The organism is Deinococcus sp. Arct2-2, assembly GCF_004801315.1.
Classification (GTDB): Bacteria; Deinococcota; Deinococci; order Deinococcales; family Deinococcaceae; genus Deinococcus.
The window spans coordinates 1-41,908 of sequence record NZ_SSNW01000052.1 but is presented as its reverse complement, the minus strand read 5'-3'; the positions used below and the strand labels follow the sequence as shown (position 1 = coordinate 41,908).

General features: G+C 63.1%; 32 protein-coding genes, 1 tRNA gene and 1 pseudogene. 14 read left to right on the top strand and 20 right to left on the bottom strand.

The window, feature by feature from the left end:
• Positions 1–113: 113 nt before the first annotated feature.
• A pseudogene (locus E7T06_RS17960) lies at positions 114–1,517 on the bottom strand (IS30 family transposase).
• A 35-nt stretch (positions 1,518–1,552) separates the two neighbouring features.
• On the opposite strand from E7T06_RS17960, the gene E7T06_RS17955 reads away from it, so the two are divergent.
• Complete coding sequence (locus tag E7T06_RS17955; protein WP_168733626.1) at positions 1,553–1,930, top strand: transposase; 378 nt, start codon at positions 1,553–1,555, stop codon at positions 1,928–1,930.
• Positions 1,931–2,108: 178 nt separating this feature from the next.
• Here E7T06_RS17955 and E7T06_RS17950 read toward each other — a convergent pair whose 3' ends face one another.
• Both E7T06_RS17950 and E7T06_RS17945 read right to left on the bottom strand, forming a co-directional pair.
• Entirely contained in the window at positions 2,109–2,798 is a 690-nt protein-coding gene (locus E7T06_RS17950) for a 16S rRNA (uracil(1498)-N(3))-methyltransferase (protein ID WP_136367133.1), read from the bottom strand.
• A gap of 10 nt (positions 2,799–2,808) precedes the next feature.
• The gene (locus tag E7T06_RS17945) at positions 2,809–3,636 is read right to left on the bottom strand and encodes a 50S ribosomal protein L11 methyltransferase (RefSeq protein WP_136367132.1); all 828 of its coding nucleotides are present in this window, start codon (positions 3,634–3,636) and stop codon (positions 2,809–2,811) included.
• Positions 3,637–4,006: 370 nt separating this feature from the next.
• On the opposite strand from E7T06_RS17945, the gene E7T06_RS21940 reads away from it, so the two are divergent.
• From E7T06_RS21940 to E7T06_RS17915, 6 genes are all read left to right on the top strand, one after another.
• Positions 4,007–6,625 carry an HD-GYP domain-containing protein gene (locus tag E7T06_RS21940; protein WP_240741159.1) on the top strand — a complete coding sequence of 873 codons (2,619 nt, stop codon included), beginning with the start codon at positions 4,007–4,009 and terminating at the stop codon, positions 6,623–6,625.
• A 239-nt stretch (positions 6,626–6,864) separates the two neighbouring features.
• Complete coding sequence (gene proC, locus E7T06_RS17935; protein ID WP_136367131.1) at positions 6,865–7,656, top strand: pyrroline-5-carboxylate reductase; 792 nt, start codon at positions 6,865–6,867, stop codon at positions 7,654–7,656.
• A 301-nt stretch (positions 7,657–7,957) separates the two neighbouring features.
• Positions 7,958–8,509 carry a hypothetical protein gene (locus E7T06_RS17930; RefSeq protein WP_136367130.1) on the top strand — a complete coding sequence of 184 codons (552 nt, stop codon included), beginning with the start codon at positions 7,958–7,960 and terminating at the stop codon, positions 8,507–8,509.
• A gap of 353 nt (positions 8,510–8,862) precedes the next feature.
• A complete protein-coding gene (gene raiA / locus E7T06_RS17925) occupies positions 8,863–9,426 on the top strand; it encodes a ribosome-associated translation inhibitor RaiA (protein ID WP_136367137.1) in 564 nt (187 codons plus the stop codon).
• 258 nt (positions 9,427–9,684) lie between these two features.
• The gene (locus E7T06_RS17920; RefSeq protein WP_136367129.1) at positions 9,685–10,830 is read left to right on the top strand and encodes a butyrate kinase; all 1,146 of its coding nucleotides are present in this window, start codon (positions 9,685–9,687) and stop codon (positions 10,828–10,830) included.
• 1 nt (position 10,831) lies between these two features.
• Positions 10,832–11,209 (top strand): hypothetical protein, encoded by a 378-nt coding sequence (locus E7T06_RS17915; protein ID WP_168733625.1) that lies wholly within the window; start codon positions 10,832–10,834, stop codon positions 11,207–11,209.
• 85 nt (positions 11,210–11,294) lie between these two features.
• On the opposite strand, the gene E7T06_RS17910 is transcribed toward E7T06_RS17915, so the two are convergent.
• Positions 11,295–11,371: transfer RNA gene (locus E7T06_RS17910), tRNA-Met, on the bottom strand.
• Positions 11,372–11,577: 206 nt separating this feature from the next.
• On the opposite strand from E7T06_RS17910, the gene fni reads away from it, so the two are divergent.
• The gene (gene fni / locus E7T06_RS17905) at positions 11,578–12,630 is read left to right on the top strand and encodes a type 2 isopentenyl-diphosphate Delta-isomerase (RefSeq protein ID WP_136367128.1); all 1,053 of its coding nucleotides are present in this window, start codon (positions 11,578–11,580) and stop codon (positions 12,628–12,630) included.
• 354 nt (positions 12,631–12,984) lie between these two features.
• Here fni and alr read toward each other — a convergent pair whose 3' ends face one another.
• Positions 12,985–14,043 carry an alanine racemase gene (gene alr / locus E7T06_RS17900; RefSeq protein ID WP_136367127.1) on the bottom strand — a complete coding sequence of 353 codons (1,059 nt, stop codon included), beginning with the start codon at positions 14,041–14,043 and terminating at the stop codon, positions 12,985–12,987.
• A gap of 102 nt (positions 14,044–14,145) precedes the next feature.
• Here alr and E7T06_RS17895 point away from each other — a divergent pair, with 102 nt between their 5' ends.
• Both E7T06_RS17895 and E7T06_RS17890 read left to right on the top strand, forming a co-directional pair.
• A complete protein-coding gene (locus E7T06_RS17895; RefSeq protein WP_136367126.1) occupies positions 14,146–16,146 on the top strand; it encodes a hypothetical protein in 2,001 nt (666 codons plus the stop codon).
• An 82-nt stretch (positions 16,147–16,228) separates the two neighbouring features.
• Positions 16,229–16,744: a hypothetical protein gene (locus E7T06_RS17890; protein ID WP_136367125.1), complete on the top strand. Its 516-nt coding sequence runs from the start codon at positions 16,229–16,231 to the stop codon at positions 16,742–16,744.
• Between the two features lie 74 nt (positions 16,745–16,818).
• Here the strand turns inward: E7T06_RS17890 and sodA are convergent, their stop codons facing one another.
• The 5 genes from sodA to pucL all read right to left on the bottom strand — a co-directional run bounded on the left by sodA (position 16,819) and on the right by pucL (position 22,184).
• A complete protein-coding gene (gene sodA / locus E7T06_RS17885; protein ID WP_136367124.1) occupies positions 16,819–17,442 on the bottom strand; it encodes a superoxide dismutase [Mn] in 624 nt (207 codons plus the stop codon).
• Positions 17,443–17,676: 234 nt separating this feature from the next.
• Entirely contained in the window at positions 17,677–18,465 is a 789-nt protein-coding gene (locus E7T06_RS17880; protein ID WP_136367123.1) for an IclR family transcriptional regulator, read from the bottom strand.
• An 8-nt stretch (positions 18,466–18,473) separates the two neighbouring features.
• Positions 18,474–20,039 carry a malate synthase A gene (aceB, locus tag E7T06_RS17875; RefSeq protein WP_136367122.1) on the bottom strand — a complete coding sequence of 522 codons (1,566 nt, stop codon included), beginning with the start codon at positions 20,037–20,039 and terminating at the stop codon, positions 18,474–18,476.
• Between the two features lie 379 nt (positions 20,040–20,418).
• Positions 20,419–20,793, bottom strand: coding sequence for a hydroxyisourate hydrolase (gene uraH / locus E7T06_RS17870; RefSeq protein WP_136367121.1), 375 nt, complete (start codon positions 20,791–20,793; stop codon positions 20,419–20,421).
• On the bottom strand, positions 20,790–22,184 hold the full coding sequence (pucL, locus tag E7T06_RS17865) for a factor-independent urate hydroxylase (RefSeq protein WP_136367120.1): 1,395 nt from the start codon (positions 22,182–22,184) through the stop codon (positions 20,790–20,792). Before pucL ends, uraH begins: the two co-directional genes overlap by 4 nt.
• A gap of 182 nt (positions 22,185–22,366) precedes the next feature.
• Between pucL and E7T06_RS17860 the strand changes: the two genes are divergently transcribed.
• On the top strand, positions 22,367–22,879 hold the full coding sequence (locus tag E7T06_RS17860; RefSeq protein WP_136367119.1) for a MarR family transcriptional regulator: 513 nt from the start codon (positions 22,367–22,369) through the stop codon (positions 22,877–22,879).
• 241 nt (positions 22,880–23,120) lie between these two features.
• Here E7T06_RS17860 and E7T06_RS17855 read toward each other — a convergent pair whose 3' ends face one another.
• Positions 23,121–24,353 carry a tetratricopeptide repeat protein gene (locus tag E7T06_RS17855; RefSeq protein WP_136367118.1) on the bottom strand — a complete coding sequence of 411 codons (1,233 nt, stop codon included), beginning with the start codon at positions 24,351–24,353 and terminating at the stop codon, positions 23,121–23,123.
• A 333-nt stretch (positions 24,354–24,686) separates the two neighbouring features.
• Here E7T06_RS17855 and coaE point away from each other — a divergent pair, with 333 nt between their 5' ends.
• Positions 24,687–25,385, top strand: coding sequence for a dephospho-CoA kinase (gene coaE / locus E7T06_RS17850; protein ID WP_136367117.1), 699 nt, complete (start codon positions 24,687–24,689; stop codon positions 25,383–25,385).
• Between the two features lie 24 nt (positions 25,386–25,409).
• Here coaE and E7T06_RS17845 read toward each other — a convergent pair whose 3' ends face one another.
• The 9 genes from E7T06_RS17845 to E7T06_RS17805 all read right to left on the bottom strand — a co-directional run bounded on the left by E7T06_RS17845 (position 25,410) and on the right by E7T06_RS17805 (position 37,534).
• Entirely contained in the window at positions 25,410–27,098 is a 1,689-nt protein-coding gene (locus E7T06_RS17845) for a CTP synthase (protein ID WP_168733624.1), read from the bottom strand.
• A 133-nt stretch (positions 27,099–27,231) separates the two neighbouring features.
• On the bottom strand, positions 27,232–28,113 hold the full coding sequence (locus E7T06_RS17840) for a hypothetical protein (protein ID WP_136367116.1): 882 nt from the start codon (positions 28,111–28,113) through the stop codon (positions 27,232–27,234).
• Positions 28,110–28,565, bottom strand: a complete 456-nt coding sequence (locus E7T06_RS17835; RefSeq protein ID WP_136367115.1) for a prepilin-type N-terminal cleavage/methylation domain-containing protein — start codon at positions 28,563–28,565, stop codon at positions 28,110–28,112. Before E7T06_RS17835 ends, E7T06_RS17840 begins: the two co-directional genes overlap by 4 nt.
• A complete protein-coding gene (locus E7T06_RS17830; protein WP_136367114.1) occupies positions 28,549–29,010 on the bottom strand; it encodes a prepilin-type N-terminal cleavage/methylation domain-containing protein in 462 nt (153 codons plus the stop codon). The genes E7T06_RS17835 and E7T06_RS17830 overlap by 17 nt, the downstream gene beginning before the upstream one ends.
• Positions 29,007–31,127 carry a DUF4900 domain-containing protein gene (locus tag E7T06_RS17825; protein ID WP_136367113.1) on the bottom strand — a complete coding sequence of 707 codons (2,121 nt, stop codon included), beginning with the start codon at positions 31,125–31,127 and terminating at the stop codon, positions 29,007–29,009. The genes E7T06_RS17830 and E7T06_RS17825 overlap by 4 nt, the downstream gene beginning before the upstream one ends.
• A gap of 138 nt (positions 31,128–31,265) precedes the next feature.
• A complete protein-coding gene (locus E7T06_RS17820) occupies positions 31,266–33,392 on the bottom strand; it encodes an ATP-dependent RecD-like DNA helicase (protein ID WP_136367112.1) in 2,127 nt (708 codons plus the stop codon).
• A gap of 460 nt (positions 33,393–33,852) precedes the next feature.
• Positions 33,853–35,715 (bottom strand): VWA domain-containing protein, encoded by a 1,863-nt coding sequence (locus E7T06_RS17815; RefSeq protein WP_136367111.1) that lies wholly within the window; start codon positions 35,713–35,715, stop codon positions 33,853–33,855.
• 398 nt (positions 35,716–36,113) lie between these two features.
• Positions 36,114–37,199 (bottom strand): DUF6745 domain-containing protein, encoded by a 1,086-nt coding sequence (locus E7T06_RS17810; protein ID WP_136367110.1) that lies wholly within the window; start codon positions 37,197–37,199, stop codon positions 36,114–36,116.
• A complete protein-coding gene (locus E7T06_RS17805; protein WP_136367109.1) occupies positions 37,199–37,534 on the bottom strand; it encodes a hypothetical protein in 336 nt (111 codons plus the stop codon). The genes E7T06_RS17810 and E7T06_RS17805 overlap by 1 nt, the downstream gene beginning before the upstream one ends.
• A gap of 299 nt (positions 37,535–37,833) precedes the next feature.
• Between E7T06_RS17805 and E7T06_RS17800 the strand changes: the two genes are divergently transcribed.
• Positions 37,834–39,012: an exonuclease SbcCD subunit D gene (locus E7T06_RS17800; RefSeq protein WP_168733623.1), complete on the top strand. Its 1,179-nt coding sequence runs from the start codon at positions 37,834–37,836 to the stop codon at positions 39,010–39,012.
• Positions 39,009–41,738 carry an SMC family ATPase gene (locus E7T06_RS17795; protein ID WP_136367108.1) on the top strand — a complete coding sequence of 910 codons (2,730 nt, stop codon included), beginning with the start codon at positions 39,009–39,011 and terminating at the stop codon, positions 41,736–41,738. The genes E7T06_RS17800 and E7T06_RS17795 overlap by 4 nt, the downstream gene beginning before the upstream one ends.
• Positions 41,739–41,908 lie beyond the last annotated feature (170 nt).

Genomic DNA, 41,908 nt, shown 5'->3' with positions numbered 1-41,908 from the left:
TGTGATCCGTGGCGTCAACGTGGTTTAGGCGTGGCTCTGGACAACAGTTCCGCATTCCGACCCGCTGGGGCTCCCAAGGTCGCCTCAATGTGATCGGTACGTACCCGGTGGATTCAAGCGGTGGTCGCAACAGCAGCTTCAAGTCCGTGTAGCGCGTATTCAAAGGCCTCCTTGGGTGTCTGCCACCCCAAGACTTTGCGTGGTCTGGCATTGAGCGTCTTTGCTACAGCCGCGAGGTCGTCTGCGCTGTGCAGGCTCAACTCCGTGCCTTTCGGAAAGTATTGGCGCAAGAGCCCGTTGGTATTTTCGTTTGTCCCTCTCTGCCAAGGGCTTCTCGGCTCGCAGAAATAGATGCCCACCCCCGTGTCCAGGTGCAGGTGTTCGTGCTGACTCATTTCTGCACCCTGATCCCAAGTCAGTGAGCGGCGGAGCTGGGGGGGCACGGTCGTCATCACCCGGGCAATGGCTTCCCGGACGGCCTGAGCACCGTGGCCAGCCAAAGCTGGCCCGTTCTTCACCGGCGCCTGCAGACCATATTCCGGCATCCGGGGCAGGTGCAACAACAGGGTGAAGCGCGTGGTGCGCTCCACGAGTGTGCCGATCGATGAGCTGCCCAACCCGAGGATGAGATCTCCCTCCCAGTGACCGGGCACTTCCCGGTTCGTCGCCTCCTCTGGGCGCGCTTTGAGCATGACCTCGGGAATAACGAACGTTTTGCCCGGGCTGTACCGGCGTGCCCGCGGCACGCGCAGCACTCGGCCCGTCCGGAGACAAGCCGTCAGGTCGTGGCGCGTTGCGCCGCGACCTTCGATGTACAGCGCTTGGTAAATGGCTTCGTGGCTGATGCGCATAGTGTCATCCTCCGGGAAGTCGAGTCGCAAGCGCTGGGCGATTTGTTCTGGACTCCACGCCGCGGTCCACCGCCGAGCCTGTCGCTGACCATGACGGCGGCCCTTCCAAGCCACTGTTGGCCCAGGAATCGGCGTTCCTGTGGCCGAGACCAATACGCCCGACAACCGATCTTCGACATACGTCCGCAAAGTCACGTTGACCGCCAGTTTTGCTGGCTTTGGACGCCGGGCGGCACGCTCGGCGTGCCACTGCGCGGTGGTCGCCCGGTACAATAGGCCACCATTCCGTGTGGCGGCGTTGCGCCGTACCTCACGTGAAATCGTCGATGCCGCTCGCTTCAATCGACGGGCAATCTCGCGAATGCCGAGCTGTTGCGCTCGGGAGAGTGCGATCTCTTCGCGCTCGACAAACGATAAACAGCGCCCAGAAAGGGGGGTTGCTTTTGGGCCTCACGTTGGTGTTGGCATGCCACCGGCCTCCCGGAACCACCGTGTCCCAACCGCTGGCGAGATCCCTGCGCCCGTCGCAGCGTCGACACTCGACCACCCTGCGGCGATCAACGTCCAGAACCGCTGCTGAGCTTCACGCCGTGCCAGTCTTGGCCGTCCTGGTGAACTCATCTTACTCCGTCCAGATCGATCTGACTGCCGTTTCACATGTTTCATCACAACCCCCTGGTTTGAGGTGTTGCGACGACCACTTGAATTCACCCACGCTGCACGGCACAACGCCAGCATTGGAGCTGCGTACGTTGCAGGGCAGGTGCAATCAAGGACAGGTGATCGCCTATCTGGATACCCTTGCTCAGCACAGTGAGCCGTCCCGGCTCACTGTGATCGTCCTCGACAATGCTGCAGTTCATCGGGGCAAAGCCATTCGGGAAAAACAAATCGGTTGGGAAGCCCAGGGCCTGTATCTCCGGTATCTTCCGCCCTATGCACCGTTCCTGAACCTGATTGAGGGGATTTGGAAGCAGATCAAAGGGGTGTTGATGCCCCGCCGCTCCTACAACACTCTGGCTGAACTTGAGGCTGCACTACATCTCGCCCTCAGCGCCATTGGTGCAAAGTTTATCTAAAAAATTATCTTGCTGTACTTAAACAAGGTTTTTAGTGTTTGCCTTTAGCCCTCGCCCCTTGTGGGAGAGGGGCGCTGCACCGCAGCGGGGTGAGGGGAAGTGAGCGCAGCGATTGCTCTTGACCTTCCTTAGACCTTCGACCTTTAGACAAAGCCCCCAGCAACCTCAGACTATTACCCTAAACCCCCGTCGCCACAATCGCCCCCAGCAGCGCAATCGGCGCAGTTTCCGCCCGCAGAATCCGGGGGCCGAGCGTCACCGCCACCGCCCCACGCTCCTGCAACTGCGACACTTCGGGGTCAGAAAATCCGCCTTCCGGCCCAGTCAGAACGGTGACTGGGGCGGCCCAGTTCAGGTGTTCTGCCAACGTAGCGCGGCTGCCGGGATGGGCCAAAAAGAGCGTGCCTGACCACACGAACTCGGCCAAAGGCAGCGGCTCCAGCACTTCGGGCGTCACGGCGCGGCGGGATTGTTTGCTGGCTTCTTCGGCCACCCGGCGCAGGCGCAGCAGCTTTTGCGTGCCAATTTCGCGGACGTCGGCGTGCCGGGTGATGAGGAGTTGAATGCGGGCCACGCCAAGTTCGGTGGCGGCGCGGGTCACGTCGCTCAGCTTGTCGCCCTTGAGGAGCGCGATGGCGAGGGTCACGGGCTGCGGCGTTTCGGCAGTGGCCTGCACGCCCGCGCCCAAAGTCAGCACTGCGCCCAATTCGGTCAGTTCGGTCAGGGTGGCCTCAGCCTCCACGCCCTGTCCATCAAACACGCGCAGGCTGTCGCCGGGGCCGAGGCGCAACACCTGCACATGCCGCGCCTCACGCGGGCCGAGCAAGATGGTGGGCGTGAGGGCGTCTACCTTTATCCGCACGCTCACCTGACAGCCCTCATCGGTGGGCAGGGGCGCGGGCCGTGACCAACACCCATTCGCCGTCTTCACGCACCTGCACGGCCTCGAAGCCTTCCCGGTCTAGCGCTTCACGCACCAGCGGCAGCTTATTGGTCAGGATTCCGGTCAGGATCAGTGGCCCGCCCGCCCGCAACTGCGCGGCGTATTCTCCGGCCAACAGGTCGTGCAGTTCGGCGTACAGGTTGGCTACCAGCACATCAAATGGCTCGTCTTGCCAATCATCCTCTTGCCCACCAGAATTGCCCAGTCCCAAAGAGCCTTCTTCAAAGCGGCTGCGTCCGGCGGGCACGCTGTTGATCTCGGCATTTTCGCGGGCAATCGGAATGGTCAGCGGGTCGATATCGACGCCCAGCGCGTGTTCAGCGCCCAGCAACGCGGCGGCAATCGCCAGCACGCCGCTGCCTGTGCCTACGTCCAGCACGCGCAGGCCAGTCAACTCCAGCGCAGAGAGGGCTTCTACGGCCATGCGCGTAGTGGCGTGGTGGCCCGTGCCGAAGGCCATGCCGGGTTCGATGATCAGCGGCACTTGCCCAGCTTCAACTTCGTGCAGCAGCCAAGGCGGCACGATGGTCAGGCGTCCGGCTTTCACGGGGCGCAAGGTGCGGCGAAATTCGGCCTGCCAGTCCTGCTCGGCTTCCTCTCGCCACTCGCCGTCGGCAATAGCAGGATCAAGGTCGCTCTGGGCGTTGAAATAGGCGCGGATCAGTCCAGCGCGTTCTTCGAGGCCTGTGGCTCCCGCCTCCCACAACAGGTCGAGGTGGGCTTCGCGGGTTTCAAAGGTTCCGGGCAGGTGATACACCAACATAGGCCAGAGTGTAGCGGCTGACCCAGCCCTATACGCTCAGCGCCGTAGGCCCGTACCCCCAACTTCACCCCGCAGGCCCACTAAAATAGTGTACTATTCAACCGGTCAATTACGGGCGAAGGCGTTAGACCTGATCAGCCTCAAGGCAAACGCTGAGGCAGCAACTTTTCCGATTCGTCTAGAACTCGGCGGTCATTCTCATTGTTAATGTGAGATAAAAATAGAGTTGATGTTAAGTGGTTCAACACAAAATGTTGCTCCGCGCAAGCCCCCAGTGGACTGACTTCCTTAACACTTCTGATCTTCAGACTTTAGCCTTACACTTCGGTAACAACCTCTGAACGCAGAGGGCACACTTTGGGGGAACTCCGTGAAAGACAGCCGCAACACATTGCACGCACCTGCCGGGGCGTCTGCCGTTGTGGCGCAGTCTGATAAAAATCGGCCCACCACCCCCAATCCAGTCGCTGCCTACCAAGTGCCGCCCGGAGAAGCCCAACTGTGTCTTCACCCAGATGGACACCTGTCGGTAGAGTCGGCGGCCCCCGACAAGTTGCGGGCGGCGTTGGCATGGCTGCCCTGTATCCGCGAACGCCATGTCACGGCGGCCCGCCTGACCGGACATGTCCTGCTGTCTGACCCCGCCCCCATAGGCATCAGGTGGCCGGGCCAACACCGCCGCACGACCACCGCCGATCTGTGTTTCAGTAGCCCGGGTTTCAGTGGCCCGGTTCAGGGGCAGCACGAGCCGAGCGGAGCCGAAGGGCAAGACAGTGCAGACAAACGGCACACCCGCAATCAACCCCTGTACCTGACGCTCAGTTGGCCCTCCGCCCGGGCTCCCGAAGCACCCGCGCCGCCTGTTGTGACGGCTCTCCCCGCTGCTATTCCGGCACAGATGGTGGGCTGGCTGGCTCTCCCTTTGCCCGCTGCGTTGGCGGCGGCAGTGGCGTACTGGCAGGCGCGGGGCAGCGCGGCTCAGGTTCAATTGAGCGACGGCGTGAAACTGCACACAGAGCAGAACGCGGCGTACAGCGCCCTCGTTTTGGGCATAGAGGCCCACAGTTCGGACTCGGCGCACCGCCCCGCCCTGATCTACGCGCCAGACGGCACCCCGGTAGGCTCACTGTGGATTTGGGAAGGCCGCAGCGAGAGCCAGCCGCAGCGCACATCCAAATCCCGAACAGCCAAAGCCCAAACAGCCAAGCCCCAAACATCCAGCACGCAGACATCCGGAATTCAAGCGGCAAAGACCCAACTTGCCCACCTCCACACGGATCAATCAGCCCCAGAGCAGGCCGCACCCACACAGCAAACGGCTGAGCAGCAGGAACGGGCAGCAGCTTTGCAAGTGCTGACGTTGGTGGCTGCTCAAGCCCGCGCCCAGTGCCGGGCACAGCGGCGCGAGCGGGCCGCGCATCTCGGCAGCGTTCTCAGCGGCGACCTGTTGGCACTGGCCACCCACGACGCCTCCCCCGACGCGCCCCTGCATTCGGCCATGCGCTTGGTAGGGGCCAGAGGCGCGGCGCTGATTACGGTGCAGCGCCCAGAGCCTTCTGCCTCAGAGGTGTCCCCAATCCCGTCCCCCACGTCATCGGTGCAGGTCTTTTGTCCGGTGCAACTGGGCAGCCTCAGCCAGCCGGATCTGAACCGCTTGCTGCGGAGTTCGTTGGTACGGCGGTTGGCAGCGGGCCACGTCGTCACCCCGTTCGTGCTGGCCTTCGGACGCTTTGCGGCGCGTCAGGCGACCTTGGTGGTGCCTCTGCGGGCGGCGGGGCCACTCGCCGGGGCGTGGGTCTTCCAGTGCCCCTACTGGCCGTCTCATCCCAACCCGGAAGCGTGGACGGCGCTGCTGGAGGCGGCCAACCATCCCGCCCACCTGCAAAGCTTGCTGGGCGACCTGCCCGGCTCGGATGCCGATGGACACCTGACCGCCCTGAGCCTGCTGCGGAGTTTGGGGGAAACCGATATTCCGTACACGCTGGCCGAGCGCGGATTGACCCACCTGACGGGGCGCACCGGGGCGCAGTCGGGCACGTACCTGACGGTGCAGACCACACGCGGCACGGAAGGCGGCGCGGCAGACCTGACCTCGATTGTGCAGGTGGGCCAAGAGCAATTGACCGTGCCCCTGAGCATGCTGCGAACCGTTGCCAGCGGCGGCGAACAACTGCTGCTGAGTGCGCCGCATCCGCTGTTATCACTTCCGCTGACCAGCGCCCTGCTCACGCCTATTCAGTCTTCGGGGCGCACCACAGGCGTACTGGCGCTGCTGGACACGCGGGAGGGAGCCAGCCCAGCACCCGAAACACCCGGCCTGCTGGCACTGTTGGCGCAGCGGGTGAGTAGCGCCGCCGAACGCTATGTGGCTCTGCGAACGTTGGCGCACACCCGCGAACAGGCTTTCCGGGTGCTGGGCACGGTGCTGGAATACCGCAGCTACGAAACCAAAGGCCACACTGACCGAGTGACCGAATGGGCGCTGAAACTTGGCCTACACCTCGACCTCGATTTTACCCAACTGACCCACCTCCGCTGGGGCGCGTATCTGCACGACCTCGGCAAAATTGCCATTCCAGACGCCGTACTGCTGAAAACTGGCCCCCTGACGGCGCGGGAGCGCGAGCTGATGCACCAACACGTCACCATTGGCGAGCAAATGCTGAGAGAACAGGAATTCGTGCCGCCCGAAGTGCTGGGTGTGGTGCGCCACCACCACGAACGCTGGGACGGGCGCGGCTACCCCGACGGCTTGGCACAGCACGAAATTCCTATGCTGGCGCGGCTCTTTGCGGTAGTAGACGTCTACGACGCCCTGACCAGCGAGCGCCCCTACAAAAAATCGTGGACTCAACACGACGCCTTGTTCGAGATGCGCCGCATGGCAGGTACGCACCTTGACCCAGACATTTTGGAACAGTTTGAAGGCGTGTTGCGGAGCATGGACGACAGCAGCGCCCCGATAGAGACGACGGAAAGCGGCACGTAATCAAGGATTGCTTGAGCATGTCGAATAGCTGAATCTTGCGGCGGTGTGCAGAGAGTTCCCCGCCCTTCACACTATGGACGGCCCTTCATACGGCTGCTCATCGTCCCAATCCTAATCACTCTGCCAAATCACAGCCGCAACACTCCGAGTCCTGTCCCTCTCAGGCGGCTGCTCCTAGCTCCCCCTCTAGGCTGCACAGGCACGCTCCCCGCCTTCCAACCATCCGTATACTGCGCCCCATGAAGCTTGCCATCGTCGGCGTCGGCAAACTCGGCCTCGCCCTGCTCGAAGGTGTGACCGCCCAGCGCGTCATCGACCCATCCGAAATCGGCCTGCTCGATGTCAATACAGCCCGTGTGCAAGAAATTGCCACCCGCACAGGCGCACGCGTCATCAAGCGGGCAGATTTGGCCTATGCGGGGCGCGTGCTGGTCAGCCTGCAACCCCGCGTCTTCCCCGAAGTCACCGAATGGCTGGCACAGGAAAACACCGGCTACATCAGCACGATGGCGGGCGTGAGTACGGCAACGCTGGTACGGCGACTGGGAACCAAGCGTGTGGTGCGCGTGATGCCCAACTTGGCCGCCACCATTGGCCGCAGCCAAACCGCCATTACCGGGCCACGTGAAGCGCAGGATGCCGGAGACTTGGCTTTTGCCATGACCCTCTTTGGCGCGGTGGGCGACGTGTATGACCTGCCCGAACACCTGTTCAACGCCTTTACGGGCATGAGCGCCAGCGGCCCCGCCTACGCTGCTGTGGTGGCCGAAGCCCTCGCAGACGGGGGCGTGAGAATGGGTCTGCCGCGCCCCCTCGCCAACGAACTCGCCGCCAAATTGTTAGTTGCCAGCGGCGAACTTTTGCAGCAGCGGGCACATCCCGGCCTGCTCAAAGATGAAGTCGCCAGCCCCGGCGGAACCACCATTGCCGGACTGGAAGCGCTGGAAGAAGCGGGCGTGCGAGGCGGCCTGATGAAAGCCGTGATCGCCGCCACCCGCCGCAGCATCGAACTGGGGCGCGATCAGGAGTAGGGGGAGTGCAACCCCCCCGTTGCTCACGCAACGCCCCCCCTCAAGGGGAGGACAACAGCTCTTTTGCGCTCCCCTTGACTGGCACAGCCTGAAGGGAGGCTGGCTGAAAAGCAGACCGGGAGGTTCGCTCAGAACCGTCAACCCAACACCGTTCGAACCGTTGGTGAAGTGGTTCCGCCCTCGACTAACCTTGATTTCTATCGTCCAACACGCCTTTCCCACTGACCGCTGACCACTCACCACTGACAGAACGCCGTAAAAGTCAGACCCGTGTGAGGCCCACTGCTCTAGCGTAGGCCCGATGCGTGTTGCCGCCCTCCTGAGTTCGCTGCTGGTATTGACCTGTGCCCCCGGTGCAGGCGCGGCCCCACCCAGCGGGTACTACCCCCAAAAAACGGGGTTGCGCTGGACTTATTCCAGTGGCGAAACGCAGGAAATCGGCCCGCCTGCGGTGTACAAAGGCGTGCGCGTAGTTCCGGTGGCCCACCAATACGGCAGCACCGTGTACACCCAAGACCTGATGGAATACCGCACCGATGGCAGCGTGTGGCTGCGCGGCGTGAATGCAGGCGGGCGCGTGAACTGGTACACGCCGCCCCTGAACGTGTATCCGCCCGGCCCGCTGACGCCGGGGCAAACGTGGAGCAGCAGCAGCGGCACACTCAAATCGGCCAGCCGGGTTATGGGCGTAGAGCCGGTGCGGGTGGGCAGCACCGCTTACAACGCCCTCCTGATCCGCACCGTGCTGACCAGCGGGGGCCGCCAGAGCATCCAACTGACTTACTTTGTGCCGACGGTGGGCGTGGTGCGCTACCAAACCGCCGACGGCAGCAAGATCGACTTGGTGAAGTAGAGAGCCGGAAAGCCAGAGCGACAGTTCCGTTGCTTCATTCTTCATCTTCAGATTTACGGCAGCGGAAGAGGCAGCGGCCAGCCCGTTCTCATGCATCGGCAGATGACTGAAACAGGCGGGGCAACTTAGGCCACGCCAGCAAAATTTAGCCTGCCAGCACACCTCTACGACTTTCCGACAGCGCCGGAATCAGGATCAGCAGGGGTAAGTTCTCCGCTCATTAAGATACTCCGCCAGATGAGTTTGCGCTGTGATCTGTTCGCCTGACAAACAGATGACTCGGCGCATAGAGTGAACTCCCGGCAAGACCGTAAGACCTACCGCCCCTGCCGGGACACAGGAGAGTGAAAGCCGTGCACATCTACAAGCTGTCTGGCCGAAACGTCGATGTTACCGATGCTATGCGCGATTACGTCGAGGAAAAACTCACGCGGTTGGATCGCTATAGCGACCAGATTACCGACGCACGCGTGACATTGACGGTCAGGGAAGTACGGGATTCAGGACGGCGCAACCGGGTTGAAGTGCAGTTGAACGTGCCACACGGCATTATTCGCGCAGAAGAACACCACGCCGACATGTACGCCGCGATAGACAAGGCCAGCGACGTGCTGGAGCGCCAGCTTCGCAAATTCAAGACCCGCTTCCTGAAGCACCGCACCGAACCCATTCCCGCCCCCGAACCCGGCCTAGCCGAAGCTGCGGTGGCCGCCGGGCTGGACGACGTGAGCGAATTTATGCCCGAAATCGTGCGCCAGAAGAAGTTCGACATGCGCCCCATGAGTGCCGAAGACGCGGTGGCACAGATGGAAGCCCTCGGACACGATTTCTACGTGTTCAAGAACATGACTTCTAACAACTGCAACGTGGTGTACCGCCGCCACGACGGACATTTTGGTTTGATCGAACCCAGCTAAATCACAGAGTATTAGAGGGCCGGGGCCAGAACAATTTCAGTTCTGGCCCCCGCTTCGTATCGGGTGTAGTCCATAAGATTAAGCTTTGGCTAGCGCGTCGGATACGAAGGATGAGGCTTGTTCACCGCTGGATACCTCCTCTTCGTCTGCAAGTTCCATGAAAGGCGAAGGCAGAACCGAATGCACGTCCTTCTCTGTCCCTCATCCGCAACAAAGGACAGCGCAGATTCGCGGCGGGAATGCTACGCTGTGGCGTTTATGATCGCGCATGTGATCAATCCGGGGTCGAGCAGCGTGAAATTGGCGTGTGCAAGGGTTGAACCTAGCTTGAATCCTGCTTTGCCGGGGCAACTGCGGGTAGAACTGGAGCGGGCCGAGTTGCCGCTGTCTGGCCCGCCCAGCATCGAACAGTTGGCCGACCTGAATGCCCAGATTCGTACCCTGACCGCCGACTGGCCCGCACCCGACGCGGTGGTAGGGCGCGGCGGCCTGATCGGGCGCGTACCTGCCGGAACCTACCGAGTCACGCCGGAATTGGCCGAGTACGCGCTGCAAGGCGAGGGCGCGTCGGAACCCGCCAACTTTGGTGGCCCGCTGGCGTTGGCGTTGGCCGAGGTGTGGGGCGTTCCGGCGTACATCGTTGATCCGCAGAGTGTGGACGAACTGCTGCCCGAAGCCCGTGCCACAGGCGTGCAGGGCGTCACGCGGGCTACGCGCTTTCATACCCTGAATGCCCGTGTGGTGGCCCGCCGCGCCGCGCACGAGGTCGGCAAACGGCTGGGCGATGCCAGAGTCGTGGTGGCCCATTTAGGCGCAACCACCAGCGTCACGGCTTTTGATGGAGGCCGCGCCATAGACACCACTGGAACTGGCCCCGACGGTGGCCCGATGGGAGCCATGCAGGGCGGCCCGCTGCCCACCCGCGCCCTGCTGAAGTTGGTGCGCGAACACGGCGAAGCCGCAACCCTGCGGCTGTTGGCCGGAGAAGGCGGCTTCCGCGCCCTGACCGGAAGCGCCAACCTGAAAGATTTGGAAGCCCGTGAACTGAGTGACCCCGCTGTACAGGCCGCCACCGCCGCCTTTGTGCAGCAGGCGTGCAAAGCGATTGGCGAGCAGTGCGCCGCGCTGCCGGGCCGCCCCCACGCCATTGCCCTGACCGGGGGCATTGCCCGCTGGGACGGCCTCGTAGACCGGATAGAACGGCGCGTGGCGTGGATCGCCCCCGTGATCGTGGTGCCCGGAGAACTGGAGCTGGAAGCCTTGGCAGAAGGCGTAGGCCGCGTGCTGCTGGGACTGGAGCAGGTGCGCCAGTGGCCTCACGCCGCGCCAGTGGCGACCCCTGCCGCCGCAAGTTCAGTCACCACCTCTCCCCCGTTGCCCACGCCCAACAGCGAGAACGCTTAGCGTGGCCCGCCGACGACAGGCTGCCCGCGCCGCGCCGGAACCGATTCGGGCCACCAGCATGTGGCGCGTGGATCAGGTCTTTTTGACCCGCAAAGGCCAGCGCGTAGAAGTCATCTGTTCATTGGTGAACGACCGCAGCGGCCTGCGCAACCTTAGTGTGATCGCGCCCACCGAAGACCCCCGCGAGGCTGTGCGGCACGCGGCGCGGTTTATAGCGGGCAAAGGCAACGTGAGCAGCGCCCGAAATGCCCGTGTGCGCTGGACACGGGAACAAAGCACGACGCTGCAAGATGAACTGATTCGTGACGAGCAACTGGAAGACGACTTTCAGGATGAATTTGAAGACATGCTGGCGGCGGTGCGCGACCAGATGCGCTGAGAGAACTACGCAGCGAAGACGGAACGTACCTGAGCCACAACAAAAACCCCCACCTTTCGGCGGGGAATTCTCGTTCTTACTGCTTTGGTTGCAGGGACAGGATTTGAACCTGCGACCTCCGGGTTATGAGCCCGACGAGCTACCGGACTGCTCTACCCTGCGTCAACCTTGGTGTTGCTCAACCGGACACATCAACTGTGCTTTGGTTGCTTTTCACCGTGCCGGACGGTGTTTCTTCCGGCGCTTAGGAATAGTAGCGCGGGTTTTGCGAACTGTCAACACCCTATCTGCACAGGCCACTGCCAAAGCCGCACCTTACGGCGGGGAATCCTACCACCACACGCGGCGCGGGCGGGTAGGCTAGGGCCGTGAGCAACGGCGTCGGCGGGAGTAGGCAACAGGCAGGAACGGCAGGCATTCAGGAGCGCAAGTTGCGGCACATAGAGGCTTGCTTGCGGCCAGAAAGCCAATATGCGGGCGTGACCACCGGGCTAGAATGGGTGGCGTGGCCTTACCGCGCCTTGCCGGGGCTGAATTTGGATGACGTGGAGTTGCAAACGACGTTTTTGGGCCGCACTCTCGCGGCCCCCGTGCTGATCGGCGCGATGACGGGCGGTGCAGAGCGGGCCGCGCACATTAACCGGAATTTGGCGGTGGCGGCGCAGCGCCTCGGCGTGGGCATGATGCTGGGTTCACAGCGCGTGATGCTGGAAAACCCGGCGGCGGCGGCCAGTTTTGAGGTACGCGGCGTGGCCCCCGACATCTTGCTCATCGGCAATTTGGGAGCCGCGCAGTTTTTGCCGACCCGCAGCAGAGGCGCGTATGGCCCCGCCGAAGCTGCCCGCGCCGTGCAGGCGGTGGGGGCCGACGCGCTAGCCATTCACGTCAACCCGCTGCAAGAAGCCCTGCAAGCAGGCGGCGACACGGACTGGGCAGGCATGGCGGCGCGGCTGACTGAGCTGGTGCCGCAACTTGGGTTTCCGGTGGTGCTGAAGGAAGTGGGACACGGACTAGACGCGGCCACGTTGCAGGCGGTATCAGGCGCAGGATTTGCGGCCTTCGACGTGGCAGGCGCGGGCGGCACAAGTTGGGCGCGGGTGGAACAGTTGGTGCATCACGGCCGGGTCATCGCGCCGGATTTATGCGAATTGGGCGTTCCCACCGCGCAGGCCATTCGGGAAGCGAAGCAGGCCGCACCCCATACACCCCTGATCGCGTCGGGCGGCATTCGCACCGGACTGGACGCCGCCCGCGCCCTGAGTTTGGGAGCAACAGCCGTAGCCGTCGCCCGCCCGTTGCTAGAGCCTGCGCTAGACAGTGCCGACGCCGTGGAAGCGTGGCTGCGGCAGTTTATCTACGAGTTGCGGGTGGCTCTGTTTGTGGGCGGTGTTGGGAGTGTGGGGGCGGCGCGGGGGGAATGAGGGGAAGGGTAATCGCTGGCGCTCACTCACCCCCTCCCAGCCTCCCCCCTCAAGGGTGAGGAGCTAACACCCCCGACACCGCCCCCTCAACACGTTCCTGCCCAATTCCGTGTGAGGCCGTCGTCCACGCAGTGGGCGGGCCAATTCCAGTACCAAGACGACTGGCAATTCAGCTTCAAAAGAGGGATTAAGCCGACTTAAAACGCGACAAGATCAATCCTCCTCAGCGGAGCGACAAACTCCCCTGCACCCTTTGGGGGCGGGGGCTGGGGGGTGGGGGAAGACGTGGCAACAGGCCAAGAAACTAAGATTAAATCCATCGCAGAGAACCAAAGCGAGGGCCAAAGCCTCCCCCTACTTAGCCCCCACCCGCTCCACCCGCGCCCCCAGCCCCGTCAGCACCTCATATTCAATCGTGCCGCCCCACTCGGCCACATCCGTCACGGTGAGGCTCCCCGGCCCCCACAGCTCGACCCAATCGCCCAAACCTACGTCTAACCCAGTCACGTCAACCATCAGTTGATCCATGCAGATGCGGCCCAATGTGGGGCGGCGCTGACCTGCCACCAGAACCGACGCCCTCAGCGTGGCGTTGCGCGGGTAGCCGTCGGCGTAACCGATGCCCACTGTGGCGACCAACGTTTCGCTCTGCGCCTGCCACAGCCCGCCATAGCTGACACTTTCGCCGAGGTAAGCGGTGTGAATGTGGGTGATGCGGGCGCGGAGAGTCATGACGGGGGTCAGGGGCAACACAGGGCGCAGGTGCGGGGGCGCAAAACCGTAGCTGGCGAGTCCGGGCCGCGCCAGTCCCATACCGGGAAGTTGGCCCAAACTCAGGATGCCGCCGCCGTTGGAAGCGTGCGCCAGCAGGGGCGGCAACTGCGCCAACACGCCCCGGAACCGCTCTAACTGCGTGTGGGCAAAGCTCAGGTCAGGTTCGTCGGCGCTGGCAAAGTGGGTATACGCGCCTTCCAAAAGGCCCCGTTCGGCCAATCGCTGCCCAATCGCTGCCGCTTCAGCGGGCCGCGCCCCAAGGCGGTTCATGCCAGTATCGATCTTCAAGTGGGCGCGGGCATGGGCGGGCAAGGCATCGGCTTCGGCCAACGAGGCGACGGGCAGGCGTACCCCCAGATCGGCCAGCGGCCCCACTTCATCGGGCGTAGGCGGGGTGAGCAGCAAAATGGGCTTCCCGGTGTTCAGGGCGGCCAATTGTGCGGCTTCACGCGGGGTGGCAACAGCCATGCCCCAGACGGCGGGATGCCGGGCGGCCACCCGCGCCACCAAGTCCAGCCCGTGCCCGTAGGCATCGGCCTTGACGGGCAGCAGCAACGGCACGCCCGCCCGCGCACTCAGGGCACTCAGGTTGCCCGATAAGGCAGAGGCGGAAATGGAGGCCACAGCACGCGCAAGCACCCGCTTATGGTAGCGGCTGAGGCCGGGAATGGAGGGCAGGGCAACTGCATTCTCACGCGGCCCTGCCCGGCTGGGTTGCTGACGCGTGTATCATTTCCGGCAGTGAATACGTTGCCTTCCCCGTCCCGCCCACTGAACGTGCGCCGCGCCGCCGTTGCCACCGCTTTCCTCACGTTCGCCGTGCTGCTGGGCGGCCCAGCCCTCGCCCAAACAGGCGGCATTTTGCCCCTCGTATCGGTGGGCGAAAAGTGGCCGCAGGCGCAGGAAACCTACATTATCCGGGTTTCGGCGCAGGACGCGGGCAAATCGCTGGGCCTCGAAGTCTATTCGCCTACCTTCAATTTGGCCGACTACGTAGATGGACGGCGCGGCGTGGGCTATTTCGGAGACGAACTGTACAAACGCATCGACGTTTTTGAGGGCGTGTTCAGCCTCAGCGGGCCAAATGGATTGGTGGCCGAGCGGCGCTACGGCATGAACCGCGAGCACACGTGGGACAGCCTGTACGCGGGCGGCCTCGCGGCGGGAACGTACACCCTGAAGGTCAGCAGCCGGGGCGACGGCAAAAACTCGTTTGCCCTGCGTACCGCTGCGCCTTTTGCGCTGGAAACAAGCGACTTCAGCGTGAACGCCCGTGACACCGAGCAGACGCCGCTGCTGGCGGCCCGCCTGACCGTCACCCCGGACTGGGTGGGCAAAACGGTGGGCATCCTGAACTACGACGTGGACGGAGCGCGGGAAGCCGAAACGTGGATCATTTTGCCCGGTGGCCGCCGCGTGAACATGACCAGCAGCGAGAACGGCAAAACCGTGACCGAGAAGTTTAATGTGACGGCGGATCAGGTGGGAGAGTGGCAGGTGTTTATCCGGGTGCTACCCACCACCAAGCAGTATTCCAACGCCATTCGCTATTCCTTCCGCCTCAACGATCAGCCTGTAACAGCGCGGGTGGGCGGATTCACGCCGCCCGAAAACATCAAGATCGCCAACCAACTCTTGGTCGATGTGGTTGACCCTCAGGGCCGCCCGATTCCCGGCGCGAGCTACGTGCAGATCGGAGACAGCACCGTGCGCCCACAGTTGCCGCCGGGTTACGTGCCTGTCAGTTCCACCATTTTGGAAGGTACGGGCAACGTGGTCTCGCCCACCGAAATCCGCTATCAGCCCGGTTACAACAAACTGCGCTTCGTGGCCCGCCCGCCCGAAGGCCAACTGAACGTAGACGCAGTCGCCATCTACGGCAGCCAGCGCATTCCGCTCAACGGCATTCCCTTCGAGGTGGCGGGCCGCACCCTCACCACGCCCAACACCGTGCCGCTGGCCCCCGGCGACTATCCCATTAAACCCACGCCCATTCCCGGCAGCACCTTTACGCCGCCGCTGGCTGGGCGCGTCGTGGACGGCAGCACGGGCCGCGTCACCATCGAATACCTCGTGAAAACAGAAATCACGCTGATTACTGCCCCCGACATTTTGAACGCCTGCGACGTGACCCAACTGACGGCCACCGCCAAAACCGAATTCCCGTATCGCCTGCCCGCCCGCCTGAAACTGAACTTGCCCGCAGGCTGGACAAGCGACTACCCGCTGGAACTCCCCGGAGACTTCAGCGCCGGACAACCTCTGCGCCTGAAAGCCCCCGTGCGCGTATGCCGCAGCGACACCGCCGAAGCGATCCTTGACCCGATTGATCTGCGAACGACTGGTGTAGCCCGCGTGCGCAACCCCGGCGGCGCGAATGTGACCCGCAATGTGCAGGGCGGCGCACGGGCCAGCCTCGCCAAAACGGTAGAAGCCAGCGCCCAAAGTGCGGCTGGGACGACGGGCGGCGCGGCAGGCTACACGGTCACGTTGGTGCTGACCGTAGACAGCACACTGGAAAATGTGCGGATCGGTGACCCACTGCCCACCGGAAGCGGCACACCCGCCGTGCGCGGCCCGATTGCCGTGCAAGGGCCAAGCCTCGCCAACGTGAATCCCCGCGTAGAGGGCGACAATCTCATTCTGACCCGCGTGATTCCCGGCACCTACACCTTCACCTACACGCTGTTTACCGATCAGCCTGCTGACCGAGTGGTCACGGCTCCCGACATCGGGTGGTGAACGGCGGGTGGGCAGGACAGGCAGCCAGAGTTTGGTATGCAAGTTCGCGGCAATTGTGGCGAATGTCGGCTAAGCTGGGGGCATGAAGCGGGCGCTGTTGTTGCTGTGCGCCGCCGCCGGGTTGGTGGCGTGCGGTGGGCTGGCCTCGCCGCCTGCTCCCAGTGCCGGAGACCTGCTGAGTGCGCCCACGACGCTGAATCTGGCGGGCCGCACCGTGAAACTGGACGCCACTCCGCAACTGGCCCAAAGCACACTGAATCTGCGCGTTCGGTTGCAGACCACGCAAAAGCAGTTGCCCAAGCTGAAAGTGATGGGCGTGTATATGGTCACGGCAGGAGGGGTCTGGAACGCACCGCCGCAGGCTGCACGCGCCTGTGATGCCCGGAGCCGCTGCACACAGGTCATCGCCAGTGGCCCCGCACAGGGTCTCAAGGCCGCAGCGGGTGTGCAGGTGGTGGTCAACCTCAGCGGCGCAGATGGCCGCACCTACTGGCTCCGGGACGCGGTAAGCAGCATTACCCAGAGTCAGAGCAGTCAGGGCAATGGACATCAGCCCATGCTGACGGCCCAGAGCGCCATCAATTTTTCCGCGCAATAGTTCTCGGCACATCGGAAAAGCCGCCCAATTGACGGGGCGGCTGTTTCGTTAGAGTTTATTGTCGTTAGGGTTTATTACTGAGCGGCAGCGTAACGGCGGGCCACTTCGTCCCAGTTCACGGCGTTCCAGAAAGCCTTCAGGTAATCGGGGCGCTTGTTCTGGTAGTTGAGGTAATAGGCGTGTTCCCACACGTCCACACCCAAAATCGGCGTGCCGCTGACGCCCGCAACGGCCTCGCCCATCAGGGGGCTGTCTTGGTTGGCAGTGGACACGACGGCCAATTTGCCGCCCTGCACAACCAGCCACGCCCAACCACTGCCGAAGCGGGTCTTGGCGGCGTCTTCAAACTTTTCCTTGAAAGCGTCGAAGGAACCGAACGCGTCGTTGATGGCCTGCTCGACTTCGGGGGTGGGCTGACCTGTGCCGCCCGCGCCCAACACCGTCCAGAACAGGCTGTGATTGGCGTGACCGCCCGCGTTATTGCGGAGAACATTCTTCTTGTCGGCGGGTACCTGATCCAGCTTGGTAATCAGTTCTTCTACGGGCAGGTCTGCGAATTCGGTGCCGTCCAGCGCCTTGTTCGCGTTGTCGATGTAGGCCTGATGGTGCTTGGTGTGATGGATTTCCATCGTGCGGCCATCAATATGGGGTTCGAGGGCGTCGTAGGCGTAAGGCAGGGTGGGGAGGGAATAGGCCATGTCAACGTGCTCCTTTCGTGGGGCCAGAAGGTCACACCGCCCGCACGGTGCGGGGATGGTCTGGCATTGGCCTTCTATCTTACGCGGGCCTGATGTGCGGCGGGCAGGAGGCAGACACTAAGGGGTGTTTTAAGAAAACTCTCACGTAGTGGGGAAGTGGAATTCTCAAAACCTCTCCGTGCTCGGAACGCAGATCAACCCAACGCACCCCCTGTACCGCCTACAACCCACAGCCTACGTCACCAACGCTTTGCGGATGCCCTCGCTGGCGCGTTGTAAGCGGGCGGCCAGTTCAGGAACGCGGGCATCGGGTAGGCGGCTGGACGGGGCCGACAAACTCAGCGCGGCAACCGTCTGCCCCCCACCGTCCAATACAGGCACGGCCACGCAGCGCACGCCCAATTCCCGTTCTTCGTTGTCTAGGGCGTACCCGGTACGCCGCACTTCTTCCAACTCGGTCAGGTAGGCGGCGGGCGTGGTCAGGGTGTGCGGCGTAAAGGCTTGAAACGACATGTCGGCTACGGCGCGGCTTACTTCTTCGGCGGGTTGCCATGCCAACAGAGCCTTGCCCGCGCCTGTGCAATGCAGCGGCACCCGCGCCCCGATTTGGGTAAACATCCGCATCAGCCCGCGCCCTTCTTCTTGATGGACATACACCACGTCGGGCGCTTGCAGGACGGCCAAGTTCACGGTTTCACCCAGTTCCGCCACCACGGCTTGCATTTCAGGCCGCGCTGCCGGAATCAGTCCGCCCGCGCCCAAGTACGCCTGCCCGGTGGCGAACGCCTGCACGCCCACCCGCCACTGGCCCGCCGATTCCTGCGCGAATCCCTGCGCCTGCAACGTGTGCAGCAAGCGGTACGCGGTGCTGGCATTCAGGCCCGCGTGCCGCGCCGCGTCGCCCAGCGTGAGGGGGCCATGTTGCCCCAACGCCCGCAACACGGTCAGGCCGCGTTCCAGCGTGCGAACGGGTTCGGTATCGCCCGTGCGAGTGCGCCCCGGACGGCGGGCAGGGCCAGTCATATCGGTGGTCAGGCCAGCTCCCGGTAGCCGCTGAGCGTCAGGAAATCCACCAGCGGGCGCACGGTGGCGACTTCATGAAACAGGGCGGCGGCCTGTGCGTGTTCTTCGCGGCCCAGAGCGTCCAGTTCCTCGTTCAGCAGGCGCTCTACCAACGCTTCGGTCACCTGCCCGCCGCCCGACAGCGTGGCCCCATGTCTCAGCCATTGCCAGATTTGCGCCCGCGAAATTTCGGCGGTGGCGGCGTCTTCCATCAGGTTGTGAATGGGCACCGCGCCCGCCCCGCGCAGCCACGCCCGCAGATATTGCAGCGCCACGTTGATGTTCACGCGCAGGCCGTCCTCGCTGATGTCGCCCTCTGGCACTTGCAACAAATCGGCGGCTGTGACCACGAAATCGGCCTGTTTGCCCGATTCGATCTGGTTGGGCGTGGGCATCAGTTCGTCAAACACCTCGTGGGCAAGGGCCACCATGCCGGGGTGCGCCACCCACGTTCCATCGTGGCCATCGCCCGCCTCGCGCTGCTTGTCGCGCCGCACCTGATCGAAGGCGCGGGCGTTGGCGGCCTCATCGTTCTTGACCGGAATAAACGCGCTCATGCCGCCAATGGCGTGTGCGCCGCGCTTGTGGCAGGTCTGAATGGCGAGGCGGCTGTAAGAGCGCATCATGTGAGCTTCCATCGTCACTTGGGCGCGGCCCGGCAACAGCATCGCCGGGTCTTCACGGAACTTCTTGATGATGCTGAAAATGTAGTCCCAGCGCCCGCAATTCAGGCCCGCCGAATGCTCGCGCAACTCGTACAGAATCTCGTCCATCTCGAAGGCCGCCAAAATCGTTTCGATCAGGCAGGTGGCGCGAATACTGCTGCGCGGCACCCCCACCGTGTCTTCGGCGTGGTTGAACACATCGTTCCAGAGACGGGCCTCCAAGTGCGATTCCATCTTGGGCAGATAGAAATACGGCCCGCTGCCCCGGCTCAGCAATTCGGCGGCGTTGTGAAAGAAATACAACCCAAAGTCAAACAGGCTGCCGCTGACGATTTCACCGTCTACCATCACATGCTTTTCGGGCAGATGCCAGCCGCGTGGCCGCACCAGCAACGTGGCCGTTTGTTCGTTCAGGCGGTAGCTTTTGCCGCCCTGCTCCAGCGTAATCGTGCGCCGCACCGCGTCGGCTAGGTTTTGCTGGCCCGCCACCATGTTGGCCCAACTGGGGCTGGAGGCATCCTCGAAATCGGCCATAAACACCTTCGCGCCGCTGTTGAGTGCGTTGATGATCATTTTGCGGTCTACCGGGCCAGTGATTTCCACCCGGCGGTCATTCAGATCGGCTTTGGGAGCCACAACCTTCCACTCTCCGGCGCGAATATGGGCCGTTTCGGGCAGGAAGTCCGGCTTCTCGCCCGCATCCAGCCGCAGTTGCCGCGCTTCACGGGCCGCCAACAGTTCCAGACGGCGCGGATTGAATCGGCGGTGCAAGTCGGCCACGAAAGCCAAAGCTTCCGGCCTCAGCACGCCCGCTTGGTCAGGCGTAATGGGTGTGGAGAGGGTCAAACCAGCGGGCAGAGCATCGGACATAGGGGCAACCTCCGGGTGATGAGCGGCTAAATTTCACCTGATGAAATATGTTTTTCAAATTCATTCTAACAACTTGGCGGCCTCTCCTCTGCCGTGTCGGGCGACACTGGGCGGGGGACAGCAAGAGAAAGGCTGAAGCTTGGTGGCTCCAGCCTTTGGTAAGAAAATCGAATATTCATTTCGTTGGGCGGCTATGGCTGCTCGTGGCCCCCTCACCCCGCTCCTGCGGAGCGCCCCTCTCCCACAAGGGGCGAGGGCAAATAGCAAGTGCAGAGAGCAATGTTTTGCTCCCTCACCCTTGAGGGGGAGGGCTGGGACTCGTAGAGCTGCGCTAGCAGAGGGGGTGAGTGAGCGCCAGCGATTACCCTTCAGACGGCCCCTAGCTCCCCCGATAAGTGCTGTAAGACCAAGGCGAGACCAGCAGCGGAACGTGGTAATGCGCGGCAGTGTCGGCCACCGTAAACCGCAGCGCCACCACATCCAAAAATGGCGGCTGGGATACTCCGGCCAAGCCTTCGAAGTAGGCGGCGACATGAAAAGTCAGTTCATAAGTGCCGATGGTGAGCGTGCCGCGTTCGATCAGGGGCGCGTCGGTGCGTCCGTCTTGGTTGGTCATGGCGGTGTTTAGGAGTCGGCGCTGCCCACCCTCCTCCACCGCGTGCAACTGGATGGAAATGCCCGCCGCTGGACGCCCCCGCGCCGTATCCAGCACATGGGTACTCAGGCCCGCGCCTACGCTGATGCCCGCGCTCATGCCCGCTCCACCCAGCCCTCGATTTGGCCGTAGGGTTCCGCGTCGGCATGAAACACCGTGTTGGGGTTCTGAATACCGTGCCGCTCGGTGTTGTAGCGGATGTGGTGGCGGTTGGGAAACGAGAAATGCACCCGGCTGATTTCGGGACACAGCGTCAAAATAGCCTCGCCCATGCGGTACAACGTGTTTTGCACACTGGGCGAATAATGATCGGTGAAGGTGTCCAGAATGGTCTGGTACACACGCCCCCACACGGCATCGTAATCGCAGTCTGGCACGGCATATTCCCACTTGGCGGTCACCACTGTCGCCAGAATCCGGTCATTGGTTTCGGGCAGCGTGGTGAACTGCTCCATCAGGTAGCCTTCCCAGCCGCTCTGGGTGGTTTTCAGCACGTACAGTTCGTCAATGCCGCTGGTTACGGTAAATGTCTGCCCGTCGCCTTCCACGACAGCGGTGTGCTTGGGCATCTGCCGCACGAAGGAATGGTCATGCTCTTTCCCATCTACGGTCAATCTCTGCCACTGATGCTCGGTGAAATAGGCCGTCGCCCGCGCCACTTTTGGCCCCTGAGACACGAAATGACGGATCAGAGTCTTGCCGTAGTCTTCCACGCTGCCCGTGAATCCGTCCACGGCGAGGCCATAAATCGTGTTGCGCACCGTATCGGTGGCAAGCAAATCGGTATTGTCGCCCGACACATGGGCGGCGTCAAAATCACCTTCCATCGCCACGCGCACCCATACGTCTTTAATCTCGTGGCGCGGCGCATCGCGGAAGACTTTGAAGAGCCGCACATCGGCCTTGCCGTAGTTGTTGGCTCCCAACTTCACCTTGACTTTGGTAGGCGTCATGGTTCCACTTTGCACCAAATCCAGCACCCGCAGGCGAGCAATCCGGCCAATCTCGTGCAGGGCAGCGGCGCGTTCCTGTTCCGGCGTGTTGCTCAGGCGGCGGCGTGCGCCCTCAAAAATGCTGGCTTTGGTATTTTCACGCACGCAGACCACGTAGGGCAAGCCGAATTGCTCGTGGTAGGCCGCATTCAGGCGGTGAAACTCGGCGTATTCGTCGGGCGTCAGACGGTCTAGTCCGGCCGAGGCCTGCTCGTTGGCGCTTTCCAAGGTCAATTCTCCGGCCAGCGCGGCTTTGCCCGCCAAATCCGGGTGGGCGCGGATCAGGGCCACTTGCGCTTCCGGCGAGTCCTGTTGCACGGCGGCGGCAAAAGCGGCAGCAATCGCCTCGGCATCGGCAAAGGGGCGCTGCTGTGCGGCGTGGCGGGCATAGTGCGGCGAATGCTCCAGCACCCCGGCAAAGGCAGCAGCAAAAGGCTGCTCACTCAGGGCGTTGATTTCGGTCAGGGTCAGAGGTGGTGCTGGATTTGGGCGAGTCAAGAGAGCCTCCGGGCGCAGTTGGGAAAGAGATGAAATTTACTTTGACGCCTAACGATCTGGGTTGACTTCATGGTAAGGATGGCACAGGCGGGCGTCAAGGGAATCCGGGCTGCTTGGACGGCTGGCCGCGCTCTCCCCCTTGTCGGCGGCCAAATGGGGCGTGTTAAGCTCTCGGTGCGCCTATGACCCCCACCAAGACCCAGCATTTGCTCGAACGGATTCGTACCGACTGGCACCGGGAAAAACCGGACATAGACCCCAGCCCGATGTTGACTTTTTTGCTGCTGGCCCGTTTGCAAGGTGCGCTGGGACGGCATGTAGAGCAGACCTATACCCCCACCGACATCAATCCATCGGGCTGGGATTTGCTGCTGACCCTGCGCCGCAGCGCCCCCGACGCGGGCCTCACACCCACCGAACTCAGCAACCTGAGCGCCATCACGGGGGCCAGCATTACCAACCGGGTATCGCGCCTAATAGACAAGGGGCTGGTAGAGCGCCGGGGCAGCGAGACAGACCGTCGCAGCGCCCGCATTCGCCTGACCAACGCGGGCCGCGAACTCGTGGATACGCTGTTGCCCCGTCATGTGCAGCACGAAGCCGCCGTGCTGGACGTGTTGACGCCGGAAGAACGGGCAGAGTTGGAGCGGCTGGCGCACAAGTTGCTGGCGCATGTGGAAAGTGCCGAAGAGTAGCTGGGGCGGCGGAGGGTATAAGGGACTGGAGCGGGTTCGGTTGCTGAATTGCCCCGCTGCTACGCAGCGCCCCTCTCACACAAGGGGCGGGGGCAAAAGCTTGGGCTGTTAGCTCCTCCCCCTTGAGGGGGGAGGCCGGGAGGGGGTGAGTGAGCAACGCGATTGCCCTTTCCCAACCAAAAAAGCCCGCCTCCCAAATCAGGGGCGGGCTTTCTCCTAGCGATTTTGAACTAAAACTCTGCTACTTCACGCGGGCTAAGGCTTCTTGCGCCAGCTTGTAGCTGGGGCTGAGTTTCAGGGCGCGTTCGTAGTTTTCGCGGGCCTTGATGCGGTCTGGGGCCACGCTCCCTGCTCCGCGCTCGTAGCTGAGGCCGAGGTAATAGGCGTATTCGGGCGTGGTGCTGCCCAGTGCGGCGGCGCGGGTCAGGTTGGCGCGGGCCGAGCGCAAATCGGCACCGTCTAGGTCGAGGCGGCCCAAGTAGTAGTAAAACTCCGGGTAACGCAGAGGATCGATTTTGACGGCCTGATTGAGTTGCAAGCGGGCGGTGGCGCTGTCTTTGGAGAGGTAGCTGACGACGCCGTACTGCCCCACCGCATAGGCGTTGGTGGGCGAGAGGCGGGCCGCCTGCGCCGCTTCGGGTTTGGCGGCGGTGGTGTTGCCGCTCAAAGCCAGTAACTTGGCGTAGTAGGCGCGGTTGTAAGAATCGCGTGGGTTGGCGATCACGGCCTGCTGCAAGCTGTCGAGCGCCTGCGTAAGGTTGCCCGTGGCGTAGTACATATCGCCCAAGTTGAACAAAATCACGTCGTTTTCGGGATTGAGGCTGCTGGCCTGTTTAAAGGCGTCGATGGCCTTACCGCCGTCGCCCTGCAACTTGAACACGTAGCCGCGCTCATTCCATACCTTGCTCAGATTCAAGTTTTTGTCTGGGCCAGTCAGGGTGTTGGTCACGGTTTCGGCGTCGGTCAGCACCTTGAGTGCTTCGGCCAGATTGCCTGTGACGGTGGCGCGGTCACTGGCTCCGATAAATTGCTGCTGGTAGGCCTGAGCCAAAGCGATATAGCCGCTCACGTTGCCTTTGTCGGCATTCGTCAGGCGGCGCAAGGTGTCTAGGGCAGGCGCATAAAGCCGCAGCTTGACCTGAGAACGCCCTAAGCCCAGCAGGGCTTCACTGTTGTTCGGCTCTATTTCGCTGGCGGCACGGAAGGCCACATAAGCTTCGTCAAATTTGCCTTGCTGATAATAGAACACGCCCAACGCCACGTAATTGGCGACAGGTGGACGGACAGGACGAACTGGAGTGGCGGCTGGAGTCGCCGGGACAGGGGTAGTGGCCGGAGCCGCAGGAGCCGTGACCGGGGCCACGGGTTGAGCAGGAGTAGGTTGAGCAGGAACAGGAGCCGTCGGCGGCGTCTGCGCGGCTGCGCCGTTGATGAAGGCCGCCGCGAGGAGCAGGCCGAGGGTACGTCGTTTCACTCAAAAACCTCCGTGATCTGGCTTGCGGCCTACGCGGCAAGGCGCGGCAAAAAGTCCCGATCTGGGCTGGGATGCTGGGGCATGATACTGCACAAAAGATAGCGAATCGCGGCAGTAGACCGGGTGAAACACCGGTGAGAGCGCGTCGGTAGGCCAACATTCCTGTTTTCTTTGCCTACTCGTCGCCCCCATGTCCGCAGTCTCTACGCCGTGTGTGACGCCCATCTGACCCTCTTTGATGCGGGGCCTTGTCCAAATAGACAGGCTCCGGGGGGGAGTCGTTGCAGGCCTGCGCCGCGCCATTTGCTACCCGCAATGCTTTTTAATAAGGCCATGTCCACCCCGCCGCCCCCAACTCTCTCCGCCCCTGCCCCCCGCCGCTTGGGACTGACCGGAAGCATCGGCGCGGGCAAAAGCACGGTGGCCGACCTCTTGCGGGCGCGTGGTCTGACCGTGCTGGACGCCGACGCACAGGCCCACGTGGTCACCAGAGAGCCGGAAACGTTGGCAAAAATCGAGCAGGCTTTTCCGGGCACGGTGGTGGGCGGCGTCCTTGACCGGGCCGCGCTGGGAGCGGTGGCTTTTGCCGATCCTGCCCGCCTCGCGGTTCTGAACGGCATCGTGCATCCACGGGTGCGGGCGCGTATGACGGCGCTGGAACTGGAAGCCACCTTGCGCGGCGAACGCTGGCTGGTGCAGGACGTACCGCTGCTGTTCGAAGGCGGCTTAAAAGTGGGTATGGACGCCGTGCTGGTAGTGGACGCGCCGCTGGAACTGCGGATTGCCCGCGTGATGGCCCGCAGCCAGTTGACCCGCGAAGAAGTGCTTGCCCGCGACGCCCGCCAAACGCCCGCTGAGGAAAAGCGCCGCAAAGCCAGCTTTGTGATCGAGAATAGTGGTGGATTAGATGAACTCGAACCGCAGATAGATGCGGCGCTCAAGCACTTGGGCATTCCGGTTCAACCGCAGCAATTCGCCGCAGCAGGCACAGAGGGAATAGGCACAGAAGAAGGCGGCTCCAGCCGAAGCTGAAAGCCGCCCCCCTTCAAGCTGCGGTTACGCTTCGGCAGTGTCCTGCGCCGCTTCCGCCTGAGCCTCCACCGGACTCGGTTTGAGGTGCCCACCCGCTTTGCCTGCCAACGCTGCGGCCACGAACCCGGCGAACGGCGGGCTGGGGCGCATCGGACGGCTCTTGAATTCGGGATGGGCTTGCAGGGCCACAAAGAAGGGGTGGCCGGGAATCTCGATGCTTTCCACAAGGCCCGCGCCGCGCCCCGACACGCCCGGAGTCACGCCGCTGATGTCTAGGCCCGCTGCCTGAAGCTGCGCCGTGTACGCCGGATTCACCTCGAAGCGGTGGCGGTGGCGTTCGCGCACCGTGCCGCCCTGCGGAATGCCGTACAGCGCGGCAATGGTGCTGCCCGCCTTGAGTTGCATGGGCCAGTCTCCGAGGCGCATGGTGCCGCCCATGCCGTCCATTTCCAACTGTTCCGGCATCAGGTCGATGACCTTGTGGGGCGCGTATTCGTCAAATTCGCCCGAATTCGCGCCCTTGATTCCGGCCACATGGCGGGCGTACTCGATCACGGCAATTTGCATGCCGAGGCAGATGCCCAAGTAGGGCACGCCACGCGTTCGGGCGTATTCGGCGGCGCGAATCTTGCCCTCGATGCCGCGAATGCCGAAGCCGCCGGGAACCAAAATGCCGTCTGCGTCTCCCAACTGCTCTTCTAGATCGCCCTCACGCAGTTCCTCGGCATTGATCCACTTGATGTTGACGCGGGAGTCGTTGGCAATTCCGGCGTGTGTGAGCGACTCCAGCATGCTCAGGTAAGCGTCGGGCATGGCGGTGTACTTGCCCGCGATGGCAATCGTGACTTCGCGCTGGGGGTGCTTAATGACGCGGACGGCGTTTTGCCACACGCCCAAATTAGGGTGCGTGCGCTCTAGCCCCAACAGGTCTTCTACCGCCTTGCCCAAGCCCTGTTCTTCTAGGGCCAGCGGCACTTCGTACACGTGGCTCACGTCATAACTGGAGAACACCCGGTTTTCACGGACGCTGGTAAACAACGCAATTTTGCGGGTGATGTCGGACGGCAGTTTTTCTTTGCTGCGAACCATCACGATATCGGGGCTGATGCCCACGCTCCGCAGGGTCGCCACGCTGTGCTGGGTGGGCTTGGTCTTAAATTCGTTGGACGTACCGAGGTAAGGCACCAGCGTGAGGTGCAGATACAGAACTTTGTCGTCGCCCTCGTCGAAACGGAACTGGCGAATGGCTTCCAAGAACGGCAGACTTTCTATGTCGCCCACCGTGCCGCCCACTTCGATCAGCACGATTTCTGCCCCTGCATTTTCGCCCGCTGCCCTAATCCGGCGCTTGATCTCGTCGGTGACGTGCGGAATGACCTGCACCGTCTGGGACAGGTAATCTCCGGCCCGCTCCCGGCGGATGACCTCTAGGTACACCTGCCCGGTGGTGATGTTGCTGCCCACCGGAATATCGAGGTCGAGGAAGCGTTCGTAGTTACCGATGTCCAGATCGGTTTCTGCGCCGCTGGCGGTGACGAAGACTTCGCCGTGTTCGTAGGGGCGCATGGTGCCCGCGTCAATGTTGATGTAAGGGTCAATTTTGACTGCCGTGACTTTGTAGCCGCGTGCCCGCAACAACGCCCCAAGCGAGGCGCTGGCTACGCCTTTGCCCAAACTGCTGACTACGCCGCCCGTCACAAATATGTATCGCATCTACTCTCCAAGCGCCGCCCCCACCAACCGGAAACCGGGGGCCAATAGAAACGAACCAACAAAAAACCGGGGCGCTTGGCCTCCGGGATTTCAGGTTAGCACGCCCGGCGCGGTGGGGTAAGGCCCACAACTCTTACGGGGCCAAGCTGCCTAGGTTACGCGGAAACACCGTGATGGTCTGCACCGTTTCGGCAGGCGGCGTGGCGGCATTTTGCCCCGGCACTTGCAGCACTTTGCCCCGAATTTGCCGCGACACGGCCAGATTTACCGAGACCGACACCGAGCCGGGGGTTTGTAGAGTCGACGGGGCGGGGGCGTCCTGCTGCATGAATAAGGCGGGCGCTCCTGCCGGAGCCAGCGCAGGGGGCCGCACATAATCCAGCAGCAAGCGGCCCGACTGCCCCGCACTCGGCGGATTGTAGGGCGAAGCCGAATTGATGGCCGACAGGGAAGGTCGGAACGCCTTTGCATCTGCTGGGTTCAGAGTGGAGGGCGGCACGAAATTGGCCCGAAATTCCACGAGCAACCACCGATCTTGATTCTGGGCGTCTTGGCCGGGATTGTTCGCGCCACCGGCTTTGCTGACCCACCAAGATCGTAAGACGGGGTAGTAGGCATAGAACGTATAGCAACCATTATCGTCGGACGCACACGAGACGGTCACATCTGCGGGCGGCTTGATGAAAGCCAGTATGGGAGCCGCGTCGTCGCCCACGCGCCATGCACCCGCGCTGGGGCGTTTGGTGGTGTAGCCGGTGCCGGTGCCCAGTTGCAGCGCCGTCCCTTTGGGAAACACATATACCGCCTCACGCACCTGTGCGGCCAGATAGTTTTGGGCGATTTGCAGCTCGGAGCGCAGGTCGTTGCGGGTCTGAATCTCGGACGCAGCTTGAGACGATGAGATAAACACGCTGAAGGCTGCGGTGAGGACAATCAGGGCCAGCGACAGGCCGATCAGCAATTCGATCAGGGTAAGACCCCCGGTGCGCCGCGCCACTTGGGAGGCCCGATTCATGGGCGGGCCACATCCACACTCAGGGTCGAACTCGCCTTGCCCACCTGTACCGACACCCGCACGCGGCGCATGGGCGGGCTGTCGGCGGCCCCGTCACACTGGCTCCGGAGGGTAGAGGTTCCCATCACCTTCCCCGTCTGATCCAAATCTTCAAGTTGCACCTGAAGGGGCGGGGTCATGGTAGGGAGCGCCTTAGTCAGACAGAGTTTGCCGTACCGCTCGGCACTGAGCCAGTCGCCGCGAATGCTTTCCAAAGTACGCTGCGCCGCTTGAGTGGCCGTCACTTGTTGGTCGCTACGTTGTGTCAGGCCAAACAGCCCGGTCAGTGGCGTCAGAATCACCAAAATAATGATGCTGAGCAGTGTAATACTGACCAACACCTCGATAATGGTAAATCCGGCTTGACGGTGGGGGCCAGCGTGAGGCCCACCGAGGTCAGTCCCGCGCCGCACTGATCATGACCTTGCCGGTGACGCCGACGACTTTCAGAAATACGGAGGGAATCCATGTGGTAGGGCTGCGGAGTTCCCAAAGTGTGCCGGTGGTAGCCAGCGTGCCGAAGGGAGGGTAGTACTTCACGGTAGTAAGGCTGCTGCTGTCCGGAACCAGCGTGATCCCGTTCTCAAGCGAGCGGGTTTGGGCCTGTGTGGGACGCGTTTGGGCCGTGTAGGTAGTGCCGCCCGCCACCACCGTCACGGCGCTCATCAAGCCAGTTTTTTGGGCGTTGGTGCGGGTCAGTCTCAGGTCGGCAGAGAGTTGCGCGGCGGCGGATTGCAGTTGAGTGCGACGCAAGTTGTTCAGCAAACTGAATCCCAGCACGCCCGCCACGATGCCGATGATGGTCATGACGACCAACAATTCCAGCAAGGTGAAGCCACTCGTGAGGCGGCCCCTCACGGCAGACTGCCGATAGCAGCGGTAGAACTCACGCTGACCACGTCACCCCGCAGGCGCAAGCGGTCTACATTCACGCTGACCGACTGACCGTTGACCGTTTTGGTGGTTCTCAGGCCAATCGTCCAAACCCGCTGAACGGGGAACGAAGGCGGCGCGATGTCTTCATTCATGCGGGGATCGTAGACGAGATTGCGACCGTAAACGCCTCCGTCGGCACTGCCGAACGCGCCGTAATAGTTTTCGATCAGGCCTCCCAGCAGATGAATATCGCCGAGAGCGAACGGTGCGCCCAGAGTTTGAGCCGCACCGCGTACCCGCACCGAGCCTTGACTCGCCATCAGCACGGCGTGAATGCTGGCATTGGCAGGGAGGGCCGCACAAGTTCCCGCACCAGCGGGGCAAGATGCCGGGTTGACCAGTTCTATGTGTCCGCCCGATGAAACGATTCCCAGCAGGTTTTTGCTGGCGAGATTGGTGCAAGACGCTGGCGTGACAGTGCCGCCTGCATCCCGCGTATGCTCGCCGCTACACGGCGGACTGGCGTAGGTCAGGTTGCTGGTAATGGCGATGTCTCCGGTGGCGGCCACCGTCAGGGCGGCGTGTTCAGCCACGCTGGGTGCGTGGGGTGTGGCGTTGGCTCCTGGCCCCCCATTCAGGTTTTGCACGTTGCCCAGTACGGCAATGACGCCGTTGAATAAGGCCGGAGCGCCGCCGGGATTGGGTACAAGGGCGGTGCTCTCCATGCCAGTCAAGCTATTAATGCTCGTGACGCGTAGGGTAGGCTGCCACACCTGATTGGCATCCAGAATCATCAGCTTCTTGTCGGGGCCGTAAGCCAATTGGGTAGTGACTCCATTCAGGGTATAGGTCACGCGCTGCATAGACGTTCCGCCCACGTTGACCTGACCCAATTGCAGTTCGCTGACGTGGCCCCCCAGCAACAGGCCGGACGCTGCCGCCGCGATCTGCTGTTCGGTGGCCCCAGTAGGCAACTGCACGAAGTTGTCGTTCCAAGTGGCTCCGCCCCCGAAGGTAGGGGCATTGCGGCCCGGATCGGTGGCGCAGGCCGCAGCGTCGGTGAGGCCCGGACAGATCAGCGGAGCCTTGCTGGAGCCGAGTTCAGTTTGGGTCACAAACTGCGGGTTGGCAGCCCCGAAATACGCGCCGTAAGTGGGCTGAACCGTGCAGCCTGCCAGCCCGCCCACCAGCCCTATCCCGTTTTGTGGGCAACCCGCCGAACTGACGCCGCCGCCAAACCAAGGACGGCCACTGAACTGAAAATTTTGGTTGGTATGCACCGGGCCGCTGAACATCAGGTTGTCCCCGGACATGATTCGGTTGCCCGCCACCTCATCTGCTGGGCTGCTGAACTGATGGTTGACGAACAGTTGGTAAAGCGAAAACGGCAGGCGAGAAACCAGCATGAAATATTCGGGCGATTCGGCCCGCACCTGCATGGTCTGGACGGTTTCGCCCGCGTTGCCCTGAACTTGAAGATCCGGCACGGCGAAGTACACCCGGTAAGCGTTTTCCATGACGCGCTCTACCCGCACGAAGCGCAGGCCGAAGCGGGCGCTGTAGCTGCCTTCCGCAGTCCCGGCGGCCTGACCTGCGGTATACAGTTTGCCCTGATCGCCCGAAAACATATCGGCCCAAAATTGAGTTCGCAAGTTGGGGTCGGCTGCCGGAATGCCGAGCGACTGGAAGACTTTTTGAGGCACCGCATTCACGAAAAAGGCGATCCGGCCCGAAGTGGATCCGGACTGCATCCTCTGGCTGGCCGCGAATTTGCAGAGTTCTTGTGAAGACAAGAAGACAGGCAAGGTAGACACGCCGCAGACGCCCGCCATCTGGGTTTCTAGGGTGCTGTTCAGGACAGTCGGATCGATGACCGAACGGTTGAGCAGGTCGGAGACGGTGGACAGTTGGGACTGCACCCGCGCCACCCCAGACTCGGCGGCGTAGCGGGCACGCAACAGTTCTTGCTGATCTGCGCTGGAGCGCCGTGCAGACAGCGTAATTTGCGCCGTGACCGCCATGATCGATGCCAGCACCAGCATGACCATCAGGAGCGACACCATCAGGGCCGCACCTTGGGTTCGGACGGAATTCTGCATACCTGACCAGTATAAATGAAAAATGTATAAAATCTCACCCCTTCATGGGGGAAGATAGACAAATTCACACCATAGATGACTGGGTAGATTATACGATGCTTGATTTTTAAGGAAAGAGGCGAGGATTGAACGAGGCTGTTACTTGGCTTTGACCCGTTCCAGTAGGGCCGTATACCGTTCTTCGCGCTGCCGGGTCGCCGCTTTTTGCCACGCCGACGCCGTACCCGCTGCATAGAATCGCTCGCGGGCGCGGGTGAGGGCCGTATAGACCAGATTGCGGCTGAGCATGGGCATATGCGCCTCGTGCAGCACGCCCAAGACCGTGTGCCACTCGCTGCCCTGCGCCCGGTGAACCGTGAGGGCGTAGCCCAGTTGCAGATTAAACAGTTCCGCGCCCGCCAGTTCCACGATGTTGCCGTCAAAATCCACGGTCAGGCGGCCCCCCTCGGCTTTGAGGGCCGTGCCCACCGTGCCGTTGAAAACCTCGTTGGTGTAGTCGTTTTTGGTCTGCACCACCATGTCTCCGGGCCTCGCTTCGCCCTCAGCAATGCGAATCCCGCCCTCGCCGGGGTTGAAGAGGCTCTGGAGTTGCTGATTCAACATATCCACGCCTAGCGGCCCTTTCCGCATGGGCGTCAGCACTTGCACCTGACCGGGGCCGCCCAATTCGCGCACCATCAGGGCCACGCGGCGGGCACCTCCATCGGTGTCGGTGAGAGTCAGATTCAGGCGGGGGTCGCCCCATTCGGGCGCTTGGCCGTGCAGTAGGCCGTGTGCAGCGCGAATAATCGGGTTTTCGGCAGCCTGACGGTACACGGTGCTAAGTCGCACGGTGGGAGCCACGTTTGCCAGCGTCAGCAGGGGCAACCCCGCGTCTACGGGCGGCAACTGATCGGTGTCGCCCACCAGCAGCACCCGCGCTCCGGGCGGCACGGCGGCCAGCAGCGACAGCATCAGCGCGTCGCCGCACATACTGACCTCATCGACAATAAGCAGATCGTAGGGCGCGGGTTCCAAGTGGTTATGCCTGAAGCCCTGCGGCCCGAAGCCCAATAGGCGGTGAATGGTGCTGGCGCTGCGGCCCGTGACCTCCCCCAGACGGCGGGCAGCCTTCCCGGTAGGCGCACAGAGTCCCACTTCTAGGCCGAGTTTTTCGGCCAAATCCGCGACGGCGCGGGTGGTGGTGCTTTTGCCGGTGCCGGGGCCACCTGTCAGCACCACCAAGCGTTGTTCTTCCAAGAGGTGCAGCACGCTGGCCTGATCTTCGCTGAGGCCCTTGTCGGCTCCGGCGGGCACCATCCAGTCGTCGGCGGGGGGAGTCGCCAGCAGCGTGCGAATCAGGCTCGCCAGTTTCTTTTCAGCCCGCAACACGTGGGGCAGATAAATGCGGCTCTTGTCTGCATCATCTTCCTGCCCTTTAAGCAGGGGCGGCGTGTCGTCGGACAGTCGGCCCAATTCCACAGCGGTATCCACAGCAACGCTGGCCTGCGCTGCCGAAACGCGGGTGTAATGCGCCACGCCCCGCTCGGCCCGGATGCGCGGCAAGTAGGAGTGCCCGCCCTGCTGCGCGGCTTGCTGCAACGCGTACACGGCTGCGGCAGTGAGGCGGCGGGCGTCGTCGTGCGGCATGCCGAGTGCCGTCGCCAGCTTATCGGCGGTCAGAAAGCCGATGCCTTCGACTTCGGTCAGGGCGTACAGGTCGGTGGTCAGGCGCTCTAGGGCGGCCTCTCCAAAATGCTTGACGGCCCGCTGCGCCTGCGAAATGCTGAGGCCAAGGCCCTGCAAGCCCGCCAACAGCCGCCGCTCCAGCCCCTGTTGAGACCAACTGGAGACCATTTTGTGCAACGTGCTTGGGGACACGCCCGGCACTTGCAGCAGCTTTTGCGGATCGCTTTCCAGAATATCGAAGGTGGCGGGGCCAAACATGCGGGCAATCCGGGCGGCCAGCACTTTGCCCACGCCGCCCACGCGGGCTTCCAGATACGCCGCGATGCCCGCTTCGGTCAGATCGGCGGGCGTGGCCTCCAGCACCATGTTCAGCACGCGGTACTGGTAGCCGTACTCGCGGTGTTCTTCCATGACCACTTCGGCACTGAAGGTGTCTCCGGCCTCCAGCGGGGCCATCACGCCGATCACGGTGGCTTCCGGGTCTTCGCCGTCAGGATTGCGAATGGTGGCCGTCATAACCGTAAAGCCCGTGTCGGAACGGAACCGCACCCGGTTGACACTGCCCGTGACCCGCACGGTTTCGAGGGCGTGGGTCATGGCTGGCCCAAGCTGAGGTGAGGCAAACTCATGTGACGCTGCACACGCCGGATTGCAACCAAATTCAGAAAGGCGGGTGCATCAAACATAGGCTCCCAGAATACGCCCCCAGCGGAATGACTGTGGGTCTTGCTGGGAAGGAAGTGGGAAAGCATGGGGGAACTCCTGTGGATGGGCAAGGCGTGGAGAGTTTTCGGTTGAAGAGGTTCGGCAGCGCAGAAGTTTGGCAGCGCAGAAGAAGGCGGTCAGCGCGTGCTTGGCTGACCGCTTATTTGGGGGGTGGGAGTGGACAGGGACGCTTGCCCGGTGGCCCCCTCTGCTTTGCAGCGCCCCTCTCCCACAAGGGGCGAGGGCGAACACCAAAGGCAAAAAGCTTGGTTTAGCTCCTCACCCTTGAGGGGGGAGGTTGGGAGGGGGTGAGTGAGCGCCAGCGAATGCCCTTCCTCAGCCCCTCCCACCCTCAATTCGACTGTACCAACCGCCGAATTTCCCCCGACGCGATATACGATTTGCCGTCCGGCGCGGTGTTCACTTCGTCTACCACGTACAGCAACCCGTCTTCCCGAATGCTGCGGGGAAAGCGCATGTTCCAGTCGGGTTCGTAGCCGTCCTGCACCACACGGGCACGCAATTTGCTGCCTTCCTTCACACACTGCACCAAAATCCCGCCGGTAGACGTATCGGTGACTTCCAGATCGGCGGCGGTTTTGGCGGCTTTGGTCACACCACTGCTGGCGCTGCGGCTGCGCGTCTGCCCACCCCCGCCGATGCTGATGCCCTGAAGCGGATCGCTTTCGCCGGGGCGTACCACGCGGCGAATCTCTCCGGTCACGCGGTAAAAAGAACCGTCGACGCTGGTGTCGAGGCCGCCCACCACGTACCGCGCTCCATCGGCCCGCAGCGCACGCGGAAACTGTACGTTCATGCCCGAATCGAAGCCGTCCGAGACGACTTTCACACGCAAACGCCCGCCATCGCGCACGCACAGCAGTTCTACGCCGCCCGCCGCATCGTCCACCACCGGGAGGGCCAACACCGCCGTATCCACCGTGACGCCGCGCCCCTGCAAATCGGCGCGGCCCCGGCCCAAGCCCTGAAACGACTGGTCACGCAGTTCCTTGCGGCTGTCGTTGTCGAAGCGGCGCGAGGCGATGCGGCCCGCGTAGTGTTCCAACTGTTCCAACTCTTCGGCAATCTCGAAGTGTTCTTGCAGGCCCGCCGAATTGAGATCGCGGATGAGGCCGCGCAGCACGGCTTCGGCCTCTTCAGCCTTGCTGTTGTCGGCCAGTTCTACGGCGCGTTCTTTGGCACGGGCAATTCTCAGGCGGGCCAGATCCAACGTCACACTGATGTCAGAGGTGAAATCGGCCCCCAGCGGCGCGGCCAACGCTTCTATCTGCACGGCCCCGCTGAGGCTCTGAATGGCTCCGTCACGCACAGCATCGGCCCGGAAAGTCAGGCCCAGCAAGCCGTGTGAGCCGCCGCCCAGCGCGGGCAAATTCAGCGTGAGGCCCAGCAACTTGTCTTCGTCTTCGTACATGTCGCCCAGATCGAAGGTGAGGGGATCGGAGCCGGGCTTGTACAGGCTCAGCACGTCGGCCACCGTGACCCCCGGCGCAGGCGTGAGCGTGACCGTCAGGTTTTGGGCGGCCACCGCTTTCAGCGTTTGCAGTTCTATGCCGAACACGTCGGTGGCGTCGTCGGCGGACTGGATGAAGTAGAAATTGCCGCCAGCCGCGCGGGCCATGCCGATCAGGAGATCTTCATTGAAGCCGCTGCCGAAGCCGAGGGTGGTGGTGGTGACGCCCGCTTCGGCCTTCTGTGCCGCAGTTTTGGTCAAAATATTGGTGTTTTGGACGCCTACGTTGGCCTGTCCATCGGTGAGCAGCAGCACGCGGCTGACCACTTGCGGCCCCGCCTGCGCCGCCACGAGTTCCACGCCCCGCAGCCATCCGCCCGACAGGTTGGTCAGGCCGCCTGCCCGAATGCTGGCGATCTTGGCCTTCAGCGCGTCCTTGTCGGTTACGCGGGTGGGCGCGATCAGCGTTTGCACGGCGTCGTCGTAGGTCACCACACTCAGGGTGTCGCCCGCATCCAGCCCGTCTACCACGTTCTGCGCGGCGCGAATGGCGTGCTTCAGCAGACTGCCGCCCATGCTGCCGCTGCGGTCTATCACCAATGCCAAGTTCAGAGGCCGCCGCGCCGCCTGCGTTTGGGGCAGGCGCAACCGCACCAGCAGATCGGTGGGCGCGGCGTTGCCTTCTATCAGGTGCGACTGGCCGAACGAATAGGAAACCTGCATGGCATCGGGATTTTGGGTCATGGCTACCTCTGGGAATGGGGTCTAGGACTTGGAGTATGAAGGGTGGCTTGAGGAACAATTTAGAGCAGTGCGGGAGACAGCGGGGCGCGGAATAGCCCTGCTGGGTGCGGGAAGGGGTTTAGGTTTTGTTGGGGTTGGGGGGAGGTCTAAGGTGCTGAGGGGGTGGGGCGGGTTCGCCGCTCGGACGCCCCCTCACCCCGCTGATGCTCAGCGCCCCTCTCCCACACGGGTAGAGGGGAAAACAAGAGCAGGAAGCTGGGGTTTTGATTTCCCTCGCCCCTTGTGGGAGAGGGCGTTGCGAAGCAACGGGTGAGGGGGCCACCCGGCAACCAGAATCTCTACAAATGAAATAAACGCCCTTCTTAGACCCTCAGACCCTTGACCCTTAGACGCCTTTCCTACGCTTCCCGCACAGGCTGATACTCCCCCGGTTCCAGCCCCGCCGTCCACGCCACCGCCGCCGCACAGGTGCGGATATGCGGCGGCACACGCAGGGCATAGCGTCCGCCTGTGCTGGGGCAGCGCACCAACACCGCCACCAACGGCTCATCGTTGTCGAAGGGCACGTGTACCAACTGGCGTTCGCCGCCTGCATCACGGTCACGGTGCAGGATCAGGCCGCCCACGTCTTGCAGGAAGCGGTCTAAGCCGATGCGGTCTAGCAGCACGCGGCGGCGTTGGGCGTTGCGGGTATTCAGGACTTCGTGGCCCGTCAGGGTGTCGGGGGCAAAAGCAAAGCGGGGATCCACCGGAACGCCGCTCCAGCGCAGGCCCGCGCGGATGCTGGGGGGCAATGAGGTCAGGCCGCTGCCCGCCAATTCCAGCGTTTGGGTGATGTGGGCGTCAGGATGAAGGGCCGTGAGCGCCGCGCACCCGCTGAGATCGAGGTGCGCCACGCTGAGACTGCCGCCCAACTCGTGCAGATCACGGCATCCGGCGAGGCTCAGGCGGGTGGCCCGCAAGTCGGCGCGGATAACGCGCACGCCGCTGCCGTTCAAATTTACGCTGTCGCGGATGCTCAGGCGGCCCTCAATTTCGTGTAGGGCAGGCGTGCGGCGGGCGCTCAGCCGTTCGGCGTGCAAGTCGGTGGGCAGGGCCGACAGATTGGGGCAGTCGTCCACCGTCAGTACCGTGCAGCGCAACCACTCGGGTAGGCCACGCAGCCACGCCGCACCACTGAGGTTAAGGGGGCCGGACACGCTGAGGGCGGCAGGCACAGGCCCCCGCCTCAGCAGTTCGCGGGCCTGTTCAGGGGTGACGGTTGGGGGGGCGGCAGCGGCAGACGCAGGAAACACAGGCGGCAGGCTGGTGTAGCGCACCGGAACACGCGGCCCACTCGGGGGCGTATCCAGAGTAGAAATAGGGGGCGGAGTCTGGGGCAAAGCGGCGGAAGCCTTCGCGGGCGCAACAGCCGAGGCTTCAGGCTCCCGCTCCGTCCTCTGGGGCTTAGCGATGAACCGCCCGCCGCTCTGCACTCGGAACATCAGTCCAGCACCGTGCGGACGCTACCGGGGGTGTATTCGCGCTGCTGCCACACCCGGTACCAACCAGTAGGCAAGCGAATCGGGCCGTGTTCCTCATGCGTCAGGGTGGCATGAGTGGCGGTCACGTGCAGATATTGATCGGCGGCCACATCATCTCCTGTGCGCTGCGCTCCTATCGCGTACAACTGCGCCGCGCCTGCTTCTGCAATCCGGTGGCTGTGGCCTGTGACCTCGCCGTAAGCCAACGTCAGATGCGGCTGCTGGCGCAGAGGCAGGCTGGGGGCTTGGGCGGCTTGCAACAAAACGTCTCCGTGGCGGTACAGGGGGGCAGGCATAGGGGAATCCTCCGAAAATTGGTGTGCAGAGCGGCGAAAATTGGAAGCGTAAGCGAGACTTCTATTACGCTGCCAGCATAATCTTTTGGAGTGGATCTGTCAAATGTGGGTGGTAAAAGCCAAGTTTCTGGGTGAACCCCCCCGTTGCTGGCGCAACGCCCCCCCTTAGAGGGGAGGACAACAGTTGTTGCGCTCCCCTTAAGGGGGGCCGTATGCGAAGCAGACCGGGGGGTTTACACGAACTCGCTCCCGCCCACATCCACTCTGTTCTCAGGCTGCCCCGTGCTATTTTTTCCGCTATGCGCGTACTACACACGGCGGATTTCCACGCAGGACGGAACTTGCGGGGTTTTGACCGCACGCCGGAGATTCACGAGGCTCTGACTGAGATTGCCGCCCTCGCCCGCACAGAACGCGCCAACGCCGTGCTGGTGGCAGGCGACCTGTTCGATACGGCCAACCCGTCTGCCGATGCCGAAGCCGCCGTGTTCGACTTCTTTTTGCAACTGCGCGACGCGGGCATTCCCGGAATAGTCATTGCGGGCAACCACGACAGCGCGGCGCGGCTGGATTCGGTGACGGGGCTGTTGGGCTGGGTGGGCATTCAGGTGGTGGCGCAGCCCACCAGCAACCCGGCGGGCATGGTTCGCACGCTGGAACTGAAGAACGGCGAGAAATTGACGGTAGGCGCTCTCCCCTATCTGTCCGAGCGAAGGCTGGTGAAGGCCGCTGACCTGATGGGCGGCGACGTGGGCGCGTGGCGGCAGAAATACCGCGAGGGCATGGGGTTTTTTTTGCGGCGCTTGGGCGAGGGCTTCCGGGGCGACAGTGTGAACATGCTGATGGCCCACGCCACGATGGACGGCGCGAAACCCAGCGGCAGCGAGCGCAGCATGCAGTTTGACCTCACCAACAGCTACACGCTGTCGGGCCTGCAATTGCCGCCGGGGGCGCAATATGTGGCGCTGGGGCACGTGCACAAGCCCCAGCAAGTGTCTGACGCGCCGCTGGCCTGCTATCCCGGCAGCATCATTCAACTGGACTTTGGCGAAGGCGGCGAGAAAAAACAGGTGAATCTGGTGGAGGTAGAGGCCGGACGCCCCGCCCGCGTGCATGCCCTGCCGCTGGCGAGTGGGCGAGAGCTACGCACCTTGCGCGTGGATGTAGATCAAGTGGAATCCCGCCTAGAAGCCCTGAAAGGGTTCACCGGTCTGCTGAAAGTGGTGGTGAGAGCGCCCGCCGGAACCACCTTGCCGGGGCTGAAAGACCGCGTGCTGAGGTTGGCCCCCAATGCACTGGCCGTAGACCTAGACGCCGCGCAGGAAGATTTGGCCCTGCCCGAACTGAAGCGCGAAGGCCTGAGCCTGACCGAACTGTATGAGCGGTATTGGCAAGAAAAACGCGGCGAGTTGCCCGACGATTTGCGGGCCGCCTTCAAGGACGCCGATGACCGGGCGCGGATTGAGGTAGAAGCGTGAGACCCATTCACTTGGAGTTGCAAGGTTTTACGGCCTTCCGCCAATTCACCGAACTGAACTTTGACGATCTGGAATTGTTCGCACTGGTGGGGCCAACGGGGAGCGGCAAATCCAGCCTGCTGGACGCCATGACCTTCGCCCTTTACGGCTCTACAGCGCGGTTGGGAGCCAGTGGACTGGACGCCCTGATTTCTCAGGGAGAGCGCGGCCTGAGCGTGAGCCTGACCTTTGAAGTGGGCGGACAGGTGTACCGCGCCGCCCGCACCAAGGGCCGCAAACAGGCCGAAAACGACGTGAGGCTGGAGCGCCAGGACGAGGACGGGCGCTGGACGGGCCTGAACGACGGCGGCACCAAAGGCATCAACGAGCGGATTCGGCGAGCGGTGGGGCTGGATTTTAAAACCTTTGCTCGCAGCGTGATGTTGCCGCAAGGCGAATTTGCCCGCCTGCTGCACGGCAACGGTAAGGAACGCCAGATGTTGCTGGGAGAACTGACCGGACTGGATCATGTGCAGGCCATGCAAAAGGTGGCGTCGGATCAGGCCAAAGAACTGAAATACCGCGCCGACAGTGACCAAAAGGTGCTGGCGAACGAGTACGGGGGCGTGACGGCTGAAGCGGTGGCCGCCCTGCACACCGAGCGCGAACGCCTGAGCGCCGAGGCCGAACGCCTGACCGACACGCTGGAGACCTTGCGGGCCAGACAAACCCGCCTGCGCGACACCGAGCGCGTCTGGTTAGCCCGCGAGGACAGCCGCCGCCGCCTGACCACCTTGCAGGCCCGCACCGGCAGCATGCTGGACGGTGCACAGCGGGCAGCGCAGGCGCGGCGTGTGGCAGGCGTAGAGCCGCTACTGGACGCCGCCGGACGCGCCCGCATTGCCCATGAACGCGAGGCCGCTACCTTTGCCCGCGCCGCGAGTCAGGCGGAGGTGGTGGCCCACGCCGTCCACACTGCACAGACCACGCTAGACGCCGCGCAGAAGGCCGAAACGACGATTCCAGAGCTGGAAGCCCGCGCCGAAGCCCTGCGCGAAGCCGAAAACGACGCCGCCCGCCTGCGCCGCGCTGGGGGAACTGTTCAAACCACGCACCCCGCGCCCCTGCCTTGGGATGAGGACGCCCACCACGCCGCCCGCGAATCGTCCCAGAAGCTGGACAAGCTGAAGGGGGAGCGGGTACAAATAGAGGCTCAGAAAGCCGCCTTGCACGCAGACCGGGAGCGTCAGAGCAGTGAAACCGCGCAACTGAAGGCACTGGCCGACGAACAGGAACGGGTCAAGCGCGAGGGGCAGGAGGCTAAGACTGCCTCTGAACGCGCCGACGCTGCCTTGAAAACTGCTCAGATAGAGGCCGGGGCTGCCGCCTACCGCACCCATCTGCATGCGGGCGAGCCTTGCCCGCTGTGCCTGCAACAGGTGGAACACGTCCCGCCCGCCTCCAATCTGGATTTGGGCAAGCTGGAGCAGGAAGCGTCGGCGCTGAAAACCAACTTGGAAGGCCGCCGCCTGCGCTACAAGGAAATCGGGCTGGAACTGGCGACGCTGCGGAAATCGGTGGACGCCCGCACTGACGCGCTGAGGGACTGGGAAGCGCAGATCGGGCAGCGCGAACTGGACTTGCGCGAGTTGGAAAGCCACATCACGGGCGATCCTCATACCGATGCGTTGCGCCTGCTGGCAGGACTGGCCGCGCGGGTGCGGGAAGCGGGGGCAGACCCGGCCAAACTGCGCAAGCAGGCGCTGGACGGTGTGGCCGCCATTCGCAAGCGGGTGCAGGACGCTGCCGCTGCCCTAGCCCGTGCCGCCAGCGACGCCGCCGGAGCGCAGGCCACCTTGCAGGGCGCACAGGCCGCCGCCGCCACCCGCGCCCGTGAGATGCAGGAAGCTCAGGCCGCCCTCAACTCTGCCCTGACCGTGCTGGGGCTGGACGCCGCCCAAGCCCGCGCCGCTGCCCTCCCCGAACCCGATATTGCCGCGCTGGAAGAGGCCGCACGCACGCACACCGCGCAGGTGTCTCAGCTCACCGAGAACCTGAAGGAGTTGGAACGGCAATTGGGCGTGGCTCCCTTCGATCCGGCGGAACTGGGGCAAGTAACCCGCGACCTGACCGCCACCGACGCCGCCCTAACCACGGCCCGCGAACTGGCCGGACAACTGCGCGAGCAGGAGCGCACCGCCAAAGAACGCTTAGCACGCAAGGCCGAAATAGAAGGCCGCGCCGCGCTCTTAGCCGCTCAGCACGACACTTGGAAGACCCTGACCAACAGCCTGCGGGCCGATGAATTTCAGCAATTTTTGCTGGCCGAAGTGGAAGCCCAACTGCTGACCCGGGCGGGCGTGCTGCTGCATTCCATCAGCGACGGACGCTACCGCCTCGCGCTGGCCGACGGTGAATATGTGGTGCAAGACCTCTGGAACGCCGGAGAAGCCAGAGGTGTGAAAACCCTGTCGGGCGGCGAAACGTTCCTTGCCAGCCTGAGCCTCGCCATTGCCCTCAGCGACTACTTGGCAGGCAACAAGATTCTGGGCGCGTTGTTCCTAGACGAAGGCTTTGGCACGCTTGACCCGCAGGCGCTGGAAGCTGTGGCAGGCGCGTTGGAAAACCTCAGAACGCAAGGCCGCATGGTGGGCGTGGTCACGCACGTCGAAAGCCTGTCGGAGCGCCTGCCCAGCCGCCTGCTGGTGACCAAAAGTGTGGCGGGGAGCAGCGTGCAACGGTTTTAGGAACTGTCAGTGGGAAAAGACAGAGGCCTTGAATGCAACTCAAGGCGTCTGTCTTTCGTTTCTATCTCTTCTCTTACCCTTCTTCACCGACTGTGGAGAGCTGTGATAATGAATCTGGCGAGTTCAAGTTGCTAGCGCACCACTCTGATGAGTCGAGTGTACTTCGTGGG

What these genes read in the sequence shown, in the direction of transcription:
- E7T06_RS17945 (WP_136367132.1), bottom strand. Translation starts at nt 3,636, where the DNA reads ATGTTGGTGTATCACCTGCCCGGAACCTTTGAAACCCGCGAAGCCCAC.
- proC (WP_136367131.1), top strand. Translation starts at nt 6,865, where the DNA reads ATGAAGCTTGCCATCGTCGGCGTCGGCAAACTCGGCCTCGCCCTGCTC.
- E7T06_RS17930 (WP_136367130.1), top strand. Translation starts at nt 7,958, where the DNA reads ATGCGTGTTGCCGCCCTCCTGAGTTCGCTGCTGGTATTGACCTGTGCC.
- E7T06_RS17920 (WP_136367129.1), top strand. Translation starts at nt 9,685, where the DNA reads ATGATCGCGCATGTGATCAATCCGGGGTCGAGCAGCGTGAAATTGGCG.
- E7T06_RS17890 (WP_136367125.1), top strand. Translation starts at nt 16,229, where the DNA reads ATGAAGCGGGCGCTGTTGTTGCTGTGCGCCGCCGCCGGGTTGGTGGCG.
- sodA (WP_136367124.1), bottom strand. Translation starts at nt 17,442, where the DNA reads ATGGCCTATTCCCTCCCCACCCTGCCTTACGCCTACGACGCCCTCGAA.
- E7T06_RS17880 (WP_136367123.1), bottom strand. Translation starts at nt 18,465, where the DNA reads ATGACTGGCCCTGCCCGCCGTCCGGGGCGCACTCGCACGGGCGATACC.
- aceB (WP_136367122.1), bottom strand. Translation starts at nt 20,039, where the DNA reads ATGTCCGATGCTCTGCCCGCTGGTTTGACCCTCTCCACACCCATTACG.
- uraH (WP_136367121.1), bottom strand. Translation starts at nt 20,793, where the DNA reads ATGAGCGCGGGCATCAGCGTAGGCGCGGGCCTGAGTACCCATGTGCTG.
- E7T06_RS17860 (WP_136367119.1), top strand. Translation starts at nt 22,367, where the DNA reads ATGACCCCCACCAAGACCCAGCATTTGCTCGAACGGATTCGTACCGAC.
- coaE (WP_136367117.1), top strand. Translation starts at nt 24,687, where the DNA reads ATGTCCACCCCGCCGCCCCCAACTCTCTCCGCCCCTGCCCCCCGCCGC.
- E7T06_RS17845 (WP_168733624.1), bottom strand. Translation starts at nt 27,098, where the DNA reads ATGCGATACATATTTGTGACGGGCGGCGTAGTCAGCAGTTTGGGCAAA.
- E7T06_RS17840 (WP_136367116.1), bottom strand. Translation starts at nt 28,113, where the DNA reads ATGAATCGGGCCTCCCAAGTGGCGCGGCGCACCGGGGGTCTTACCCTG.
- E7T06_RS17825 (WP_136367113.1), bottom strand. Translation starts at nt 31,127, where the DNA reads ATGCAGAATTCCGTCCGAACCCAAGGTGCGGCCCTGATGGTGTCGCTC.
- E7T06_RS17820 (WP_136367112.1), bottom strand. Translation starts at nt 33,392, where the DNA reads ATGACCCACGCCCTCGAAACCGTGCGGGTCACGGGCAGTGTCAACCGG.
- E7T06_RS17815 (WP_136367111.1), bottom strand. Translation starts at nt 35,715, where the DNA reads ATGACCCAAAATCCCGATGCCATGCAGGTTTCCTATTCGTTCGGCCAG.
- E7T06_RS17810 (WP_136367110.1), bottom strand. Translation starts at nt 37,199, where the DNA reads ATGTTCCGAGTGCAGAGCGGCGGGCGGTTCATCGCTAAGCCCCAGAGG.
- E7T06_RS17805 (WP_136367109.1), bottom strand. Translation starts at nt 37,534, where the DNA reads ATGCCTGCCCCCCTGTACCGCCACGGAGACGTTTTGTTGCAAGCCGCC.
- E7T06_RS17800 (WP_168733623.1), top strand. Translation starts at nt 37,834, where the DNA reads ATGCGCGTACTACACACGGCGGATTTCCACGCAGGACGGAACTTGCGG.